Origin of the sequence: Muribacter muris, from assembly GCF_004569585.1 — a bacterium.
GTDB classification, from domain to species: Bacteria; Pseudomonadota; Gammaproteobacteria; order Enterobacterales; family Pasteurellaceae; genus Muribacter; species Muribacter muris.
Map to the genome: position 1 here is coordinate 1 of NZ_SPPA01000019.1, position 56,014 is coordinate 56,014.

Here is a 56,014-nt window from a genome sequence, read left to right on the forward strand (position 1 = left end):
TTCCCCATGTGAGAGTAGGGCACCATCAGGGTATTAATTAAAGCAAGAAAGCAAAAACAAAAGTAGAGACCCCTAAGCTGAACAGCTTGGGGGTTTTTATGTTTGTAATGCAAAAGTGAACTTTATATTCCTTAGCTGAAAGGAAAGGTAGGGACGCCATGCTAGCGTCCCCACGGATTTTATTGTCAGTCTTTATTTTAAGCTGAGTTTAGTCATCACTATCTCACCGCATTCACGATTATTTACCGCATTTTACTGCTCCTCTTTCAGCTCGTTCTATTTTTAAATCCCTTTATCCAACCAGCGCAAGCGGTTGATTTTAGGCATAATTTTACAAAAGGCAAACCAGTGTACACTGGTTTTGTTTTCTCTTGCAGAGAAAACAAAATAAACCCTGAAGAAAAAATCTCTTTAAGAAGAGGAGGAGTATAAGTATGAAAAGAAATATTAATGAAGTGATCTCAAAATTTACGGTCGAGAAGCAAGATATCCAACATCGCTATTACAGTTTTGATTTTTGTTATTCTCATTTTCGTTCTTCAAAGGAAAGCGGACATATTGATATTGAAAAAAGTTGCCAAGTACTATGGGGGTATTTAGCAAGTTGGGGAATGTTGCGTGGTTCAAGTTTTTTATTACAGAAGAATCCAACCTATTTAAAAGACCTTATCAATTGGATTTATTCTAAACCTTTAAGCACTTGGGAAATCGATGTTGAGTATTATAGCGATAAGGCCGAAGATATTTTAATGCTATATCATCAAGCAAAGGAACATCTTCTGAAAGGTAATAACCATGAGGCAGTCACTTTAGTGACTAAAGTATTATTAGGTGTATTTGCTATTATTCCGGCTTATGATCGTTTCTTTAAGAAAGCATTTAGTGAAATTGCAGGTAATCATTGTAGGTTTAGTGTGCCGAATAAAAAATCGTTGGGTATTATTTATGAATTCTATCTGGAAAATAGAGAGGAGATTGAAAAATTAAGTAAAGCGTTTAACGTACTTGATTTTAATGGTCAGCCAACAAAATATTATTATTCGAAAGCGAAGATTATTGATATGTATGGGTTCCAGCTTGGGCTTAATTACCAATGAGTAAAGCTATTTTAGCGATATATTGCCTAAATCAGCCACGTTAAATAAATTTTATAGTATAAGTATTTTTAATATTTATGCTGTTTTGCTGGCGACACAACCTGTCGCCTATTTTCATTTATAACTGTATTCATATTTTCAACTTATCCCCAAAATCTGACCGCTATTTATGAGGAGAATGCAATGGCTTACACCAATCAATTAGATTTAGACACAACAGAAAGCACCACTGAAACCGAACAACTGCAATGGTGGGCGGGTTTATCGGAAGAGTGGCAGAACATTTTTTTAGAAAAATTAGATATTACACTTGGTGAGTTTAATCAAAATAAACAAGGCTATTTAGCCCAATTATTTCAATTAACGGAGCTTTATCTTGGATTCAGGCTAGGCGATATTGATATTAGCCCGTTATCGAATTTAACCCGATTAACTTACCTTAATCTTGAGTATAACGGAATCAGTGATATTAGTCCGTTAGCGAATTTAACTCAATTAAGGTTGCTTTATCTTAATAGCAATAAAATCAGCGATATTAGCCCGTTATCGAATTTAACCGAACTAACAGGTCTTCGTCTTTGGGGTAACGAAATTATTGATATTAGTCCTTTATCAAATTTAACCCAACTAAAAATTCTTAGTATTATTGATAACGAAATCAGCGATATTAGTCCGTTAGCGAATTTACCACAATTAACTGCTCTTTATATTTGGGGCAATCCAATCAGAGATATTAGCCCATTAGCGAATTTAACCCAATTAACGGGGCTTGGGCTAGATGGCAACAAACTCAGCGATATTAGCCTGTTATCAAATTTAGCCCAATTGACGGAGCTTAGGCTTGGGGGCGAAATCAGTGATATTAGCCCGTTATCGAATGTAACCCAACTAACGAAATTTAGTCTTACAGATACGCAGCTCAGCGATATTAGCCCATTAGCAAATTTAACCCAATTGACGGAGCTTAATCTTGAGCGTAACAATATCAGCGATCTTAGCCCGTTATCGAATTTAACTCAATTAACAAAGCTTGATATTAGGGACAACAAAATCAGCGATCTTAGCCCATTATCGAATTTAACCCAATTAACAGAGCTTGATATTAGGGACAACAAAATCAGAGATATTAGTCCGTTATCGAATTTAACCCAATTAACAGAGCTTGATATTAGGGACAACAAAATCAGCGATCTTAGCCCATTATCGAATTTAACCCAATTGACGGAGCTTCATCTTGAGCATAACAAAATCAGCGATATTAGCCCGTTATCGAATTTAACCCAATTAATAGGACTTTATCTTAAGGATAACGAAATCAGAGATATTAGTCCGTTATCGAATGTAACCCAATTGAAGTGGCTTAGACTTGAGGCAAATGAACTCAGTGATATTAGTCCGTTATCGAATTTAACCCAATTAAATCGGCTTGGGCTTCAGGATAACGAAATCAACGATATTAGCTCGTTATCGAATTTACCCCAATTAGCAGGACTTTATCTTCAGGGTAACTCAATCAGTGATATTAGTCCGTTATCGAATTTAACTCAATTATGGGAACTTTATCTTCAGGGTAACTCAATCAGCGATATTAGTCCGTTATCGAATTTAACCCAATTAAGTTGGCTTAAGCTTCAGGATAACGAAATCAACGATATTAGCCCGTTATCGAATTTAACCCAATTAAGTTTGCTTGAGCTTCAGGATAACGAAATCAGCGATATTAGCCCATTAGCGAATTTAACCCAATTAGCAGGACTTTATCTTCAGGGTAACTCAATCAGCGATATTAGTCCGTTATCGAATTTAACCCAATTATGGGAACTTTATCTTCAGGGTAACTCAATCAGCGATATTAGTCCGTTATCGAATTTAACTCAATTAGCAGAGTTTTATCTTCGGGGTAACTCAATCAGCAAACAAGATATTGACTGGTTACAAGCTAAACTCCCTAATTGTGATATAGGGTACAATCTTGATAACGACTAAACACTTTATTTGGGTCAAGATAACCCAATGAGAAAAAGTCGCTTCAATATAAACGTATCTATGAGAACAGTTCGCATTTGGAGAGGTTTGATAGCGAAATAGGTACCGATGAAAGCGATTTGGGTGGTACACGCATTAAATCCTTTCTTCCCCAAAGGGATTCTTTATTTTGCAAAAAATCGGCAAAACTGACCGCTTGTGAGTGTTGATTATACTTGCAAGCGGTTGGTTTGGGCAGTATTTTTGCAAAGATAAAGTCGTTCACCGGTTAGGCTAAACTGTCTGAATGTGCTATTATTCTCTGCAATATTTTTTGATTGATGGAATTGTATGACTAGCCTAAAAAATGATCGCTATCTGAATGCATTATTGCGTAAACCCGTTGATATGACCCCTGTGTGGATGATGCGTCAGGCGGGGCGTTATTTGCCGGAGTATAAGGCGACCCGTGCTGAAGCGGGGGATTTTATGTCGCTGTGTCGTAATGCGGACTTGGCTTGCGAGGTAACGCTTCAGCCTTTGCGCCGTTATGCGTTGGACGCGGCGATTTTGTTTTCCGATATTTTAACCATTCCCGATGCAATGGGGTTGGGGCTCAGTTTTGGCGTAGGGGAAGGGCCGAAATTTGCCCGTCCGATTGAGTGCCAAGCGGATATTGCTAACCTGCCGATTCCTGATCCGGAGCAAGAGTTACAATATGTGATGAATGCAGTGAGAACGATTCGCCGAGAGTTGAAAGGGGAAGTACCGCTAATTGGTTTTTCCGGTAGCCCTTGGACGTTAGCGACTTATATGGTGGAGGGCGGTTCAAGCAAAGCGTTCACCAAAATTAAAAAAATGCTCTATGCCGAGCCGCATTTGTTGCACGCGTTATTGGATAAACTTGCCGAGAGTGTCATTTTATATTTGAATGCACAGATTAAGGCTGGTGCGCAGGCAGTAATGGTGTTCGATACTTGGGGCGGTGTGTTGGCGCACCGTGATTACCGTGAGTTTTCCTTGCGTTATATGCATAAAATTGTTGATGGCTTGATTCGTGAAAATGAGGGGCGACAAGTGCCGGTAACTTTGTTTACCAAAGGCGGCGGTTTATGGCTGGAAGCGATCGCGGAAACAGGGTGTGATGCAATTGGGCTGGATTGGACGGTGGATATTGCTGATGCCCGTCGCCGCGTCGGGCATAAAGTGGCGTTGCAGGGCAATATGGATCCGAGCGTGCTGTATGCCGATCCGGTTCGGATTGAGCAGGAAGTACAGCAGATTTTAGCCGATTTTGGTGCGGGATCGGGACACGTTTTCAACCTCGGACACGGTATTCATCAAGATGTGCCGACAGAAAGCCCGAAAGTGTTGGTGGATGCGATTCACCGTTTTTCGCAAGCCTATCACCAATAAGGGACACGCAATGAGAAATCCGATCCACAAGCGGTTAGAACGCTTTGAAAGTTGGCAACATCTCACCTTTATGGCGTGTTTGTGCGAACGAATGTTGCCGAACTATCAGCTTTTTGGCGAGCTGACCGAGCAGCAGGATAAAGGGAAAACCTTTCAAAATATTCTGAATTTGGTATGGGAATTTTTGACGGTCAAAGGGGCGAAAATCAATTTTGAGTCGCAACTAGAGAAATTGGAAGCGATTATTCCCGATGTTAATCACTACGATTTTTATGGGGTGTTTCCGGCTCAAGATGCTTGCGAGGCCCTCTCAAATCTGCTGCATACCCTTATTGCCGGCGAGTTTTTGGAACAAGCGATTAAAATGAGCCAGCTTTCCTTAAATACGGTCGCGACCTATTTGGAAACCGAGCAAGACCGCACCTTGAGCGAGCAAGACTTGAAAAACAGCGAAGAAATTCAGGCGGAATTGGACGTTCAATGGCAGATCTACCGTTTGTTAAATGAATGTGAAGCGCGTGATGTGGAATTGATTCTTGGGCTGAAAAATGAGATTAGAAGCAGTGGGTTGAGCAATATTGGGTTAAATATTAACCAATAAGTGTGAGAAAGCTAACAAATTTTGCATTATTTACTTTGAGAAATGGGGAGTTTGGATTAAGCTAGCCAAGCATTTCAGCAAATGATTCGGCATATCGCCAATTTAACGACATAAATCTTTAGAGGATAAAACTATGAACAAAACTGAATTGATCGATGCAATTGCAGATGCAGCGCAATTAAGCAAAAAAGACGCTAAAGCTGCGTTGGAAGCGACCTTAAACGCTATCTCTGACAGCCTTAAAAAAGGCGATTCCGTTCAATTAATCGGTTTCGGTACTTTTAAAGTCAATCACCGTAAAGCTCGTACAGGTCGTAACCCAAAAACTAACGAAGCGATTGAAATTCCGGCAGCAAACGTACCGGCATTTGTTGCAGGTAAAGCCTTGAAAGATTTAGTAAAATAATTTTACCGATGTCTTTAGCCGAAAAGCCTAGAATGCTCTAGGCTTTTTGCATTTATCCGCAACGACTTTTCCGTTACAATACCCCATCATTTTGCAAAAATAACCCGAAAAGAGACCGCTTGTTCAAGCCGTGTCTTTCACTAACGATTAAACAACCACAATGAAACCATCAATTATTAGTAAATTAGAAAGCCTGAGCGAGCGCCACGAAGAGTTGCAAGCCCTGTTGGGTGATCCTTCGGTTATCAACGATCAAGAAAAATTCCGAGCTTACTCTAAAGAATATGCACAGCTTGAAGAAGTTGTCGGCGCATTTAACCGCTGGAACAAATTACACCGAGATATTGAAGAAGCGCAATTATTGCTTGATGATCCGGATATGAAAGAAATGGCACAAGATGAAATTGCCGAGAACAAAGCCGAAATCGAGCAAGTCGAACAGCAATTACACATTTTATTACTGCCGAAAGATCCGAATGACGAATATAACTGCTTCTTGGAAATCCGTGCGGGAACAGGCGGGGACGAAGCGGGCATTTTTGCCGGCGACCTATACCGAATGTACAGCCGTTATTGCGAAGGCAAACGTTGGCGGATAGAAGAGCTGAGTGCCAACGAAAGCGAGCAGGGCGGCTATAAAGAAATTATCGTCAAGATCAGCGGCGAGGGTGTTTATGGTCAGCTGAAATTTGAGTCGGGCGGACACCGCGTACAACGTGTGCCGAAAACCGAATCGCAAGGGCGGATTCACACCTCTGCCTGTACCGTGGCGGTAATGCCGGAGCTACCGGAATCGGAATTGCCGGAAATCAACCCTGCCGATTTGCGTATTGATACCTATCGCTCATCGGGGGCGGGCGGTCAGCACGTTAATACCACCGACTCTGCGGTGCGGATCACCCACTTGCCGACCGGTATTGTGGTAGAGTGCCAAGACGAGCGTTCTCAACACAAAAATAAAGCGAAAGCCTTGGCGGTATTAGCTTCCCGCATTGTGCAGGTTGAAAAAGAGAAACAAGCCCAAGAGCAAGCGGACACCCGCCGTAACTTGCTCGGCTCGGGAGATCGTTCCGATAAAATCCGCACCTATAATTACCCGCAAGGGCGAGTTACCGATCACCGCATCAACCTGACGGTTTACCGTTTGGACGAAGTGATGAACGGCAAAATTGACGAGCTGATTCAGCCGATTATCACCGAATACCAAGCCGACCAGCTCGCCGCCTTATCGGAGCAAGGCTAAAATAAAACAGCAAGCGGTCAGATTTTGTAAGTTTTTTGCAACAACGCCCGCTTGTTGATGGTGGAAAGAAAATGCAATGGGAAAACGCACAACAATGGCAATTTGGCGCAAAGCCGAATACGCTGGCTAATTTGGTCTTGGCTGGATTAAAAACGGCGACCTGCTCGGCGAAGGTGCTTTATGCGCAGCATAACGAACCTTACCCGCGCGCAGCAGAGATCCATACTGTATTAGACAGCCAAAATCAGCCGATTGTGGCAATTCAATTAAGTAAGGTTGAATTTGCCCGTTTTGGTGAAATTAGAGAGCCGTTTGCCTTAGCGGAGGGGGATCTTTCGTTAGCGGCTTGGCGGCAAGCTCATCAGCATTTTTTTGAGCAGGCGCTTAATCAGCCAGTTTCGTCAGGGTTGGAATTAGTCTGCGAATATTTCAACGTGGTGCATATTTTTCCGCAAAACTACGCACAGTGGCTGACTTTCGCCGAGCAAACGTTACGGGAAAATGCCGAACAAGATCCGTTCTTAAACCCGAAATTAGAGGCGAATTTACTGCTGCAAGCGGTTACAAAGCGCACGAAATCGGCGATTTTTGCGTTTTCGGAGACCCAATTAACCGAGCCGGAATTGATCGCACTGGCACAACTTTTGGCTCGTCGGGCAAGAGGTGAGCCGCTTGCCTATATTTTGGGGGAGAAGGAATTTTGGTCGCTGCCGCTTAAAGTGTCTCACGCCACCCTCATTCCCCGCCCCGATACCGAGCGACTGGTGGAAGTGGCGTTGGAATGGGCAAACAAGCGGTTAGAAACACAGGAAGATGTACAAATTTTGGATTTAGGCACGGGAACGGGGGCGATAGCGTTAGCGTTGGCGGCAGAATTGGGGCAACGGGCAACGATTATCGGTGTCGATAAATTAGCGGAAGTGGTGGCATTGGCGGAGGAGAACCGCCGCCGTTTAGGGTTTGATAATGTCCGCTTTCGGCAAAGTGATTGGTTTGCGCAACTTAACGGGCAAGTGTTTGATTTGATTGTCAGCAACCCGCCCTATATTGATGCGGCGGATGAGCATCTCAAACAGGGTGATGTGCGATTTGAGCCGCTTTCCGCCTTGGTTGCCGAGCAAAACGGCTTGGCGGATTTGCAAAAAATCATTTGCAACGCACCGCCTTACCTCACGCCAAACGGAGCATTGATGCTTGAACACGGCTGGCAGCAAGCTGCGGCGGTTCAGGCAATTTTCCAACAAAATCAATGGCTAAATATTAAAACCGTACAAGATTACGGTGGACAAGACAGAGTAACAACAGCAATATGGACGATATAATTCCGCAATTTGAACTCTCTAACAAAGCACGCACGGTGCTTCAACGTTTTTTGTATAAAGAGCTAATCCGCCTGAATTTACTGGTGGATCATACGCTAAGTCAGCCCCAAATTTACGGGCTGATGGCGGCATTGGTGAAAAAGGCGAAGTATCACGTCAATGGCGAAACCGATGCAGAACGCATTACGCAACTGCTTGATTTTATCTATCAGCAGCAGGGTTTTCACTGCCATTATCAAGAGTATTTTTATACGGAAAATATTTTATTAGGCACGGTTCTACGCCGGCGGCGAGGAATGCCGGTTGCTCTCGGCGCGATTTTGCTGCAACTGGCATCGGCGTTGGATTTACCGCTCTATCCGGTCAATTTCCCGACACAATTGGTTATCCGAGCGGAGATAACGCTGGAAAACGGACGCAAAGAGACCCGTTTTATCAACCCGTGGGACGGCTCGTGGTTAACTTTTGAGAAAATGAGCAAATGGCTGGAAGGCGAAATGGGGTATAGTGCGGAGTTGAACCGTGATTTTTTACGCATTGCCGAGCCGGAAGAATTGCTGGAACGCTTGGAAACCGTGTTTAAAATGGCACTGACGAGAGAAGGCCGCTACGAAGACATTTTGCGGGTGATTGAATACCGTTTGGCGCAAGACCCTGAAGATCCGTATGAAATTCGGGATCGGGGCGTTATTCTCGCCAGTATGGATTGCTACCAAGCCGCTTATGATGATTTGAGCTATTTTGTCGATCAATGCCCTGACGACCCTTCCGCTGTAATGCTAAAACTGGAAATGGCAAGTTTGGAAAAGCATATAAAAATGAATGTGTTACATTGAGGAAATGATGAAACAAGATCTCACCCTTCAAGAGCAGGTATTTAGAAGAAAAGTGGTACAAGCTGCGATAGATAATAATCGTTTGGAAGGAATGATCGTTGATGATGATGTCATTGCCCTATTTAATGCTTGGATTGAGAACCAAATCACATTTGACGAGGTGAAGAGAGGGGTTTATGAGATATGCGGAAGATGAATAGTGATAGAAGCGTCGGAGCAATCCTCACGTTATGCGGATAATAGGCTGTTTGAAAAGATGATTTTTGAACGACTGGATTTTATAGAATAGGAAAACAAAATGACCAATAAAGTGATTAAATTGGGCAATATTGAGATTGCCAACGACAAACCTTTTGTGCTGTTTGGCGGTATGAATGTGCTGGAAAGTCGTGATATGGCGATGGCGGTGTGTGAAAAATACGTTGAAGTTACCGAAAAATTGGGTGTACCTTATGTGTTTAAAGCCTCGTTTGACAAAGCTAACCGTTCCTCCATTCACTCCTATCGCGGGCCGGGAATGGAACAGGGGCTGAACATTTTTCAAGAGCTGAAAGCGCAGTTCGGGGTCAAAATTATCACCGATGTCCACGAAATTTACCAATGCCAACCGGTTGCAGAGGTGGTGGATATTATCCAACTGCCGGCGTTTTTGGCGCGTCAAACGGATCTCGTAGAAGCAATGGCACGCACAGGTGCGGTGATCAATGTGAAAAAACCGCAATTTTTAAGCCCGGGACAAATGGGGAATATTGTCGAAAAAATCCAAGAGTGCGGTAACGACAAGGTAATTTTATGCGATCGTGGCACAAATTTCGGTTATGATAATTTAGTGGTGGATATGCTGGGCTTTAATGTGATGAAAAAAGTCTCCAAAGGCTGCCCGGTGATTTTTGACGTTACCCACTCTCTACAATGCCGTGATCCTTTCGGTGCAGCCTCCGGCGGTCGCCGTGATCAAGTTACCGAGCTTGCCCGTGCAGGTATGGCGATTGGTTTAGCGGGGCTGTTTTTAGAGGCGCACCCAAATCCGAATGAAGCGAGATGCGACGGGCCGTCCGCATTACCGCTAGCGAAATTAGAGGCGTTTGTCAGCCAAATGAAAGCGGTGGACGATCTCGTTAAATCCTTTGCGGACATTGATACTTCCAACTAATGCCATAAAGCTGGTAGGACAAGCGGGCGGATTTTGTAAATTTTTTGTTAAAACTGCCCGCTTGTTATATAGTCCCGATAAAGCAATAACCCTAAGGAGTTGATGATGCTAAATATTGTTTTTTTAGATCGTACCGGAATCCCTGCCAGCCACGAAATCCCTCGTCCGAGCTTTCCGCATAATTGGGTCGAATATGACCGAACCACCGCAGAACAGACCTTTGAGCGTGCCAAAGACGCCGATATTATTATCACCAGTAAAGTGCTGTTTGGGCGTGAATTACTGGCGAAATTGCCGAAATTAAAGCTCATTGCGATTACTGCCACCGGCACGAATAATATTGATTTAGTCGCTGCAAAAGAATTGGGCATTGCGGTAAAAAATGTAACCGGCTATTCCAGTGTTACCGTGCCGGAACACGTATTAGGAATGATTTTCGCCTTAAAACACAGTTTGATGAGCTATCATAGGGATCAAGTTACCTCGGATCGCTGGGCAACCTGCGGGCAATTCTGCTATACCGATTACCCGATTACCGATGTGCGTGGTGCAACCCTCGGAGTGCTTGGCAAAGGCTGCTTGGGAACGGAAGTCGGGCGTTTAGCCGCTTTATTGGGAATGAAGGTGCTGTACGCCGAGCATAAAGGCGCAACGGCTATTCGTGAGGGTTACACCCCGTTTGAAACGGTGTTAGCCCAAGCGGACATTGTTACCCTGCACTGCCCGCTAACCGACACCACGCAAAATCTCATCAATGTGCAAACCTTAGCGTTGATGAAACCGACGGCGTACTTAATCAACACAGGGCGAGGCCCATTGGTTGATGAAGCAGCATTGCTGGATGCTTTGCAAAACGGCACGATTGCCGGCGCAGCGTTGGATGTGCTGGTGAAAGAACCGCCGGAGAAAGATAACCCGCTGATTCAAGCGGCGAAAGTCTTGCCGAATTTATTGATTACGCCGCACGTGGCGTGGGCGAGCGACTCCGCCGTAACCACGTTAGTGAATAAAGTGGCACAGAATATCGAAGAATTTGTCGCCACCGGCAAATAAGTCATCAGATTTCAGCGAAATTCACAAAAATAAATAAAACAAGCGGGTAGATTTTGGTACACTTTTGCAAAATCTATCCGTTTTATCCGTTTATGAATATCAATCTTCCCTTTTTTATTGCATTACGTTACTGGCGTGCCAAGAGTGGCGACCGCTTCGGGCGTTTGGTGACGAACCTTGCCGGCTTTGGCATTGTGCTTGGCGTAATGGCGTTGGTTATTGTACTATCCGTAATGAACGGGCTGGAAAATATGCAAAAGCAAAATGTACTCGCCAGTTTGCCCCACGTCATCGTGTCTCCGATTGAAAATGACGAAAATGCAATGCCGGCATTTAATCCGCCCGATTTTGTATTGAAAAGTGTGCCGATTAACCGCACCAATGTGATGATCCAAAGCCAAAAAGGGATCAACGCAGGGCAGCTTATCGGGGTGCAAAGCCGTCAAGATGACCTGCTGTTAGCAGAGATTGACGATCTCAACCAACGTTTAGCGAAGGGTGAATTTAACGTTGTGATTGGTTCACGCCTTGCCTATAAGCTCAACTTGAATATCGGCGATAAAATCCGTTTGCTGATTACCGAAAACAGCCAATATACCCCGTTTGGGCGTGTGCCGGTGCAACGCTTATTCACCGTGTCCGATATTTATTATTCTAACCAAGAAGCCAGCGAGTTTACCCTATTTGCCAATTTGGCGGACGTCGGGCGTTTGTTGCGTTTGGCGGACGATCAAGTGCAAGGGCAACGTTTATTCTTAACCGATCCGTTTTTAGTGACTGAATTAAGCCTTACTTTCCCGCCGGAGCAATGGCGGATCAGCGATTGGCGAGAGCAAAAAGGCGAATTTTTCCAAGCAGTTAAAATGGAAAAAAATATGATGGGCTTGCTGATTAGCCTGATTATTGTGGTGGCGATCTCAAATATTGTTACCTCGTTGAGCTTAATGGTGGTGGATAAACAGGGCGAAATTGCGATTTTACAAACCCAAGGGCTAACCAAAGGGCAAGTGATGCGGATTTTTATCACCCAAGGGGCGATAGTGGGCGTGATCGGGGCGATGATCGGCGGCACGCTCGGCGTGTTGGCGAGCCGCTATCTTGGCGATATTTTAAGCTTTATTAACCCAACGGGAATGCCGCTGCCGACCTTGCTCTCTTACCCGCAGGTTGCGGTTATTGTGTTATCGTCTATCGGACTATCCTTGCTTTGCACCTTATATCCCGCCTATCGCGCAGCGAAAATTGAACCGGCGGAGGCACTGCGTTATGAGTAAAGCCCCAATTCCGGCGATGCCGTGGACGGCAGATCATCAGTGGCAGCTTAAACCGAGTGCGTTGCTGATGATTTCCCTTGCAACGATTTTAATGGGCATCGGCGAAGGGTTGATGGTGTTGGCGGATTTAGGGTCAAGCCCGTGGACAGTCTTTTCCCAAGGCATTGCCATTCAAATGGGGTGGTCGATTGGCACGGCGGTGGCGATTGTCAGCGTGGTTGTGCTGTTATTGTGGATTCCGTTTAAGCTCCGCTTCGGGCTAGGGACGGTGCTGAACATTGTTTGGATTGCCCTGTTTGTCGATTTAACCGTTCGATTTTTACCGGCACCGGATAGCCTCACTCTCAGAGTGAGCTTGATGACGCTCGGCATTTTAGTGTTTGGAATGGGCACGACCTTCTATCTCTCCTGCCAGCTGGGGGCAGGCCCACGGGACGGGCTAATGGTCGGCATTTGTTTGAAGTACGGCTGGCGGGTCGGAGCGGTGCGAACCGGTATTGAAGTTACCGTCTGTGTACTCGGCTTTTTTCTGGGCGGCACAGTGGGGGTGAGTACCGTGGCATTTGCCCTGTGTGTCGGCTGGATTATACAATTTACGGTACGGATTTTTCATCACTACAAGCGGTCGGATACCGCTTAAAATCAGCAAAGGAGATCAAATGAGCCATATCAAGCAAATCTATTTAGCCGGCGGCTGTTTCTGGGGAACGGAAGCCTTTATGCAACGCATCAAGGGTGTGATTGATGCCGAGTCGGGCTACGCTAACGGCGATACGCTCAACCCAAGCTATCAAGACGTTTGTAACGGCAGCGGGCACGCCGAAGTGGTTAAAGTCGAATATGATGCCGAACAAATCAGCTTGGCAACATTGCTCGATTACTATTTTAAAGTGATCGATCCAGTAAGCATCAATCAACAAGGTGCGGATAAAGGCATTCAATACCGTACCGGTATTTATTATGTTGATCCGCAAGATGCTGAGGTAATTGGTGAAGCCTTGGCAAATTTGCAAACACATTATGCAGAACCGTTGGCGGTTGAAAATCAGCCGTTGCAGCACTACTTCCCCGCAGAAGAGTATCACCAAGATTATCTGGATAAAAACCCGAACGGCTATTGCCATATCGATATTCAACTGATGAATACGATTTTGCAAAATCAGTAAACTGCAGAAATAAAAAACCACCTTAAGCTTCCCATCAAGGTGGTTTTTGCAAATAATCCGATATTTATATATAGCAGCTATACAAATAAATATATTTTAATGAAAGCATATATGTATGCTCAATAGCTTCAATATTGATATGGTGGCAAGCAACTTTACTTAAAAAGCGTATCTAATCTCTTGCCTAAAAGATGATTAGGGTTTATCCAAAAGGGCTTTATAATTTTATTTTGCTTTTAATAGCTCAATAACCTCTTTCAGTGCCATAATTTCTGCATCTTTCTGCTTTAACAGTTCATCTTTCATTGTCAATAATGCATTTAATTTTTCATTTTCAACTGTTAATGCTTCATTAGTGCCAAAATGACTATTTGTTAAGTTATAAGAATTGTCCCCTCCAACAGCAAAGAAAATTGATCTATCCTTACAAGTAATTAATTCTCCCATATCAATATTAAATACATTTGCAATTTGCTGAAGTTTATCTAAATTGATACTACTTTGCCCACGCTCAATTTTGGCGTAGCCATTCGGCGACATCGAAAGTTTCTCCGCCATTTCTTCTTGCGACCATTGATTGATTTCTCTCATAACGCGAATTTTATCGTGGACTTCCATTTTATTTCCTTAAAGTGCGATTTTAGACAGTATAAGGTGAGTTTTTAACACTGGTAGCTTGTGGTAAACAACTGAAACAGAGTATAACATTTGCTCCAAATTTATCCAAAAATTTAATTAAGAGGTAGACAATGATTGATAATGCATTTTTAAGTTATGCAGCTAGCATTTTGGCTGATACTAACGATGGATTAAGCGGTTCAGAAATCTGCAAATTTTGCAATCAATATGCCGTTGAATATAACAAAACAATTAAATATACACAGCAACCGTTTAAAAAAGATACATCAAATATCAATAAAGCTCAGGCTTTACAAGAAAATTTAGCTTGCTTCGAGTCTGAGCAACAGTTTGTCATTATTCGAAATTTATGTGATTTGGTGAAATTTGCCAATAATCAAAAAGTCAACGAGCTAAAACTTACATTGATAAAAAACTATGGCTATCTCGCTCCACAAGAAATTGCGGAACAGATTTTAGAAACCGTAAATCAAGTCAGACATTGGTTAGATAATTACCCTGAGGCAAAAGGACATTACGAAGCGGCTTTAGAAAAAAAGAACAGCAAAATCTATGGAAGAAATTTACTTGATGATTTGCGACTTTCCCTTGAATCTTTAATTAAAGAAATACTTGAAAAACAAAAATCATTAGAAAATTTAAAATCCGACTTAGGTAATTTTTTAGCTAAAAGAAATATTAATGTAGAAATCAGGAATTTTTATATTTCTACGGTATTTGACTTTTTTGTTAAATATCAAAACGAAAGAGTTAAACATAATGATTTATTTAAAGATTTTGAAGTTGGTTTTATTTTTAATCAAACCACAATTTTAATGCAATTTCTAATCACACTACACAACCAACATTCTTAACTATATAAGGATCTTATTATGAAATTAACACTTTCAAAAACATTATTATCGGCTGCTGTAATGCTAGGATTAACCGCTTGTAGTTCAGGTGGAGGTGGTGGTTCAAGCTCGCCAAATACTACACCAAGCAAAAATGTTACAGGCTCTATTACAGTACCAAATGTTGATACTGCGAATAATAACACTGTTAATTCCCAAAAGCCTAATGAAACAATTACAGACTCTAAAATCACACCATCTACATTTAAAGTTGGATACGATGGCTATGCAACAGGTAAAGCGACTTATGCATCTGCTAGAAGTACAATTAGATTAGAAGCAGATTTTGATAATCGAACAATTTCTGGTAGTGCAGTAGGAAAAATAGATGACCAAAATGTAAATATTTCTTTAAATAATACAACGTTATATAAAGGAACAGCTAGATATATTAATGGTAATTACCCTAATTACAATAAAATATATGAATTTAAAGGAAATGCCTCTGCTATACATAATCAAGAAAAATTCTCTGGCAAATACGCAGGTATTATTTATGGAGTTTCTAGCCCATTTTCTGAAATGAGTACAGGATATGAGATAAAATCTGAAAAAGATCCAAATCGTATAATAAAAGAAGGGTCTCTATATTATAATAAAAGAGACGTATCATATGTTACTAGTGGCTCTGATTTAAATAGACAATAAACTACTGTCCCACAATCATTTTATTGTGGGATTTTTTAAATATGAAATATAAAATTCTTTTCTTTTATTGGTTATTCAGTAGTACTGTTATTGCAAGTGAAACAACTTACTCTATCGAGCAGCTAAATCATAATCAACTTCTCACCGAAAAATTACTTTCAGATATGTTAAGTATTGATCGAATGGATTTAGTCGAACGTTTGTTACCGATTTATCAAAACTTTCCTGAACAGAACCCAAGACTTATCAATTATGCCAAGATAAAACAGGCAAGAGCGTTATTTTTAGATTACCAAAATAATAAGGCAAAAAAGGCTTTTCAAGTATTACAAAACCAAGACAATTTAACCAATGAAGAGCGGTCAATAATTCAAGATTATTTGCAAGCAATTGATCATCGAGAAAGTTGGCAATTTTCTCTAGGCAGTAATTATTTACAAACGAAAAATGTTAATAATACCTCCAGTGAGCGACACATTGAAAACACAGGCTTTGTGAAAAATGATGATATGTTGCCACAATCTGCTCACGGCTTTGCGTATTATTTTGATGTACAAAAAAATTGGAATCTAATAGGTTCGCATTATCTGCATTTTGCCAATAATTTATATGGTAAAAATTATTGGGATAATCACGATTATGATGAAATCACTAACCGTACTTATTTAGGCTACCAATATCAAAATGCAAATTATAAGTTAGCGTTAAAGCCTTTTTATGAACGGCAATGGCTTGGCAATCATCGTTATAATTGGGCAAACGGTGCAAGAGCAGAATATAGTTTGAATTTTGCAAAAAATTGGCAAATTTCAACCGCTTTGGAGTTTAGCCAACCACATTATTTCACCCAGCCAGATCGAAATGGCACACTTAAATTGGCTTCTGCTACGATAATTTGGCAGCCAACAGAAAAAGGCTATTATTATTTAGGCACTGATTTTATTCGTGAAACAACACGAATAAAGCAATATAGTAATGATATGAAATCCTTGCGATTAGGTTGGCGACAAAATTGGGGATATGCGATTGCAAGCCAAATTAATGGTTCGATTGCATTAAAACAATATAAAGATTTTGCTTCACTAGGTAATATTTTACCGTTAGATAAAATTCGGCGTGATAAAATTTATTCTTTGAGTTTTACATTATGGAAGCAAGATTGGCAATATTTAGGTTTTGTGCCAAAAGCCCAATTCCGCTGGAAAAAACAAGATAGTAATATTCCTTCTATGTTTTCGTATTCAGAAAAGTATGTACAAATGCTAATTGAAAAAGATTTTTAAAAATATAGAACATCAAGCCTAATCTGACAGTCTCCCATTTAAAAGCATAGGTGTTTGTCAGATTAACTAGATTTTTTGTTATAAAAATCTGATTTCCACTTAAAGAAGAAATCAGATTTTGAAAATAAATACGGGAATTTCACCACTTGCTGTATATAGTTAAGGCACAATCACGGTGAATACATAGGCGGTGAGATTAACCAGTAACACCACGCCGTACAGCATATTGGATTTACCGTGATTGAGGGACACCATTACCACAAAGGCGGAGAGTGCCAGTAGTACCATTGATTTCCAATCTAAGCCTAGCACGAGATTGATGTCGTACATTAAGCAGACGATTACTACCGCCGGAATGGTTAAACCGATACTGGCAAGTGCAGAGCCTAAAGCAAGGTTTACGCTGGTTTGCAGACGGTTACGGCTGGCGGCGGTGAGTGCGGCAAGCCCCTCCGGCATTAGCACAACGGCGGCGATAATCACCCCGACCAATGAGAGTGGCGCGCCGGCACTGACTACCATACTTTCGATTGCCGGCGAAAGCCCTTTTGCCAACAAGACGACAATGCCGAGGCAGACAATCAGCAGTAAAAGGCTGATGAACGCCACTTTACTTGACGGCGGTTCGGCGTGGTGGGCGGGGTTGTCATCGTCCGCTAAGAAGTAATCACGGTGTCTGACTGTTTGCATCATAATAAACGCAAAATAGAGGATCAGCGATGCGATTGCCACGAAGATAAGCTGCGAGGCGGAGTAAGTGCCTTCTGCCGTGCTGGTGGTGAAATTCGGCAAGATCATCGTTAAGACAAGAATGGACATCAGGGTGACTAATGCGGTACTGATCGATTTTTTGTTGAAGGTTTGAATATAGTGCTTCAAGCCGCCGATCAGCAAACAGCCGCCGAGAATGCCGTTTAAAATCAGCATAATCGCTGAAAAGACCGTATCCCGAGCCAGATAAGAGGCATTATCGCCGCCGGCGATCATTAAAGAGACGATCAGCGCTACTTCAATAATGGTGATGGCGAGCGCAAGAATGATTGTTCCGAACGGTTCGCCGACCTTATGGGCGACAACTTCGGCGTGGTGAACGGCAGACAATACGCTGCCAATCAGCAATGCTCCGCCGCCCAGTTGTAGCCAAAGATTATCCTGAATACCGATAAAATAAATTACCCACGCAAAGATCGGCAATACGACCGACCAAATCGGCAATGCCGAATGTGCTTTTGAAGCCATAATAGATTTTCCTTTTGTAAAATTAACACTCTTGCCCTTTGGCACTCATAATTTCAATAATTTGACGATCCATATACACCATACTTTTAGTGGCGATCGCACATAAATTGGTAATGGATTTATCCACGCAATGTTCAACGATCCCCTCATTGCCGGTAACACGGCTATTGTCCAACGCCATCAGCACCGCTTTGTAGGCGGCGGAGACACCGGTAGAGACTTTCATTGCACAACTGTTTGCCGCCCCGTCGCAGAGCACTCCGCTGATGTCGCCGATCATACTGCAAATTGCCATACTGATAGCCTGAAAATTACCGTTCAGCAGATATGCCATACCGGCGGCACTGCCCATTGCCGCCGTTGTTACGGCGCATAATGCCGACAGTTTAGGCAATTTGCTGTGAATATAAATCGCAATAGTGTGCGACAGAAATAACGCCCGAATCAGCCGTTCATCATCGGCTTGCACAAAACGGGCGACAATCACCGAAGGCATTGTGGCGGCAATGCCTTGATTACCCGAGCCGGAATTGCTCATCGCCGGTAATAATGCCCCGCCCATACGGGCATCGGAGGCGGCGGTAGTTTCAATCACAATGCGGGAGAGTAAGTCATCAGACATTAACCCAAGTTCAATTTGCTTTTTCAAGGTTCGCCCGATATGTAAGCCGTACTCTTTGGCTAACCCTTCCGCCGACAAAGCACTGTTTAATTTTGCCGCTTCAGCAATAAAGGCAAGGCGTTCGAGCGGTGCTTGCATTGCGAAATCGTAAATGTGTTGAGCGGATAAACGGCTGAAAAATTGGCTGTCGTCTTGTAATTCCACCGTTTGAGGCGGTTGTGCAAAAACCACCTCGCCGTTTTTCTCAATTAACACCACATTGGTGTGCGAGTCTTGAATACAGACTTTCACCCAGCCGTTTTCGCCCAACAACAAGGCTTCCGAATAGAGCGGGTAATCGACATTGGCAATATCCACACTGACCTTGTTTTCCGCCAGCATTGCCTTAGCCTGCAAGACATCGTGCGGCTGGATTTTTTTCAAGACTTCTAAACCCGCTTGCGCATCGCCGGCAATTGCTCCGATCGCCGCGGCAATCGGCAACCCGACCATACCTGTGCCAGGCACAGTAACGCCCATTCCGTTTTTCATCAGATTAGGGGAAACTTTTGCCTGTATTTTCAGAAGGTTGGAATCTAAGTGCTGCATCGCAATCGCACAGGCAAGGGCAAGGGAAATTGGCTCGGTACAGCCTAACGCAGGGGCAACATCTCGCTTTACAATCGCAATGAGCTGCTCGCCAAAGTCGAAGTTTGTCATTGTTGATCTCGGTTTGCAAAAAATAGGGATATTTTAACCGCTTGTATGGGTTTGAAAAATAAAAATTTTGCCTCTGTCTTGCATAATTGTGAATTAAAATGCAAAATAAGTGCATAATTTTTCATTTTGTGCCGTTTCACCGGACTTTTGTAAATTATAGCTTGAAAGCAAACGTTTGCTCTATTAAACTTAGCCGCCTACTTCTTGGCGAATCATCATTTATCCACAGATTCATAATTAGGAGTAAATAAAATATGTTTGAACCTGCCATTCTTGTTCTCGCAGACGGTTCAGTTTTTCACGGAAAGTCAATCGGTTATGCAGGACATACCATTGGTGAAGTCGTTTTTAATACCGCAATGACCGGTTACCAAGAAATTTTAACCGACCCCTCTTATACTTATCAAATTGTTACCCTCACTTATCCGCATATCGGTAACACCGGCACCACAGAAGAAGATGAAGAAGCAACTAAACCCCACGCTGCCGGCTTAATCATTCGTGATCTTCCCCTTATTCATAGCAATTTCCGCTCTCATTCTTCCCTTTCCGATTATTTGGTTAGACACAAAATTGTGGCGATTGCCGATATTGACACCCGCCGCTTGACCCGTATTTTGCGAGATAAAGGCGCACAAGCGGGCTGTATTTGGGTGGGAGCAGATGAAGCAAAAGCGTTAGAATTGGCGAAAAGTTTCGGTTCAATGGCAGGGAAAGATTTAGCCAAAGAGGTGAGCTGTCAGGAATTGTATCAATGGACGGAAGGGGAATGGCATTTGCCGGTCAGCAACGGCGGTAAAGCGTTTAACGATCAGGAGAATGCGGAGTTTCATATTGTTGCCTACGATTACGGCGTAAAACGCAATATTTTGCGAATGTTGGCTGAACGGGGCTGCCGTATTACCGTAGTGCCGGCAAAAACCTCTGCTCAAGCAGTATTGGCGCTTAATCCGGACGGGATTTTCCTCTCTAACGGGCCGGGCGATCCGGAGCCGTGTGATTATGCGATTGAGTCTATCAAAACACTCTTAGCCACTAAAAAACCGTTATTTGGCATTTGCCTTGGGCATCAACTACTCGGCTTGGCGGTCGGCGGCAAAACTAAAAAAATGGCGTTCGGACACCACGGAGCAAACCACCCGGTACAAGATCTAGATAGCAATAAAGTATTGATTACCAGCCAAAACCACGGTTTTGAAGTAGATGAAGCCAGCCTGCCGGCAAATGTAAGGGTAACTCACCGTTCCTTATTTGATCACTCGGTGCAAGGCATTGAATTAACCGACCAATCGGCGTTCTCATTCCAAGGGCATCCGGAAGCCAGCCCCGGCCCGAATGATGTCGCCTATTTATTTGACCGATTTATTGACGAATTGAGAAAGGCGAAGCAAGGGGCTTAAAGCGGAATGGGATGAAATAGGCGTAAAGTATTTGTACCGGTGCGGCATTGGTGGCGGCGGCTTCCCGTTTAAACGGTAAAACGGCAACCTCAAATAAAGCTGCATTTCAATGGGTTAAGCAGACCAATAATCAGGTGAATTGGCTGCAGGCTGCCCGTTGGGTGCGGGATGGAAAATTTTATAGCTCGTCAGGTGTATCTGCCGGAATGGATATGGCTCTCGGTTTTATCAGTGATCAGTATGGCGAAGCTCTGGCAACGCAGATCGCTATTCACACCGAATACCATTGGAATCAAGACCCGAATAAAGATGATTTTGCGGCACGTTATTACTAGGTAAGCGGTCAGATATATCAATTTTTTCGCAAAATGAGATGAAACGAGAATGCGTCATTATGCTTTTAAATTAGTCAATGTGTTTGCCGAATCCCAATTTGGCGGCAATCCGTTAGCGGTATTTCCTCAAGCGGACGGGTTAAGCGATACGGAAATGCAGCAAATTGCCGCACAGTTTAATTTGAGCGAGACCGTGTTTATTTTCCCTGCAACAGACGGCAAAGCAGTGGCGAGTTTACGCATTTTCACGCCTAAAGCCGAATTGCCTTTTGCCAGACATCCAACCTTAGGGGCAGCGTTTGTGTTACAGCAACACCACAACTTGCCTGAGCATTTTAGTGTGAATACGCCGGCAAAAGCGGTGAGATTGTCGGGAAATCAGTCAAAAATGACACTTGCCGTTCAAGGCTATACGATTTCTCCCAGTCTTGCCGCTCATCAACAGTTGGCACAGGCGACCGGATTAAAACCCGAACAGATTGCCGATACGGCGTATTGGCTTAACAGCGGATCGCCACAACTGCTTTTGCAAGCGACAGACGCGGCTGCTATTGAACAAGTGCAAATGGACTATGCAGCGTTAGCGCGTATTTGTCGAAAGGATCAAGGACGCACAGCCCTATATTTATGGTACGAACAAGACGGCAATATTGATGCCCGTTTCTTTTATGCTGCCAATGGTACGCTATTGGAAGATAGTGGAACAGGCTCTGCGTGTGCCAATTTGGGCGGATATTTTTTGGCACAAGGTCGCTTTCCCCTTTCCCGTCTTATCCGGCAAGGGGATCAAATGGGCAGACCGAACCGCCTATATTTAACTCTAGACGCACAGCAGACTATTTATGTCGGCGGGAATGTGGCTGAAGTTGGTGAAGGCGTATTTAAATTAGCGTAATTCAAGCGGTTGAATCGGGAGATTTTTTTGCAATGGCTGTTCTTACAAAGAGCTATATTCACGAAATAAAGCAGATTTTAGCAGAGGCTCGCCAGCAAGCGTATGTTGCGGTTAATTCTGCGATGGTTGACGCCTATTGGAAAATCGGTGAACGGATTGTTCAGGAAGAACAAAATGGCAAAGAACGGGCGGAGTATGGTAAGGAAGTGCTAAAAAAACTTTCTATTGAATTAACCAATACGTTTGGAAAGGGATTTAGCTATCGATCTTTACGGGAAATTCGCCAGTTTTATTTATTGTTCCCTGATTACCCAAAATGGCGAACAGTGTTCGCCAAATTAACTTGGTCGCATTTTCAACGAGTATTAAAAGTCCAAAACGCTGAAGCCCGTACTTATTATTTAACCGAAGCGGCGGAAAATCATTGGTCAGTTAGAACCTTAGATCGTAATATTTCGACCCTTTATTATGATAGGTTGATCGCAAGCAAGGATAAGCCATTAGTCAAAGCAGAAATGCAACAAAAATCCGAACCTGTACAAGCAAAGGATCTATTTAAAAATCCAACGATTTTAGAGTTTTTACAACTGCCCGCTAATATGGCGTATTCCGAACAGGAGTTGGAAAAAGCGCTGATTGATAATTTACAGCAGTTTATGTTGGAACTTGGAAAAGGCTTTGCATTTGTCGCTCGCCAAAAACATATCCGAACTGAAACCAGCGATTTTTACATTGACTTAGTGTTTTACAACTACATTCTCAAATGTTTTGTGCTGGTTGAATTGAAAACAGACAAGCTCACTCACCAAGACATCGGGCAATTAGATATGTATGTGCGAATGTATGATGATTTGCAAAAACAGCCGAGTGATAACCCGACTATTGGATTATTGTTGTGTACTGAAACGGACAGTGTGGTTGCCAAATATTCGGTATTAAATGATAACGCTCAATTATTTGCCAGTAAATACGTCCATTATTTACCGAGTGAAGAAGAATTAGTGAGAGAAATTGAGAATCAGAAAATTGCTTTTGAGCAGCAGTTCGGTATTCAATAAATGATTAACGAAGGAATGAAATTGAAAAATGTATTGTTGGTGCCTGTTCTTTAGTGAGCGTTATCAAGAATATGGACCTTATAAACCGTATTATTCTCATACAAGGGTTACAAAAATAGCGTCAATTAAGTTTATTATTTATAAAACAACAGTTTACAACAAAGAGAGAAAACTATGCCAAAACGTAATGATATAAACACGATTTTGATTATTGGAGCGGGTCCGATTGTGATTGGGCAGGCGTGTGAGTTTGACTATTCTGGTGCACAGGCGTGTAAAGCGTTGCGTGAGGAAGGTTATAAGGTGGTGTTGGTCAATTCCAATCCGGCAACCATTATGACCGATCCGAATATGGCGGACGTAACCTACATTGAACCGATCCAATGGCAAGCTGTTGAAAAAATTATTGAAAAAGAACGTCCTGATGCGATTTTACCGACAATGGGCGGGCAGACAGCGTTGAACTGTGCATTGGATCTTTCCCGCCACGGCGTGTTGAAAAAATACAATGTCGAGCTTATTGGGGCAACGGAAGATGCGATCGATAAAGCCGAAGATCGTGGTCGCTTTAAAGAGGCAATGGAAAAAATCGGGCTTTATACGCCGAAATCCTTTGTGGCACATAGCTTTGAAGAAGCGTTAGCGGCGCAGGAGCAGGTCGGTTTCCCAACCTTGATCCGTCCGTCTTTCACAATGGGCGGTTCAGGCGGCGGTATTGCGTACAACCGTGATGAATTTATGGCGATTTGTGAGCGAGGGTTTGAAGCCTCACCGACCCACGAATTGCTGATCGAACAATCGGTACTCGGTTGGAAAGAGTATGAAATGGAAGTGGTTCGGGACAAAGCGGATAACTGCATTATTGTCTGCTCGATTGAGAACTTCGACCCGATGGGCGTGCATACCGGCGACTCAATCACCGTTGCGCCTGCACAGACCTTGACTGATAAAGAGTACCAAATTATGCGTAACGCCTCGTTAGCAGTGTTGCGTGAAATCGGGGTCGATACGGGCGGGGCGAACGTGCAGTTTGCGATCAACCCTGAAAACGGCGAGATGATCGTAATTGAAATGAACCCACGGGTAAGCCGTTCTTCTGCCCTTGCCTCGAAAGCGACCGGTTTCCCGATTGCAAAAGTGGCGGCAAAATTGGCGGTTGGATATACTCTGAATGAGCTGCGTAACGACATCACCGGCGGCTTAATTCCTGCCTCTTTCGAGCCGACTTTAGACTATGTTGTTACCAAAATTCCACGCTTCGCTTTTGAGAAATTTGCCAATGCAGACGACCGCTTGACTACCCAAATGAAATCGGTTGGTGAAGTTATGGCGATGGGGCGTACATTCCAAGAAAGTTTACAAAAAGCGCTACGAGGCTTGGAAACTGGCATTTGCGGCTTTAATTTACTCTCGGAAGAGCCGGAAAAAATTCGCCGTGAATTAGCGAATCCGGGGCCAAACCGCATTCTTTATGTGGCGGACGCATTTGGCGCAGGCTTTAGTTTAGAGGAAGTGCATCACTATTCCAAAATCGATCCGTGGTTCTTGATCCAAATTCAAGATTTGGTGCAAGAAGAGTTAGATCTAGAGAAAAAACAGCTTAGCGATCTTGATCGGGACGCGATCCGTCAATTAAAACGCAAAGGTTTCTCCGACAAACGTATCGCACAGCTCACCAAAGTCAGTGAAAAAGCAGTGCGGGAGTACCGCCACAGCTTAGGCATTTTGCCGGTCTACAAGCGGGTAGATACCTGTGCGGCGGAGTTTGCCTCCGACACTGCCTACCTCTATTCCACCTATGAGGAAGAGTGTGAAGCCAATCCGTCCGACCGTAAAAAAGTGATGATTTTAGGCGGCGGGCCGAACCGTATCGGGCAAGGGATTGAGTTTGACTACTGTTGCGTACACGCTGCCCTTGCGTTACGGGAAAGCGGCTTTGAAACCATTATGGTGAACTGCAATCCGGAAACCGTTTCCACCGATTTTGATACATCTGACCGCTTGTATTTTGAGCCACTTACTTTAGAAGATGTGCTGGAAATTGTGCGGGTGGAAAAACCGTGGGGCGTGATTGTGCATTATGGCGGGCAAACCCCGCTCAAACTGGCGAATGCGTTGCACGAAAACGGCGTGAATATCATCGGTACATCGGCGGATAGCATTGATGCGGCGGAAGATCGCGAGCGTTTCCAGAAAATCTTAAATGATCTCAACTTGCGTCAGCCGCCGAACCGTACCGCCCGCAATGCGCAGGAAGCCGTGGCACTGGCGAACGAAGTCGGCTATCCGTTAGTCGTACGTCCGTCTTATGTGTTGGGCGGTCGGGCAATGCAGATCGTATATAACGATGAAGAATTGAATAAATATATGCGTGAAGCGGTGTCTGTGTCTAACGACAGCCCGATTTTGTTGGATCATTTCTTAAATAATGCGATTGAAGTGGACGTAGATTGTATCTGCGATGGTGAGAATGTTGTGATCGGCGGCATTATGCAGCACGTTGAACAGGCGGGTATCCACAGCGGCGATTCTGCTTGCTCCCTGCCACCATACTCGTTAAGCGGTGAGATCCAAGACGAAATTCGCCGACAAACCAAAGCAATGGCGTTTGCCCTTGGGGTTAAAGGCTTGATGAACGTGCAATTTGCGGTACAAAACGGCGTGGTGTATGTGTTAGAAGTCAATCCTCGTGCCAGCCGTACCGTGCCGTTTGTAAGCAAGGCGACCGGTCGCCCGCTGGCAAAAATTGCCGCACGGGTAATGGCAGGCATTAGCTTGGCAGAACAAAATGTGCAGGGTGAAGTGATTCCGCCGCACTATTTTGTAAAAGAAGCGGTATTCCCGTTCATTAAATTCCCGGGCGTTGATGTGATTTTAGGGCCGGAAATGCGTTCAACCGGCGAAGTAATGGGGGTAGGCAAAACCTTCTCCGAAGCCTTCCTCAAAGCGCAGCTTGGGGCAAATGAACGTGTGCCGAAAACCGGAAAAGTATTTATCTCCGTTGATAACAGCGATAAACCGGGTATTTTAGAGATCGCTAAACGCTTGCAAGAACACGGCTACGGCTTGTGCGCAACGCTGGGGACGGCAAAATTCCTGCGTGAAAACGGCGTGGCGGTGCAAATCGTCAATAAAGTGCGAGAAGGTCGCCCGCATATTGTCGATGCGATCAAAAACGGCGAAATTGCCTTGGTGATTAACACCGTGAGTGGTGACCCAGAAGTGATCGCTGACAGCCACTCAATCCGCCGTAATGCACTACAACAAAAAGTGGCAATCCAAACCACTCTAGCCGGTGCGGCGGCTCTTACTGAAGGTATCGCAAGCTTAGGTAACTACGATGTGTACTCTGTTCAACAGTTACACAGCAACCTAAACGGCTAATCCTTCAACAAGCGGTCGGTTTGCAAACTTTTTCTGCAAACTGACCGCTTGTAATGGGCTTTAAGACTATTCTGTAATGCACAAAAACGGATATTTAAGGAAATACAGAGACGTTCGTGGATCCTTGTAATAAGATCTTAAAATTATTTAGATTCTTATGAACAATAGCTAGTACTATTAGATGTAAGAAAAAATTTAAGATTTTGGAATTATTACATAATAGGTATAAAATTAGTTATTGACTTTCAATAGTGTAATAATCTCTTTTAGAGCATCGATTTCATTTTGTTTTTGAACTAATAAATTATCTTTATTTTTGAGTAGCTCGTCTTTAAATAAAATAAGATTGTCTTTATTTTGAATAATTAATTTTAATTTCTCTATTTCTACGGCACTTAATTCATTACTACCGTAATAGGTAACATTATTATTATCAGCGGAATCGTTAAGCATAAAATAAACGCCCTTATTTGCAGTTTGCATAAATTCTAGGGCATCCATATTGAAGATATTCGCAATTTGTTCGAGTTTTTCCAAACTGAGCTTGGTTTCTCCCCGTTCAATGCGTGCATAGCCGTTAAGCGACATATTCATTTTTTCCGCCATTTCTTCCTGCGACCATTTGCGAATTTCCCGCATTGTCCTAATTTTTTCCTTCAAATCCATTACACACCTCATTTTTTGGTAAATTTGCACCGTAAAAAGAGAATTTCACACCGTTTACGTTACTGGTTCATTTATCGCGAAAGACTAGAATAGATTGTAGGTTTTATCTGTTTTTTATGCAAGTTTACATTGTGATAGGGTTCAGTATGTCTGATTTTCTTTCCTCTTTCCTTTCGTCTTTCAATTTTAATTTAGGCACATTCGGTTTTCCGTTAGAAACGGTCATTATCTTCTTTGCCGTCATTGCATTGTCGGTTTATTTGGATCTCTTTGCTCATCGTAGCAACAAAGAGATCACGGTCAAAGATGCGTCTCTCTGGTCTCTGTTTTGGATTGGGCTGGCATTGGCATTTTATGGTTATTTGTGGGGGCGTTTTGATAAAGCGTGGGCAGATTTATACCTTGCAGGTTATGTCTTGGAAAAAAGTTTATCCGTCGATAATTTAATGGTGTTTATGGCGATTTTTGCTTCATTTGGGATTACAGGGAAATTACAACATCGAATCTTATACTGGGGCATTATTGGGGCATTGATTTTCCGTGCGGTGTTTGTCGTGATTGGTGCGGGATTATTTGCTGCAAGCCCTTATGTTGGCTTTATTTTTGCGGCTTTTGTGATTTGGAGTGCCGTCAAAATGCTAACCACGGGGGAGAATGATGATGAGGAAATTGAGGACTACTCAAACCACTGGAGCGTACATTGGACGGGAAAACTGATTCCAACCTATACCAAGTTATTTGGCGAGCGTTTTATAGTGAGACACGCTGAATTAAATGCTCAGCAGATCTCGTCCATTACACGCAAAGGCTTACGCTATGCCACGCCTGCCTTTTTATGCCTAATGGCGATTGAAACCTCCGATGTGGCATTTGCTTTTGATTCTGTGCCGGCGGTGATTGCGGTAACACAAGAACCCCTCTTAGTTTATGCCGCAATGATTTTCGCCATTCTCGGTTTGCGTAGCTTATATTTTATTCTTGCCGCATTAACCAAATATTTAGTGCACCTCGAAAAAGCCATTATTGCTCTCTTATTTTTCATTGGCATCAAAATGGGCATTCAATCTTGGAATCATGCCATCGGTGATACGGGAATTCATATTTCCCCGAATACCAGCTTATTTATCGTATTAGGCGTGTTAGCGTTAGGGGTGATTGCTTCGTTTGTATTTCCAAAGACAGATAAAAAATGAGATTAAAAAGTAGTTTCTTATATTAGGAATAATAAATGCTAGTGTTTATATCAAATTTTATACAAAAATTGTTCAGATATATTATTTCTGTTATTTTTGTTCTAGGAGTGAGAGTCGGAGTTGTATTCATTATTTTTGGAATAATTTGGGTTGGAGAATATATTTATAATTTAATTCCTGATTCAAAGATTACTTATGAAGAAGCATTATCGAAGAATAATTCAAAAATATGGTATAAATTTTTAGAACAAAACCCAGAATATAAAGGTAATCGTGATATCCAAGATAGAATAACTCGTATTGAAGTGGATGAGATTCTAGGGCATAAAGACACTGGAGCGTTACCTCAGGCAGAACGTCAAAGTAGTCAATATTCGGAAAATTCAAGAGTAGAAATTGAGAATAGAACAGGCTGTTTATTAACTATTCGCTATGTTGGAAATTCAGTTTTAAAAAGGAATATTGTACAGGGGCGTTCAGAAACACTTTATTTAAAAAGTGGTTATTATAAAGTTGCAGCAAGTGCATGTAATAAAAACTATGGAACAACTGAAAATTTAAGTGGAGATTATTCCGTGAGCTACTATATAACACGTAGGTAATTTATTTTCTATTATATTGAATAGTTTAATTAAGATTTTCTATGTAGAAATTGATAACAAAGCAGATTGGTTGGATAAGGCATTAAATAAGACTTATTTAAATCAATATTCAAGTTATGAGGTGGCTGAATATAACCGCAAAGTGAATCAAGTCAACCAGTGGACAAATTGGTTTAATCAACATTGTGCAGAAAAACAATCTTATTCTGCGTGCCAAACTGCACAAGAATTAAATCGCAAAGCGGGTAATCCTCCCCAAAGCTGTCGTTAAATTTATTTAATCAACCATAACAGGAGAGACAAAATGTCAGTATCTTTATCAAAAGGCGGTAACGTGAGTTTAAGTAAATCCGCCCCAGGGTTAACAAAATTAGTCATTGGTTTGGGCTGGGATGCTCGTTCAACAGATGGCGCAGAATTTGACCTTGACGGAAGTGCATTCCTACTCACATCAAGTGGAAAAGTGCGGTCAGATTCCGATTTTATTTTCTACAATAATTTAGTTGCCGCCGATGGCAGTATCGAACACACGGGTGATAACCGCACGGGTGAAGGTGATGGAGACGATGAAAGTTTGATCGTACATTTGAATAAATTGCCAACGACCATTGATAAAATTGCGGTAACGGTTACTATTCACGATGCTGAAAGCCGCAAACAAAGTTTCGGGCAGGTGTCTAATGCGTTTATTCGTTGTGTAAACGGTGATAATAATCAAGAAATTGCCCGCTTTGATTTAACCGAAGATGCATCAACAGAAACAGCGATGATTTTTGGTGAAATTTATCGTCATAATGGGGAATGGAAATTCCGTGCGGTCGGTCAAGGCTTTGCAGGTGGACTGGCTGCTCTGGCAAGAAATTACGGTATTCGCATCTAATAACAGCGAAATAGGTAAGCGATTACCTATTTTTCTTTGTGGAGAAACAAAATGGCAATAGATGTAACGAAAAAACCGAAAATTTCACTGAGTAAGGTGGTATTAGAAAAATCGGGGGATTCTCACCGAGTCGATCTTTCAAAAAATAATGAACAAATTACGATTAATTTAAATTGGACGCAAAAGAAAAATACAGGGTTGTTCGCTAATTTGTTTAATAAAAATCAAGATATTGATTTGGATTTGGGGTGCTATTATGAATTAAACAATGGAGAATCCTCGGTTATTGACGGCTTACAATTTTCTCACAATCGAGGTGGCGGTAAAACACAACGTACTCGCCAAGGCTGTTATACACAAGCGCCGTGGATTTGGCATTGTGGTGATGACAGAGGTTCGGGTAGTCAATCCGGAGAAAATATTTTGGTTAATCCGAAAGGGGCTGATGCTATCCGCCGAATTATCGTTTATTGCTTCATTTATGACGGCATTGCAAAATGGGGTGAGTCTGATGCGGTTGTTACGGTTAAAGTACCGGGGCAACCGGATATTGTGGTAGAAATGGGCAGACAAACCGATCCAAGAACCTTCTGTGCGATAGCTTCCATTGAATTTAGTGGGAAGCAGATGGCGGTTCGTAAGGAAATCACCTTTCATAACGGACATAAGGAATGTGATAGATACTACGGTTGGGGATTTAACTGGGGCGCTGGCTCAAAATAAAGGGCATATTATAGTGAAAGCCACTCATAGAGTGGCTTTTATTTTGATAGCCGGGATAATCGGAAAGGATAACGTATTGTAAACTGTCTATGGGATCTGACCGCTTGCAATCGAAAGGCGGACGTAACCTGCCCGCCTTTTAATTTATTCTACTTTGGGTTTATCACCTTTTTCTACGCTGTTTTTACCAATAGTGATTTTTTTCGCTTTCAAAGACGGTAAATCGTACATTGTATCCAGCAATAGTTCTTCCACAATCGAGCGTAAACCGCGTGCGCCGGTTTTGCGGGAAATCGCTTTTTGTGCGATCGCAATCAGTGCATCTTTGGTGAATTTCAGCTCCGTACCTTCCATTTTGAACAGGGCTTGATACTGCTTGATGAGCGCATTTTTCGGCTCGGTTAAAATCTGAATAAGCGCCGCCTCGTCCAATTCCGCTAACGGTGTAATCACCGGCAAGCGTCCGATTAGCTCCGGAATTAAGCCGAATTTCACCAAATCTTCCGGTTCGACTTTTTTGAATAATTCCGTGAGCGCTTCACGATCTTTCTCTTTTTTCAGCTCTGCTTTAAAGCCGATGCCGCCTTGTTTATTGGTGCGGGTTTCGACAATTTTGTCCAAGCCGGCGAATGCGCCACCACAGATGAACAGAATTTTTGAGGTATCGACCGCAATCGTGTCTTGTTTCGGGTGTTTACGCCCGCCCTGTGGGTTGATATTTGCCACCGTTCCTTCAATCAGTTTCAGCAACGCTTGCTGTACGCCTTCGCCGGACACATCGCGGGTGAGGGACGGATTTTCGGATTTACGGGTGATTTTGTCGATCTCGTCAATGAAGATAATGCCCCGTTCCGCTTGGGTTTGGTCGAAATCGCACTTCATCAGCAATTTTTGGATCACATTTTCCACATCTTCGCCCACATAGCCTGCTTGGGTGAGGGTGGTGGCATCGGCAATCGCAAACGGCACATTCAAGCGGCGTGCCAAGCTCTCTGCCAATAAGGTTTTACCGCTACCGGTCGGGCCGATCAATAAAATATTACTTTTACCCAGTTCTACACCGTCTGTGTCTTGATAATTGGACGCGGCACTTTTTAGGCGTTTATAGTGGTTATATACCGCCACCGATAGCACTTTTTTAGCGTGTTCCTGCCCGATAACATACTCGTTCAAGTGGGCGTGGATTTCGTGCGGTGTCGGGATCTGATTGAAAAAATCATCGCCTTTCTCACCGCTTGTTTGCTCGGTTTCAGCCTCAGCCTGTTCTTCCGTGCCGTTTAAGACATCGTAGGCTTCCTCAATACATTCATTGCAGATAAAACCTTCTTCGCCTTTAATTAAGGCATCCACTTCATTTTTGCGCTTACCGCAAAAACTGCAATGGGGCATTTGTTCAAATTTATCCATTATTTTTGATCTCTATGCGTAACAACCTCATCAATTAAGCCGTAGGCTTTTGCTTCTTCGGCGGACATAAAATTATCCCGATCGGTATCTTTTTCCACTTTTTCAAGGGGCTGACCGGAATGTGCCGCCATACGTTGATTGAGGGTGTGTTTAATTTTTAAAATTTCTTGGGCGTGAATTTGAATGTCGGACGCTTGTCCACGATAGCCGCCTAACGGTTGGTGAATCATCACCCGCGCGTGCGGCAGGGCAAAGCGTTTGCCTTTTGCGCCCGCAGACAGCAAAAATGCGCCCATTGAACAGGCTTGTCCGATACAGACGGTGCTGACGTCCGGTTTGATGAAATTCATCGTATCGTAAATCGCCATACCGGCAGTAACCGCTCCGCCCGGTGAGTTAATGTAGAGGCTAATGTCTTTTTCCGGATCTTCCGCTTCCAAAAAGAGCAGTTGCGCCACAATCAGTTTTGCCATTTCGTCTTCCACACCGCCGTTTAAGAAAATAATGCGCTCTTTGAGCAGGCGGGAATAAATATCGTAAGCACGTTCGCCTTTTGCGCTTTGCTCTACGACCATTGGGATCACTGCCATTGTTCGTTCCTTTATCTCATTTATAAAAAAGTGTGCAATTCTAGCAAAATTTAAAGATTGCATAAAGTAGCCGGCACGTTACAATCTGCACCTTTGATAGAGAGGATAAGATGCAACTTGCCGACATTTACGCCCAATTTGCCCGTTGCAAATTTTGGGAAGAAAGATACCGCTTGCTCATTCAACTGAGCCGCCGCCTGCCCGTGCCTTCCGCTGATGAGCTGGCACAATGGCAACAAATCCACGGCTGCGAAAGCCGTTTATGGTTTGAATTTAGCCTGACTCCCCGCCAAATTCACGCATACAGCGATGCTCGCTTAATGCAAGGGCTGTTGGTGATTATTCTCGCTGCTTTGACGGAGCAAACCGCCGCACAATTACAACAATTCGATTTACACGCCCTGTTTGACGAGTTGCAGATTACCCGCCACCTCACTGCCACCCGTTTAAACGGTTTAGCCCAAATTCAAGCGAAAGTGAGGGCGGCTGCGGCACTTAGTCGTTAAGCAATTCCACCACCGCTTGCGCTGCTTGGGTGTCGGCATTGCGTTGAATTTGCTGATGCAGATCGGCAAATTGTTGCTGAAGTTGCGCTTTATGCTGAAGATCAGCCGGATTAGGTGAAAAATAGATGCTTAAATGCCGAGCGAGGTTGTCCGGATTGCACTCTTCTTGAATAAGCTCCGGGACAAGCGGTCGGTTAGCGAGTAAATTTGGCAATGAAATGTAATCGGTTTTCACCAGTTTTTTGGCGAGCCAATAGGTGAGCGGTTTCATTTTGTAGCCCACCACCATCGGTGATTTGCATAGCATTGCTTCCAACGCCGCTGTGCCGGAGGCAAGCAAAGTCGCTTCGCTCACTATCATTGCCTCACGCGCTTGATTGTCAAGCATTTTCACCGTTAAATCGGGGGCGACCTTTTGTTTGATCTCGTTAAATTGCGTGCGGCGTTTTTCGCTTACGAGCGGCACGAGCAGTTGAATATCGGGATATTGCTGTTGCAAAATCTTTGCCGCTTTCAGAAATGGTTCGGTTAAAAAGGCGACTTCGCTACTGCGGCTGCCGACTAAAATCGCCAAATAGCGTTGCGATTCGTCCAAGCCTAAAGCCGTACAGGCGGCTTGGCGGTTCGGTTTGAGCGGGATAGTGTCTGCCATTGTATGCCCGACAAAACGGCACGGCACATTAAAACGATCGTAAAAGGCTTTTTCAAAGGGTAAAAACGCCAAGACGCTATCCGTTGCCCGTGCGATTTTATGCACCCGATTTTGCCGCCACGCCCACACAGACGGGCTGACGTAATGGACGGTTTTAATGCCGTGTGCTTTGAGCTTTTCCTCAATGCCGAGATTAAAATCCGGCGCATCAATCCCAATAAACACCGCCGGTTTTTGCGCCAGCATTGTGTCGATCACTTGGCGGCGGCGTTTGAGTAGGCGGGGCAGATGTTTAACCACTTCCGCCAAGCCCATTACCGCAATCTCTTCCATATCAAACAACGTTTCGCAGCCTTTCGCCAACATTTTGGGGCCGGCAACCCCAATAAAACGGGCATTGGGATAGTGTAATTTGAGTGCTTGGATTAAGCCTGCGCCGAGAATGTCGCCGGAAATTTCGCCGGCAACCACAGCAATTAGGGGAGATGAATGTGTCATAGGGGCAGAAATGTAATAAATAAATGCCATTATAAGTCATTATGAACAAAAACGTGTCTTTTCCACACACTTTGTTTAGAATTTGTCGTTTTATTCTCAAAGGGAGCAAAAATGAATATTGAACGCTATGCAATGATTGATCTGCATTTACATTTGGACGGTTCGCTTTCGCCGCAATGGCTCTTAGAGTGGGCGAAAAAACAGGCAATTTCGCTGCCGACCACCGATCCGACCCAGTTACTATCCTTTATTTCAGCCCCGCATGATTGCAGCGACTTAAATCAATATTTACGCAGTTTTGAAATTCCCCTTGCCGTTTTGCAATCGCCGCAGGCACTCACCGCAGCGGTAACCCATTTAATCGAACGTTTGGATCAGGCACAAATGCTGTATGCGGAAATCCGCTTTGCGCCGCAGCTTCATACCCAAAAAACAATGGATCAGGAGCAAGCGGTATTGGCAGCAATCGCCGGTTTGCAAGCCGTCGAAAATTGCCATTCTCTGTTTAAGGTTAATCTGATCCTGTGTTGTATGCGAGGCGAAGATAATCAGGCGGAAAATCACGAGACCGTACGGCTGGCGCAAAAATACCTTGGACAAGGGGTTGTCGCGATTGATTTAGCCGGTGCAGAGGGATTGTACCCGACAGCGCACTACCAAACACTCTTTAGCGAAGCGGTGGCACTTGGCGTGCCGTTTACCCTCCACGCAGGCGAAGCCGCCGGTGCAGACAGTGTGCAGCAGGCGTTAGATTTCGGCGCAACCCGCATCGGACACGGGGTGCGTGCAGTGGAAAGCGACGCGGTGGTTTTGCAATTAATTGAGCGCAAGACACCGCTTGAAATGTGCCCTTGTAGCAACTTACAAACCAAAACGGTGGCGAGTTTAAGCCAATATCCGCTGCGTCATTATTTAGAACGGGGCGTAGTGGCAACGGTCAATACCGACAATATGACGGTCTCCAACACCACGGTTGCACACGAGTTCGCATTACTCAAGCGGGATTACCGCCTCACGAATGTTGAAGCACGCCAACTGGTGCAAAATGCCGTGCAAGCCGCCTTTTTGTGCGCAGAAGATAAGCAGATATTGTGGGAGAAAGTGCAACAACGTTGGGCAACGGCAAATCTTTGCTGACGGATTTCCAACGGTCAGGTTATACTTAGGCAAGGATTTTTTATTTTCGGAGCAAATGATGAAAAAAACACTGCTTGCCTTAACAATAGGGGCGATCGCCGCCAATTCGGTACAGGCCTATACTTTAATTGATAGTAAAGAAAGCGGTACTACGTTGGATTTTGGCGGTTCTGCACGGCTACAATGGCGTAGCACCACCACCAAAACGGATAACTATGCCAACCAAACCACTATCCGTCAGCACGTTAATCAAGCGGTGCGCAATAATGGTTCACGTTTCGGTTTCCGTGTTAAGCAGCAACTGACGGACGATTTTTATGCCTTAGGGCGTGTTGAGTGGCGCTTTCGTGGCACAGCCGCTTCGCAACACGATTTTGATGATATTTATACCCGCCAACTTTATGTGGGAATTGGGCATAAACAATTCGGCGAGCTGACTTACGGTCATCAAACGGTGATTACCGATGAAGTTAAACAGACCGATCTTGCCAATACGCTGAGTTTAAGTGATGGCTTACTCAACTATGCCGCCCGCCGTTCGCTTCAATATGTGTATAAAGGGGTAGAGGGGCTAAAACTCGGTGGCTATTACGGCGGTTCAAGCAAACGGGATAATTTAGGGCTGGATTTAGCCGATAAACGTAAAGACGTGTGGGGGGCGGCAGCAATTTATCGTACCCAATTTGCCGATAATCAAAGCATTAAATTGGCAACCGGCGTTAGTCGAGAGCGTTATGGCAAAGGGAATGTTACCGTTGAGGCAACGGCTTATTCTGTCGGTGCTGCCTATACTTTTGACAAAACAACCATCGGGTTGGATTTAGAGCGCCGAGTAACCCGAAATCAAAATTTGGCGGGCAGCAAACGGGTACAAAAAGAGGTACGCACCATACTGCTACAAAAATTAACGGATGATTGGGCGGCTTACACAATGTATGCTTACAAAACCAATGCGTTAAAAGGGGGAAATCACGCGAAAACCCACCAATTTATGCTGGGAACGGAATACTATCTCGTGCCGCAGCACCTGAAAACGTTTGTTGAGTGGCAGACTGCCCGCACCAAAAATCACACAAGCGATCAGTTAGCGAGTAAAATTCGCCATAACCAAACAGTGATCGGTTTACGGGCATATTGGTAAATGATTAAGGGGCGAAATGCCCCTTTTTATTTTGGGCATTGGTAAATTTTTGTTAAAATTCGACCGCTTGTCTTTACCAAAGGAACAAAATGTTACGCAAACTTACCCAATATACGGCGTGGTCGGTCTATTTTAGCCTATTCGGGCTTTACGCATTTAGCCTGTGGGCATTATTTAACCATCACGACGGGCAAACATTTTGGTCTTTTGTCGAAACTGTGCAGTTGCTCGCTTATAGCGTACTACAAGCGGGCATTTCTGCGACACTCTCGCTCATTTGGGGGCTGTTGCTCGCGCGTGCTTTTTTTTATCTCAATTTTTCCGGTAAAACGTGGCTGTATAAATGGATCAGCTTTGCGTGGGCATTGCCTTCGTTGGTCGTGATTTTTGCGATTATTGGCGTATGGGGACATTCCGGCTGGCTCGCTGCTTGGTTGGGATTTTTGGGCATTGAATGGCGGTTTTCGCTCTATGGCTTACAAGGTATTATCTTAGCCCACCTATTTTTGAATATTCCGCTCGTGGCAAAATATTGCCTTGAGGGGCTGAATTTTATTCCCAGCCATCAACACCAACTCGCCGCCCAATTAAATTTAACCGGTTGGCAAGCATTTCGGATTGTCGAATGGCAAGCACTCAAAAACGTTCTGCCCTATGCTTTCACGAATGTGTTTTTGGTTTGCTTCACCAGTTTTCCGATTGTGTTAATGCTGGGGGGCGGACCGAAATACAGTACCCTTGAAGTCGCAATCTATCAAGCGGTTACATTTGAGTTTGATTTTGCAAAAGCCGTTTGGTTGATTATCGCCCAAATCAGTGTCGGGATAGGCTTACAATTACTGATGGATTACGCCAGCCGGCTGTCCGAGCGACCGAACCGAGCTGCCGGAATATCCGTTGCGATTTGGAAACCGACGTTGAACGGTTTTGCCCGAATGACGTTGCAATGGGTGTTGATATTAACGGTATTACTGATTATTGTGCCGATCATCAATGTGATCTGGACGGCTTTGTCCGTATCCGATCTTCTCTCTCGGTTGGCAAATCCGAGTTTGTGGCAAGCCTTTTTCTACTCACTGGTATTAAGCCTGATTGCTAGCGTGTTTGTGATCGGTATTGCGTATTTATTAGCCTTAGAAACCCGCCAACAAGCTTATCATCGCCACAAAATCAGACAGATTATTCTAAGCGGAATCAGCTCTTATCCGTTGATTTTTCCGGTCTTTATGTTGGCGGTCGGGCTATTTTTACTGCTGATGGACGTTGAATTAACCCCCTGCCATTTGTTGCTGTTGATTGGGGTATGTAACGGCTTAATGCTGCTGCCCTATATTTACCGTCTGTTATTTACGGCGATGTGGGAAGTGTTGGTCAATCAAGATAAACTTGCGCGCAGCTTGGGGTTGAGCGGCATTCGCCGTTGGTGGATTGTAGAAACATATTACCTGCGCCGACCGCTACGCAACGCCTTTGCGTTGGCAATGTCCGCCAGCTTAGGCAGTTTTTCGGTCATTGCCTTTTTCGGCAGCCCCGATTTCAGCACCTTACCCTATTTACTCTACCAGCAATTAGGCAGCTACCGTAGCGAAGATGCCGCGGTTACGGCATTGATCTTGATGGTTTGCGCCTTTTTGCCGTTTTTATTGATTGACCAAGAAGAAAGCCGATAATGATTCGTTTACATTTAGATTTTGATTACCCCGATATGCCGATGCAATTTGAGCTGAATGTTAGCCGTGGCGAACGTTTAGCAGTGATTGGTGAAAGCGGGGCGGGAAAAAGCACCTTGCTGAATTTAATTGCCGGTTTTGATAAAGCCGACCGAGGCGAACTTTGGCTGGATAACCAAAACCATTTTGCCACCGAACCGGCTGTACGTCCCGTTTCAATGTTGTTTCAAGATAATAATTTATTCCCGCACCTCACTGTTGCACAGAATATCGGTTTAGCTTTAGTGCCTCGGCTGAGCTTTAGTGCCACTCAACAGCAGAAAATTGCCTATATTGCCGAGCAAATGGGGATTGCCGATTTATTGTCTCGGCGAGCGGATCAACTTTCCGGCGGGCAAAAACAGCGGGTGGCATTAGCACGCACTTTGTTACGGGATAGACCGATCTTATTGCTAGACGAACCTTTTTCCGCACTCGATCCGCAAAAACGCCTTGAAATGCAACAACTGGTCGAACAAATTTGCCGACAACGCCAACTCACGCTGGTAATGGTTACCCATCAATTTGAGGAGAGTGCCGCCTTATTTGATCGCTTTATTCAAGTTGAAAACGGCAGGATCGTATCACGCCCCTAGCCAAGCGGGCATTTTTTGAGTAATATGGATAATTTATTGATTTCATTTCATTCTTGCGAGGATTATTTTGCCAAACCGTGATTACGCTGCACGTGCTAAAAAAAATAAAAAAGGCACGAACCGTTCGCTGATTTTAGCCATTTTAATATTATTGCTGATGATGAGCGGGCTTGGACTTTGGGTGCTAAAAGAGAATGCCCCTGTTCAAACCATTCCAACACAAACCGTTGCCCCTTCCCAGCCGAAAAGTACCCTGCCTTCTCCGCCGGAAGAGGTATATAGCTATATTCGTGATTTGGAAACCCGTGAAGTGCCGGTGGATAAAAACTCCAAACTGGCTAAATTAACCAAAGAGCAAGAGCAGCAGCTCCAACGCCAAAAAGAAGAGGAGCAACGCAAGCTACAACAAGTACAAGCCGCTCAAGCACAGGTTCAGCTAAATGAGCAAACGAAGGAAACAGCTTCTTCCGAAACCGATGCGGCTTTAGCCGAAGAACTATCACTGAAAAAGGCAAAAGAGAAGCAATTGGCAGAAGAAAAACGCCAAGCCGAGCTGAAAAAACAGCAAGAGGCTGCTAAAAAAGCAGAACAGCAGGCACAGGTAAAAGCTCAAACCAAAGCAACCGAACCGCAAAAACCGAAACAAGAGCCGGCAAAAGTGGTTGCCAGTGCAGCCAAACCTGCGGATATCGCAAAACCGGCAGCGGGTAAATACGGCTTGCAATGTGGTGCGTTTAAAAATAAAGCGCAAGCGGAAAATATGCAGGCTCGCTTGGCAATGGCAGGCTATAATGCCAGAATTAACAGTAACGGTGAGTGGAATAGAGTGGTGATCGGGCCGATTGGCGACCGCGCTGCTACTTCGGCGGCACAATCGAACTCACGCAGCGTGGCGGAATGTTTAATCGTTGGAATGTAATCAATATAGGAGCGCATTATGCAGTTTAAAGATTATTTAGCCACCTTTCCCGACATCAGCCATTTGAGCGGGCTGGACGTATTAAATGCAAGTGGTGAGCCTGTTCACCATATTCCTGCACAGGAAGGTAAATTAGGCTCATTGAAACTTTACAACGCCTTAGCCGAAAAATTTGGCAGAACACTTGATAAAACAGCGGCATCACAGGGAATTGCGTGGTTTGCCGAACATCTTGAAGATGCTAAGCAAAATATCGGCAAACACCCGAATATCGATTTGCTGTTAAAGGTGATTGAGCAAGATCTCACTTTGCAATTACAACCTAACGCAAAGTAATCTTTAGATTTGAGGAAAGGGACACATTGTGTCCCTTTTTTGTGGTTAGCGATAAACAATCTCCGCTATTTGTGCGATTTCCGCCTGCACCGGACGTGAAACTTGCAGGCAATTTTGGCGATCTTGAATAAAGAAACGGGAGGTGAGCACTTTCTCGCCGTGATTGAGGAAAATCTCCACAACCGAACGATCGAAAAAAAGCTCAATAGACTGCAAATCTGCTATTTCGCACTGCCGTAGCGTACCAAATTCTGCCATTAACGCCGTTTGTGTCGTTTGGCTGCGATCAAGGCTGACAATGCCGTTTTCATACCGCAGGTTGAGGTGTTGCCCCTGTGCGTTGTTAAAGAACTGAATAGCAAGCGGTTGGTTTTCAACAGTAATTTGCAAATAGGCGGTATCTAAGCCGTCAAGGTGTACAATTCCCGCTAATTGATGTGATTGCTTTTCCCCTAATTGCGCATAAATTTTGGCAATCGGTTGTTGGTAAAGCCGCCCGTTTTTAACTTTCAACTGACGCGGCATTGTGAGCATTGAATGCCATTTATAGTCATCGGTCGGGTAGGTTAAATCCGGCAGCCCAACCCAGCCGTACAATATCCCGTGTGCATTCTGAATAGTTTGCGGCGCATAAAAATCAAAGCCGTAGTCCAGTTCTTCTATATGCTCGGCGTGTAGCGTTGTGCCCTCCAGCTTGCCCAGTGCATAGGTGGCGTGGTAATTGTTTTGGAAACGTTTTGCCTCCCGTGCTTTTCCTTGTGGCGACCAGATAAACAGATCTTTGCCGTCTAACTGGAACAGATCGGGGCATTCCCACATAAATACCTTATCGTTATCAAATGGCACAATCGTTAATTCAGACAGTAAACGGGGGGTATCCGTTAAATCCGCCATTTCATACAGTAATGCCGTGCCGCTGAGATCTTGCCGTTGTGCACCTAACACAAAGCGAATTTTGCCTTCTGCGGTGATAAAGGGCTTCGGATCACGGACGTGTTCCGTGTAGCCGTCAGGGGCGCGATCCATAATACAACGCTTTTCCAACAATTTCCCCGATTTGTCAAAAATCGCAATATTTTGGTGCGGAATGCGCTGATTATCGCTCGCTCGGCGCGTATTGCCCGTATAAAACGCCACAATATTGTCTTGCCATAAAATCGCCCCGCCCGAGTAGCAGCCGTGGGATTCAAACAGCTCATCGGGGATCAACATATCGGCAGCGGTAAAGGTTTGAAAATCGGTGGTGGTAAAATGTTGCCAATGTTTCATTCCGTGTATGGCGTCAAAGGGAAACCATTGGTAGAAGATGTGGTATTTCTCGCCGTCAAAAAGTAGCCCGTTCGGATCGTTTAATAGTCCTGTCGGGGCGGCAAGATGATAACGGGGGCGGAAATCTTTATCTTGTTCAACTTGTCGGCGAATACGGTCTAGCTCGCCGTGCGTTTGTGCGTGCAGGCTTTTGTATTTGCCTTGATTAAAAATGTGCATTGTCATCTCCGATAAAAAGTGAATGCAAGCGGTGCGTTAAATAGGCTATTTTGCAAAAAATTGGCGTTGGCAGACCGCTTGTCAATAGGTTATTGGGCTAAAAATGCTTCGAGTTGCGCTTTATTCGGCAGGGCGGACATTGCCCCTTTTGCCGTTGTAGCTAATGCGCCGGAGGCATTGGCTTTGCGGATCACTTCAACCAATACGCTTTCTGTCTGCCAGTCGCCGACATCGGATAATCCCGCCAGTAATCCGCTGACAAACGCATCGCCTGCGCCGGTGGTGTCAATCGGCTTTAACGCTTTGCCTGCCACGGTTTTACTGATGCCGTTGAGATGGAAAATCGCCCCGTCTTTGCCCAACGTAACAATGATCAGTTTTTGCGGATACTGCGCTGTCATTATCCGGGTAGCGGCTTCAAGGCTGGTCGTGTTGGTGAGTAAGGTTAATTCTTCTTCGGAGAATTTCAGTACATCTGCCATTGCAACCACTTGATTGACGACTTGTTTCATCTCCTCAAGGGAGCCCCACAGGGATTCTCGCAAATTCGGATCAAACGAAAAATAGCCGCCTGCCTCTTTGATGCGGCGAATTGCCTCAAGGGTGGTAGAACGGGACGGTTCGTTGATTAATGCAATCGAACAACAGTGTAGGAAATCGCCCGATTGGAAATGCGGTAAATCGCCGATTTCTAGAAACTGATCGGCACTCGGATTGACCATAAACGTAAAGCTACGTTCGCCCTCATCTAACCCGACAATAACGGTGGAGGTGCGTTGCTTCGGATCTAAAATCATCTGATCGGTATTGACATTCTCCGCCTGCAAGGTTTGCCGCATAAATTTGCCGAGCGGATCATTGCCGACTCGCCCGATAAAGCCGGCTTGACCGCCTAAACGGGCAACGCCGACAGCGACATTTGCCGGTGCGCCGCCGGCACAGCGTAAATAGTGATGTTCGCCATCGGGAATTAAATCTACGACCGCATCGCCTAATACCCAAATTTTACTCATAAATGTTGCCTTTTTAATCGTGAAAAATTGGGTGAAATAGTAGCTAAAACGGTTTAGTTTTGCAATTTGTGAAACTGTTTCGGATCAAAATTTAATGTTTTTTTCCTGATTTCCGACAACGGTTGCTTAATAGGGGATGGATTTGGGGATTTTCGTACCTCTTGGTAAGGCACCGCTGGCTTTAGGTAAAAAGGTGTCGCGTGAGGTTGTTTTGTCTGGAGGGTAAAATCGGCGTGCGTTTTGTTTAAGGCAACCATCAATAATGCACCGACAAGAGCAATGGGGGCTTCGATCGCTGTATTTTGCTCGGCACATCGCCCGAAAGGGCATTGTGCTATGTTATCAGGCGTTTGCGGTTTGGATAAACGTGTTGTTTCACTCGGTGCGCAGCCGACTAACAAAGCCATACTGTAAAGTGCCAAATATAATCTAAACATCATTTTTACCTGCTTGTCTAAAAAAGAAAGGACGCATTATGCGCCCTTTCGTTATACTTAAATTTTGGATTTATCCCGCACTGCGCCTTTATCCGCCGATGTAGCGAAATGACCGTACACTTTCAAGGCAAATGACACTTCACGTTGGCGGTTTGTCGGCTGCCAGCCTTTTGCGTCTTGTTCGGCACGGCGTTGGGCAAGTTCCTCATCGGAGACGATCAGTTGGATTGAGCGGTTCGGAATATCAATGTTAATCGTGTCGCCGTCTTTCACTAAACCGATCGTCCCGCCTGCCGCCGCTTCCGGCGAGCAGTGTCCGATAGATAACCCTGATGTGCCGCCGGAGAAACGTCCGTCCGTGAGCAAGGCACAGGCTTTGCCTAGTCCCATTGATTTTAAATAGCTGGTCGGATACAGCATTTCTTGCATTCCCGGTCCGCCTTTCGGCCCTTCATAGCGAATAACCACAACGTGCCCTGCCTGTACTTTGCCGCCTAAAATGCCCGCCACGGCATCTTCTTGGCTTTCAAACACGATGGCTTTGCCGCTGAATGTCAAGATACTTTCATCTACACCGGCCGTTTTTACAATACAGCCGTCTAATGCGATATTGCCGGAGAGCATCGCCAAACCACCGTCTTGACTATAAGCGTGGGTTTTGCTGCGGATACAGCCGTTTTCACGGTCGTTATCGACTGTTTCCCAACGGGTATCTTGCGAGAACGCTTGCGTTGTGCGGATACCTGCCGGGCCGGCACGGAAAAACCGATGCACCGCTTCATCTTGAGTCAGCATAATATCGTATTGGGCGATCTGCTCTGCGAGGCTCATTCCTAATACGGTACGGGTTTGATTATTCAGTAAATTTGCCCGATCCAGCTCGCCGAGAATTGCCATAATCCCGCCGGCACGGTGTACATCTTCCATATGGTATTTGGCGGTATTCGGCGCAACTTTACTCAAGCACGGCACGCGGCGGGACAAACGGTCAATATCCGCCATTGTAAAATCCACTTCCGCCTCTTGCGCTGCCGCCAATAGATGCAAGACCGTATTGGTTGAACCGCCCATTGCAATGTCCAAACTCATTGCGTTATCAAACGCCTCTTTGGTGGCGATGGCACGAGGGAGAACGGAAAAATCGTCCTGCTCATAATATTTTTTGCAAAGTTCTACAATCTGTCTGCCCGCTTGCAAGAACAGCCCTTTGCGATCTGCGTGGGTGGCAAGGCAAGAGCCGTTGCCCGGCAAGCTCAAGCCTAACGCTTCCGTTAAACAGTTCATTGAATTGGCGGTGAACATACCCGAGCAAGAACCGCAGGTCGGGCAGGCGGAGCGTTCAATTGCATTGACATCATCATCGGATACGTTTTTATCGGCGCTTTGCACCATTGCGTCCACCAAATCGAGCTTGATGATTTGGTCGGATAATTTGGTTTTACCCGCTTCCATCGGGCCGCCGGAGACAAAAATGGTCGGAATATTTAGGCGTAATGCCGCCATTAGCATACCTGGTGTGATTTTATCGCAGTTGGAAATGCACACCATCGCATCGGCGCAGTGGGCATTAACCATATATTCCACCGAATCGGCAATCAAATCACGGGACGGCAGTGAATAAAGCATTCCGCCGTGTCCCATTGCAATGCCGTCATCCACCGCAATGGTGTTAAATTCTTTCGCCACACCGCCGGCTTTTTCAATTTCTGCGGCCACCAACTGCCCCATATCTTTTAGGTGAACGTGCCCCGGCACAAATTGGGTAAAAGAATTAACCACCGCAATAATCGGCTTTCCGAAATCGTTTTCTTTCATTCCTGTGGCACGCCATAAGGCTCTCGCCCCTGCCATATTGCGACCTTGCGTACTGGTCGCCGAACGTAATTTTGGCATAATCTCTCCAAGTAAAATGTTGTGTGCGTTATATTTTGTCGATACTGACTGTTTTTGCAAAAAAAAGCCTGAAAACAGACCGCTTGCCGATAAAACTGGGGTACAATAGTAGCAAAAGCCAAGGCGCTTATCTAGGATAAAAATGAGGAAGAAAAAATGTACGATTTTAACGCATTAAGAACCGAAACCGATGAAATTATCGCATCGCTGTTAGCGGACGGCAGCGATCCGGACGCACTTTATATCATTGAGCATCACGTTGCCCACTGTGATTTCGACAAACTGGAAAAATTGGTGGTCGATGTCTACAAGCTAGGCTATGAAATTTCCGATGCGGAGGAAGTGGAGGAAGAAAACGGCAACTTGTTGTTCGTGTGCGATATTGTCTCCGAACTCAAACTGGACGCCGAGTTAATCACCGCCCAACAAAAAGAGCTGCTGCCGTTAATTGAAAAAGCCGGTGCGGAATACGAAGGTTGGGGAACTTATTTTGAAGATCCGAACGGCGAGGAAGACGAATACGGCGAAGACGGGCAATTTTTTGACGATGAATTTGACGAAGACGAGCCAACATCTCGCCACTAAAGTGCATTGAAAATGCCCGATTTGACCCAATCTATCCCACATTCAATCTAATAAGGGGGCATTATGCCAATTTTGATTTTTGTTTTTGGGCTGTTTTTTTACATTTATTGTGAAATTTCATTGCTGGTTAGCGTGGGATCGAGCATCGGTGTATTCCCGCTGATCTTAGTGATGATCGCCATTTCGGCAATCGGGCTGTGGCTGTTAAAATTACGGGGCGTGATGACCGTCCTCCAGATCCGCCAGCAACTGGCACAGGGGCAACTGCCAACGCAAGCGGTCATTTCCTCGGTCTTTTTTGCTATCGCCGGCGTGCTGTTTTTGATCCCCGGCTTTTTGAGTGATATTCTCGCCCTGCTGCTATTGCTCCCTTTCACCCGCAGCTTAATTCAAGGAATAGCCGTGAAAGCCTTTGCCAGTAAAGTAAAATTCCAGACCTTTAGCGAGCATCGCCCTGATCGTTCCAATACGACCTTTGAAGCGGAATTTGAACGCAAACAAGACGAAGACAAATGGCTTAAATAATCTGTAATGAAACTCGTCCGCCTTGCTCTCCCCGTGCCGTTGGCACGCTATTTTGATTACCTTTTACCCGAACCGCTTCACGCCGAAAAAGGCGTGCGGGTGCGCGTGCCGTTTGGTCGTCAAGAGAAAATCGGTATTGTGGTCGATTTCCCAACCGAAACGGTAATTGCGACTGAAAAGCTCAAACCGATTTCCGCCGTGTTGGACGAACACAGCCTATTCAGCCAAGAAATGTGGCAGCTACTGGAATGGGCGGCGCATTATTACCACGCACCGTTCGGCGAAGTGTTGCACAGTGCGTTGCCGGTGAAACTGCGTCAAGGCGAGGCGAATGAGCGAAGCACGCCCGACTATTTTTCAGTTACCGATTTGGGCAGAACAGCGTTAAATGACGAGCGTTTGAAGCGTGCCAAAGCCCAACAACAATTATTGGCGACACTAGCCAAATTTGCCGATTTTTTTGAAAAACCGACCGCTTGTAGCGCATCCGCTTGGAAAGCCCTGCTTGAAAAGGGCTTGATTGCCCCCCACTCGCAGCCTGTTGTCTCGCGCACTTGGCAAGCAGCGTTAGCGGATAAGCCGATTTGCCACGCCGCGAACCGTTTAACCTTGAATAAACAGCAAACCCTTGTGGTCAGCCGCCTCGCTCACACACAGGGCTTTGGTGCATTTTTATTGGACGGCGTAACCGGTTCGGGCAAAACGGAAGTCTATTTACAGGTGATTGAAAGCGTGTTGAAGCGGGGGGAACAGATCCTCGTGTTAGTGCCGGAAATCGGGCTGACCCCGCAAACTATCCGACGCTTTCAAGCACGTTTTAATGTTGAGATTGATGTCCTTCATTCCAACTTGAACGAAAGCCAGCGGCTAAACGTGTGGCAACGGGCAAAACAGGGCGAAAGTGCGATTATAATCGGTACTCGCTCCGCCCTGTTTACCCAGTTTGAGCGGTTGGGGCTGATGATTATTGATGAAGAACACGACAGCTCATTCAAACAGCGAGAGGGCTGGTGCTATCACGCACGAGATTTGGCGATATTGCGTGCCAAACACTGCAACGTACCGATTATTCTCGGCTCGGCGACCCCCAGTTTAGAGAGCCTGCACAATGTGCAGAAAGGCAAGTTTGAGCGATTATCGCTCAATGTACGGGCGGGAAATGCCCAATTTGCTACGCAACAACTGATTGATTTAAAACAACAACGTATTTTTTTTGGCTTATCCGAACGCTTATTGGCGGAAATGACACGCCATTTAGCACAGGGCAATCAGGTAATGCTGTTTCTTAATCGGCGAGGTTTTGCTCCCGTGCTGCTCTGTCACGAATGCGGCTGGATATGTCAGTGCGGCGCGTGCGACAAACCTTATACTTATCACCAAAAAAGCCGGATTTTACGCTGCCATCACTGCGCCGCCCAACAGGTTGTGCCTCGTCAATGTGCCGAATGCGGCTCAACCAATCTGCTGACGACCGGATTAGGCACGGAGCAGTTGGAACGGGTGTTAGGCGAGCGCTTCCCTGATTATCAAATTGCCCGTATCGATCGGGACAGTACCGCCAGAAAAGGCAGCCTTGAGCAGCAGCTAAACGATATTCAATCCGGAAAAAGTCAAATTTTGATCGGCACGCAAATGTTAGCCAAAGGGCATCATTTTCCCAATGTAACATTGGTGGCATTGGTGAATGTCGATGCCAGCCTGTTTTCAACGGATTTTCGTGCGGAAGAGCGGCTGGCGCAGCTTTATGTGCAAGTTGCCGGCCGTGCGGGACGCTCGACTAAACAAGGGGAAGTGTGGTTGCAGAGCCATTACCCCGATCACCCCTTGCTTAACAGCTTGCTCAATCAAGGCTATGCGGCATTTACCGAACAAGCGCTGAAAATACGACAAATAATGGGGTTGCCACCGTTTTCCGCCCAAGTGCTATTTCGGGCGACGGGAAAGGAGAACCAAAAAGTTGCCGATTTTCTGCAACAACTGACCGCTTGCTTACAGCAGATCGGCGAGCAACAAGGGGTGGAAGGTCTTCAATTTCTTGGACCAATGCCTGCACCAATGGCAAAAAAAGCCGGTCATTACCGTTGGCATTTGCTTGTGCAACATTCCTCTCGCACCATCTTACAAAGGCTACTGGATTATTTCGACCGCCACCGAGCAGCGTTTGTGCGAAATGATATTCGCCTCACGTTAGATATTGACCCACAGGATTTGAGCTAAATGAAACAGGGAAGCGTCAATGCTTCCCTGTATTCTATAATCGATTCAGCCAGTCTAAAAAGCTCTCGGCTGCCATAAAGCCCGTAACTCTGGAGGAATTAAGTTCTTTGCCTTGTTCATCAAAGAAAAGAATGGTCGGTAGCCCTAAGACGTTGAAATGTTTCATCAATTCATCATTGGCTGGGGAATTTTGGGTCATATCCACCTGCAAAACAACCATTTGTGCTAGCTTGGCTTTGACGTTTTGATCGGCAAAGGTGTATTTTTCAAACTCTTTGCACGCTACGCACCAATCGGCGTAAAGGTCGAGCATCACTTTTTTGCCGTGGCTGGCGGCAAGCTGTTTTTCCAATTCGGCTAACGATTGAATGCGAGTGAAATGGCTTGCTACTTGCTCGGCAGGCGTGTTGGTTTGCCAGACGAGATCCGTCCACGGTTTTGCGCTCACGCATAATGCCGCTAACATTAGTACTCGCAAGCCTTTTTGCCACCACTTTGACGCGCTAAATTGTTCATTTGCCCAAACCAAGAAAGCGATTGCCAATGCCGACCACATCAACGGTTCGGCATTGGTTGGCAATATCCTTGAGAGCAGAAAGATCGGCAATGCTAACATCACAAAGCCGAATAGGGTTTTTACTTTGAGCAGCCAATCGCCCGATTTCGGCAAAATACGGTTACCGAATAGCGTAATCAGCACCAACGGAATGCCCATTCCCAACGCAAGCAGATAGAGTGCCAAGCCGCCGGTGAGTAAATCGCCGCTTTGCGCCACATATAATAATGCCCCTGAAAGCGGTGCGGAAGTACAAGGGGAAGCGACCAGTCCCGCAATCATTCCCATTATAAAGACACTAACCAGCGAGCCGCCTTTTTGCTGTTGGCTAAGTTGATTGAGCTTTTGTTGCCAGCTATTTGGCAGTTGAATGGTGAATAACCCGAACATTGACAACGCCAATAGCGTGAATAAAACGGATAAACCGATCAATACCGGCGGGCTTTGCAAGGCGACTTGAAACGGCAAGCCGATCGCCGCCACAATCAAGCCGAGCAGGGTGTAGGTGAGCGCCATTCCTTGCACATAGCTTACACTAAGCAGTAATGCCCGCAAACTGTTCGGGCGTTGCTGGTTGCCGATGACGATTGCCGACAGCAGCGGCAGCATTGGCAAGACGCAAGGGGTGAAAGCCAGCCCGATCCCTAAGATGAAAAACCAGAAAACGGATAAACGGTTTTCCGATAACTGCGTAGCCAAACGATCTTGCTCTGCCTGTACGGTCGGCATTTGCGTTTGTTGCGTTTGGGAAACGGTCGGTTCAACCGATGTGTTTGCAACATCTGCGCCGGAATTAACCGCTTGTGTATCAAGATTGAGCGTTACTGTTTCCGGCGGATAACAAAACCCTTTGGTACAGCCTTGATAACGTACGCTCACCCGACTGTTAGGTTGCTGCGCAAGAATTGGCACGGGAATCGTTAATTGATTGCGATAAATCGCCACCTCGCCGAAAAACTCATCTTGATGCGGTTCACTGGGCGGCAATTGCACTTCACCCAATTCAACGTTTTGCGGCGTAATGACCAGCTCTTTTTTATAGAGATAGTAACCGTCAGCGATTTGCCAGTTCAACAGGAGTTGCTGATCGGATTGTGCCGAGGAAAATGCAAATGCCTGCTCATTACTGAGAAATGTCGACTTATTGTCAAACAAACCGGCACTGCTCGGCACTGCCCACAGCATCAAAAAGAGGGAAAAAAGTCGGATTAACATAGGCATTGACTGCGAGATTAAAATGGGACAAGTCTAACATTTTCGCCCAGTCCGGCTCAAGCGGTACGTTCGGCAGAAGTATTTGCAATATGGCTATTGTACAAATCGGTATTTTATGCAGAATGTCGGGACGCCACGTCGGCGTCCGTCTCATAATGGGGTGCGTTGTGTGCTGAAAAAGCGAAATGTGGCACGAAAATAGCAAAAAAACGTGAAAAACCGACCGCTTGCGTATATTATCGACACACTATGCCAAGCCTTTTTTGACCCAGTAGCGATATGGGGGGCTATCCGTTTGGCTGTCGAGCAACTGATGCTCCATAAATTCACAAAAGCTCGGAATATCACGGGTTGTGGCGGGATCGTCCGCAATAATCAATAAAACTTCACCGTCTGCCATATTGCGAATGGTTTTGCGGGTGAGCATTACCGGTTCGGGGCAGCGTAGCCCAAGGGTATCAAGGGTTTGGTTAATGGTTAATTCAGTCATTTTCAATCCGATAAGTTAAAGGTTATTCAATGCAGCAGCAATTTTCACACCATTTGGCACGCATTCAGCAACAGGTGCAAACCGCACTGGAATTGTGCCGTTTAGACGGTTTGTGGATTTACAGTGGTGCAGCTCAACGTTATTTTTTAGACGATCAAACTGCGCCGTTTAAAGTTAATCCCCATTTCAATTATATTTTTCCCGATCCGAATGCTGAGCAAAGTTGGTTGTTTTTAGACGGTAAAAGCAAGCCGAAAATCTACTATTTTGCACCGCAAGACTATTGGCACTGCACGCCGCAGCCGCCGAGGGAAGCCTTTTTTGCCGATCAATTTGACTGGCATATTCTCACCGAGAGCCAACAGATGACGAGCTGCCTGCATAATCCGCAATATTGTGCGTTTATCGGCAACGATCACGAGTTGGCGCAAGCCCTCGGCTTTCGTGAAATCAATCCGAAAAAGGTGCTAAATGTACTGCATTTTGCCCGTTCGATCAAAAGTGAATTTGAAATTGCGTGCATTTATCAGGCACAACGTATTGCGTTGAAGGGGCATCGGGTGGCAAAAGCGGCATTTTTTGAGGGGAAAAGCGAGTTTTACATCAACCTAGCCTACTTGCAAGCAACCGAGCAATCGGACAACAATGTGCCGTACGGCAATATTGTTGCCCTCAATCAACACAGTGCGATTTTGCATTATACCAAGTTGGCGACGCAGCCGCCCGCACAACGCCACAGTTTTTTATTGGATGCCGGCGCGAGCTATTTAGGCTATGCTGCCGATATTACCCGCAGCTATGCTTTTGATCCGAAAAGTGAATTTGCCGAATTGGTGAGCCGCTTGGATCAGTTGAAGCTATTGATCATCGATCAACTTGAAGTGGGTTTTAATTATCTCGGCTATCATACCCAAATGCATAAATGGATTGCCCGGTTACTGCACGAGTTTGATTTTGTCCGCTTATCGCCCGATGATATTTTTGAGCTAGGGATTAGCCGCAGCTTTTTCCCGCACGGGTTGGGGCATTTGCTCGGTTTACAGGTGCACGATGTGGCGGGCTTTCAACAAAATGCCCGTGGCACGCATAAAGCCGCACCGCAGGACTATCCGAGCTTGCGATGTACCCGTGATCTCGCAGAAGGAATGGTTTTGACGATCGAACCGGGGCTTTATTTTATTGAAATGTTACTCAAACAGTGGAAAAATCACCCGCTTGCCAAACAATTTAATTGGCAGAAGATTGAGCAGTTTAAACAGTTCGGTGGCATTCGCAGCGAAGACAATGTGGTGATCCGCGCTAACGGCGCAGAAAATTTAACCGCACGAGCCGCTCAATTTGGTTAGGTTTCAATAATTATTTAGAGAATTTGCATAATTATGCAATAATAAGCCCATTACAAGCGGTGTGATCCGCTGATTTATTTGCAAAATGAAGGACATTACTATGGCACTTTGGGGTGGACGCTTTAGTCAAGCAGCAGACCAACAATTCAAATATTTTAACGATTCATTACGTTTCGATTATCGCCTTGCATTGCAAGATATTGACGGCTCAATCGGTTGGGCAAAGGCGATTCACTCTGTCGGGATTATTGATGCCCAAGAGTTAGCCCAGCTTATTGAAGCTCTTAAACAGTTGCGTGCCGAAGTGGCACCAAATTTAGCTATTGTGCTACAAGAAGATGCGGAAGATATTCACAGTTGGGTTGAATTGCAGCTAATCAAACGGGTTGGCGATCTCGGTAAAAAATTGCATACCGGCCGCAGCCGTAACGATCAAGTGGCGGTGGATATGAAATTATGGTGTAAAGCCCAAGTGCTTTCATTACAAGAATCGATCCGTGCTTTGCAGGCTAAATTGGTGGAAACTGCCGAGCAAAATCAACTCTCGATTATGCCGGGTTATACCCATTTGCAACGGGCACAGCCGATCACCTTTGCCCATTGGTGTATGGCATACTATGAAATGTTGGAGCGGGATTATTCCCGCCTTAGCGATGCTTATCGGCGAATGAATACTTGCCCGCTGGGTTCAGGCGCGTTAGCCGGTACGGCGTACGGGATCGATCGGGATCTACTGGCACAGCATTTAGGCTTTGAAACGGCAACCCGCAACAGCTTAGACAGTGTGTCCGACCGTGATCACGTTCTCGAACTACTTGCCGCCGCCTCTATCAGTATGATGCACCTCTCTCGTTTTGCCGAAGATTTAATCATTTTCAACAGTGGGGAATCGCATTTTGTCGAGTTATCCGACCGAGTAACGTCCGGCTCTTCACTAATGCCACAAAAGAAAAACCCTGATGCGTGCGAATTGGTGCGGGGAAAAACGGGGCGGGTGTTCGGCGCATTAACCGGATTATTAGCGACCCTGAAAGGCTTACCGCTTGCCTACAATAAGGATATGCAGGAAGACAAAGAAGGTATTTTTGATGCGATTGAAACGTGGCAGGCGTGCGTCAATATTTCCGCTTTGGTACTGGAAGACATTAAAGTGGATACCGAACGCACTAAAGAGGCGGCACAACAAGGTTATGCAAATGCGACCGAATTAGCCGATTATTTGGTTGCAAAAGGCATTCCGTTCCGTGAAGCGCATCATATTGTCGGCGAAGCCGTCGTTTATGCGATCAGCCAACGTAAAGCCTTAGAGGAATTGAGCTTAACCGAATTTAGCCGTTTCCACCCAGCGATTGCAGACGACGTATATCCGATTCTCTCACTTGACTCTTGCTTAGCAAAACGTTGTGCCAAAGGCGGCGTTAATTTGGAACGCGTGGCTGAAGCGATAGCCTATGCCAAAGCCCAGCTAATGTTATAAGCAGATAATCAAAACGGCTAACGTCGCTGAAACGTTAGCCGTTCTTTTATTTTTCAAATAAACGTTTGATCTCTTTTTCGTACAAATACACATTTACCGGATTGGTCGGTAACAGCGATTCAAGATACTCGTTTGCCCTTTCAACGTACGCCTGATGACGTTTATCGTGATTTTCAATCACCTCCAGCAGCACTTTTGCTCCCTCAAAAGCATCAAATTGATCGTAATAATACCCCACGCCCTTAGGTAACAATTTAGAATTGTGAATAAACGGATAGCCGCCGTAGAGCGCATCATTATAGGCATAGTTTAGCCCGTTTTCCCATTGATGACTCAACACAATATCGACATAACGTGTCAGAAAATCAGGCATTTGATAGCGAGCTTCTACCGTCATTATATTGTTACCGACAATTTGGGTTCGCCCGATGAAATTAAAGAAGGTTGGATTGTCTTTCTTATCGTAAGTATTACAGGCATAGAAATGTTTAATCTTGCTCGGATCTGTGCGATAGGCTTGTTCACAAATCAAGATAGGCGTAAAACTGGTTTTAACTACATTGATATTCGCTTCAAAGCAAGCAATTCGTTTTGCCGTATCGTTGAGATTCGGTTGATAACCAAATTGCAAATTATGCGCCTCTTTCAACCGCTTGATCACCTTATCACAGAAAATTGGCGACCAAATAGCCGGTACAATAAATGCTGGGCTGTTGTACATTATGGAAAAGTAGGAATAGCAGGTATTTTCGTGTTGCGGGATAAGCCAAACGCTATCAAAAACCGTGCCGTTGAAGATCCGACCTGCCGGTTTGTCAAACAAAAAATACTCCATATCCATAATAAAATCATTCCCTATTTTATAGGCAACGATTTTCCCGCCGTGAGCGTGCATACGTTCACGTTGATTTGGTTCAATCGTGAGCGTACCTTCAATCAGCACATCTAACTCGTCAATAACATCATCAATATAGGCAAATTTAAGTGAAAGATCCTCCAACATAAATCCCGCCGGCGGCTCGGTGCGTTTTTCCGGCCCCCAAGAGACCAATACTACATCTTCAACAATGTCGGAATGTTGAAATAAATGGAACAAATGGATCACATTTTGATTTGCACCGTTTGCCCAAATATCTGTTACTTTACTTTCTAAATTAAAGGTAATACCGATTTTATATTTACGCATAGTCAGCTAATAGAGTTTTGGCTTTACACCGCAAGCGGTGAGATAAAGCAGATATTTTACAAATCTGATAAAAAATCACTCAGGCATCTGCCTGAGTGATTTCCAACCTATTATAAGATTATTTCCATTGATAACCGACACCGGCTCCAATATTGAAATCGCCTTGCGTGGTTGCTGCGCCACTCATTTTAAAGATAACCTTATTGTTATCACTTAATTTCGAGTAGCCGACTGCAACGGCACTTTGCCCTTTGTAGTTCCCCACGCCGACACCAACCATATTAGCGCCCGCTTGCGTTACTTGAGGAATATTGGCAACGGCGGTTGCACCGGCAATCCCGCCACGCAGCTTCTTATCGGTTTTTCTTAGCTCTTTACGGACGGACTCAACTTGACCTTTTACTTGATTAAGTTGATTCATATTTACCGCATCCGTGCCTTTCACACCTGCTGCAACATTAGTAATACGGCGTTCTTTACCGACGCTACCGACTGAAACTGTATTTGGTTCATCGGCAACCGAATCTGCCCCTAATGCAACCGAATTATCTGCTTTGGCTTTTGCGTTATGCCCCACCGCAACGGATTTTTTCGCTGTTGCTTTTGCATTTTGACCTAACGCACTCGCATTTTGTGCGGTTGCTTTCGCATTATTACCAATGGCGGTGGTATTTTCCGATGTTGCTTCCGATCCGTAGCCAAGTGCCGTAGCATCTTTACCGGTAGCTTTTGAGCTATCTGCACCACTATCGTTATTTGCACTAAAGGCTGTCTTACCATCTTTACTGATCAAACCGGCATCTTCAATTTTCTGAGCGATATTTTCTGCTTTATCTGCTGAACCTTTTGCTGCACTTTCGGACGCTTTTGCCGCTGTTGCCGAACTGTCCGCTAATGATGCTGAACTAGCAGCTGCCGTTGCAGATGAATCTGCTCTAGTTGCCGAGCTACCTGCCGAACTTGCAGCAGAACTTGCTGCCGTAGCGGAACTTTCAGCATTACTTGCCGAGCTTGATGCTTCGCTTGCAGAAGAATTAGCAGCAGTTGCTGAACTGTCTGCGGCAGATGCTGAATTTGATGCTGCCGTTGCGGAAGAACCCGCTTTAGTTGCGGAGCTGTCCGCTGCGTTTGCTGAGGAGTTTGCTGCTGTTGCCGAACTATCTGCAGCAGATGCTGAATTTGATGCGGCAGTTGCTGAAGAATCGGCTTTATTTGCAGAGCTGTTTGCTGCACTTGCCGAAGTGCTTGCTACTTTTGCTGAACTATCTGCAGCGGACGCTGAATTTGATGCGGCAGTTGCGGACGAGCCAGCTTGAGTTGCAGAACTATCCGCTGCACTTGCCGAAGTACTTGCGGCTTTCGCTGAACTATCTGCAGTGGACGCTGAATTTGATGCTGCCGTTG

General features: G+C 44.9%; 55 protein-coding genes and 1 pseudogene. 40 read left to right on the top strand and 16 right to left on the bottom strand.

Annotation, left to right across the window (positions count from 1 at the left end; genetic code table 11):
* The first annotated feature begins 434 nt into the window (after nt 1-434).
* From E4T80_RS08625 to msrA, 15 genes and pseudogenes are all read left to right on the top strand, one after another.
* On the top strand, nt 435-1,097 hold the full coding sequence (locus E4T80_RS08625) for a hypothetical protein (RefSeq protein ID WP_135057407.1): 663 nt from the start codon (nt 435-437) through the stop codon (nt 1,095-1,097).
* A gap of 183 nt (nt 1,098-1,280) precedes the next feature.
* Nucleotides 1,281-3,083, top strand: a complete 1,803-nt coding sequence (locus E4T80_RS12805) for a leucine-rich repeat domain-containing protein (protein ID WP_167740712.1) — start codon at nt 1,281-1,283, stop codon at nt 3,081-3,083.
* A gap of 330 nt (nt 3,084-3,413) precedes the next feature.
* Nucleotides 3,414-4,478: a uroporphyrinogen decarboxylase gene (gene hemE / locus E4T80_RS08640; RefSeq protein ID WP_135057410.1), complete on the top strand. Its 1,065-nt coding sequence runs from the start codon at nt 3,414-3,416 to the stop codon at nt 4,476-4,478.
* A 10-nt stretch (nt 4,479-4,488) separates the two neighbouring features.
* Nucleotides 4,489-5,079 (top strand): YjaG family protein, encoded by a 591-nt coding sequence (locus E4T80_RS08645; protein WP_135057413.1) that lies wholly within the window; start codon nt 4,489-4,491, stop codon nt 5,077-5,079.
* Between the two features lie 133 nt (nt 5,080-5,212).
* Entirely contained in the window at nt 5,213-5,485 is a 273-nt protein-coding gene (locus tag E4T80_RS08650) for an HU family DNA-binding protein (RefSeq protein WP_047977377.1), read from the top strand.
* Between the two features lie 160 nt (nt 5,486-5,645).
* Nucleotides 5,646-6,728 (top strand): peptide chain release factor 1, encoded by a 1,083-nt coding sequence (prfA, locus tag E4T80_RS08655; RefSeq protein ID WP_135057419.1) that lies wholly within the window; start codon nt 5,646-5,648, stop codon nt 6,726-6,728.
* A gap of 71 nt (nt 6,729-6,799) precedes the next feature.
* A pseudogene (locus E4T80_RS13145) lies at nt 6,800-7,156 on the top strand (ASCH domain-containing protein); the annotation flags it as partial.
* 15 nt (nt 7,157-7,171) lie between these two features.
* A complete protein-coding gene (gene prmC, locus E4T80_RS08660; protein ID WP_407662374.1) occupies nt 7,172-8,050 on the top strand; it encodes a peptide chain release factor N(5)-glutamine methyltransferase in 879 nt (292 codons plus the stop codon).
* The gene (locus E4T80_RS08665) at nt 8,038-8,886 is read left to right on the top strand and encodes a SirB1 family protein (protein ID WP_135057425.1); all 849 of its coding nucleotides are present in this window, start codon (nt 8,038-8,040) and stop codon (nt 8,884-8,886) included. The genes prmC and E4T80_RS08665 overlap by 13 nt, the downstream gene beginning before the upstream one ends.
* The gene (locus E4T80_RS08670; RefSeq protein WP_228064835.1) at nt 8,873-9,082 is read left to right on the top strand and encodes an antitoxin VbhA family protein; all 210 of its coding nucleotides are present in this window, start codon (nt 8,873-8,875) and stop codon (nt 9,080-9,082) included. The genes E4T80_RS08665 and E4T80_RS08670 overlap by 14 nt, the downstream gene beginning before the upstream one ends.
* Before the next feature lie 102 nt (nt 9,083-9,184).
* Nucleotides 9,185-10,039, top strand: coding sequence for a 3-deoxy-8-phosphooctulonate synthase (kdsA, locus tag E4T80_RS08675; RefSeq protein ID WP_135057428.1), 855 nt, complete (start codon nt 9,185-9,187; stop codon nt 10,037-10,039).
* 105 nt (nt 10,040-10,144) lie between these two features.
* The gene (locus tag E4T80_RS08680; RefSeq protein ID WP_135057431.1) at nt 10,145-11,092 is read left to right on the top strand and encodes a 2-hydroxyacid dehydrogenase; all 948 of its coding nucleotides are present in this window, start codon (nt 10,145-10,147) and stop codon (nt 11,090-11,092) included.
* Between the two features lie 92 nt (nt 11,093-11,184).
* Complete coding sequence (locus tag E4T80_RS08685) at nt 11,185-12,366, top strand: lipoprotein-releasing ABC transporter permease subunit (RefSeq protein ID WP_135057434.1); 1,182 nt, start codon at nt 11,185-11,187, stop codon at nt 12,364-12,366.
* Complete coding sequence (yczE, locus tag E4T80_RS08690; protein WP_135057437.1) at nt 12,359-13,006, top strand: membrane protein YczE; 648 nt, start codon at nt 12,359-12,361, stop codon at nt 13,004-13,006. The genes E4T80_RS08685 and yczE overlap by 8 nt, the downstream gene beginning before the upstream one ends.
* 19 nt (nt 13,007-13,025) lie before the next feature.
* Nucleotides 13,026-13,532 carry a peptide-methionine (S)-S-oxide reductase MsrA gene (gene msrA / locus E4T80_RS08695; protein ID WP_135057440.1) on the top strand — a complete coding sequence of 169 codons (507 nt, stop codon included), beginning with the start codon at nt 13,026-13,028 and terminating at the stop codon, nt 13,530-13,532.
* Nucleotides 13,533-13,757: 225 nt separating this feature from the next.
* On the opposite strand, the gene E4T80_RS08700 is transcribed toward msrA, so the two are convergent.
* A complete protein-coding gene (locus tag E4T80_RS08700) occupies nt 13,758-14,150 on the bottom strand; it encodes a helix-turn-helix domain-containing protein (protein WP_135057443.1) in 393 nt (130 codons plus the stop codon).
* Nucleotides 14,151-14,281: 131 nt separating this feature from the next.
* Between E4T80_RS08700 and E4T80_RS08705 the strand changes: the two genes are divergently transcribed.
* The 3 genes from E4T80_RS08705 to E4T80_RS08715 are packed head-to-tail and all read left to right on the top strand — an operon-like array spanning nt 14,282 to nt 16,995.
* Entirely contained in the window at nt 14,282-15,025 is a 744-nt protein-coding gene (locus tag E4T80_RS08705; RefSeq protein WP_135057446.1) for a hypothetical protein, read from the top strand.
* Between the two features lie 18 nt (nt 15,026-15,043).
* Complete coding sequence (locus E4T80_RS08710) at nt 15,044-15,712, top strand: hypothetical protein (RefSeq protein WP_135057449.1); 669 nt, start codon at nt 15,044-15,046, stop codon at nt 15,710-15,712.
* A 41-nt stretch (nt 15,713-15,753) separates the two neighbouring features.
* A complete protein-coding gene (locus E4T80_RS08715; RefSeq protein ID WP_135057452.1) occupies nt 15,754-16,995 on the top strand; it encodes a surface lipoprotein assembly modifier in 1,242 nt (413 codons plus the stop codon).
* Between the two features lie 159 nt (nt 16,996-17,154).
* On the opposite strand, the gene E4T80_RS08720 is transcribed toward E4T80_RS08715, so the two are convergent.
* Together E4T80_RS08720 and E4T80_RS08725 are read right to left on the bottom strand one after the other, a co-directional pair.
* Entirely contained in the window at nt 17,155-18,234 is a 1,080-nt protein-coding gene (locus E4T80_RS08720; protein ID WP_135057455.1) for a calcium:proton antiporter, read from the bottom strand.
* Between the two features lie 22 nt (nt 18,235-18,256).
* A complete protein-coding gene (locus E4T80_RS08725) occupies nt 18,257-19,555 on the bottom strand; it encodes an L-cysteine desulfidase family protein (protein WP_135057458.1) in 1,299 nt (432 codons plus the stop codon).
* A gap of 254 nt (nt 19,556-19,809) precedes the next feature.
* Here E4T80_RS08725 and carA point away from each other — a divergent pair, with 254 nt between their 5' ends.
* From carA to carB, 5 genes are all read left to right on the top strand, one after another.
* Nucleotides 19,810-20,955 (top strand): glutamine-hydrolyzing carbamoyl-phosphate synthase small subunit, encoded by a 1,146-nt coding sequence (gene carA, locus E4T80_RS08730; RefSeq protein ID WP_135057461.1) that lies wholly within the window; start codon nt 19,810-19,812, stop codon nt 20,953-20,955.
* 29 nt (nt 20,956-20,984) lie between these two features.
* Nucleotides 20,985-21,290 carry a type 1 glutamine amidotransferase family protein gene (locus tag E4T80_RS08735; RefSeq protein WP_135057464.1) on the top strand — a complete coding sequence of 102 codons (306 nt, stop codon included), beginning with the start codon at nt 20,985-20,987 and terminating at the stop codon, nt 21,288-21,290.
* A 49-nt stretch (nt 21,291-21,339) separates the two neighbouring features.
* Complete coding sequence (locus tag E4T80_RS08740) at nt 21,340-22,185, top strand: PhzF family phenazine biosynthesis protein (RefSeq protein ID WP_135057467.1); 846 nt, start codon at nt 21,340-21,342, stop codon at nt 22,183-22,185.
* Nucleotides 22,186-22,217: 32 nt separating this feature from the next.
* Nucleotides 22,218-23,243, top strand: a complete 1,026-nt coding sequence (locus E4T80_RS08745; RefSeq protein WP_135057470.1) for a PDDEXK nuclease domain-containing protein — start codon at nt 22,218-22,220, stop codon at nt 23,241-23,243.
* A 174-nt stretch (nt 23,244-23,417) separates the two neighbouring features.
* A complete protein-coding gene (gene carB, locus E4T80_RS08750; RefSeq protein ID WP_135057473.1) occupies nt 23,418-26,627 on the top strand; it encodes a carbamoyl-phosphate synthase large subunit in 3,210 nt (1,069 codons plus the stop codon).
* 231 nt (nt 26,628-26,858) lie between these two features.
* On the opposite strand, the gene E4T80_RS08755 is transcribed toward carB, so the two are convergent.
* Nucleotides 26,859-27,293 (bottom strand): helix-turn-helix domain-containing protein, encoded by a 435-nt coding sequence (locus E4T80_RS08755; protein ID WP_167740713.1) that lies wholly within the window; start codon nt 27,291-27,293, stop codon nt 26,859-26,861.
* Between the two features lie 146 nt (nt 27,294-27,439).
* Here E4T80_RS08755 and E4T80_RS08760 point away from each other — a divergent pair, with 146 nt between their 5' ends.
* The 5 genes from E4T80_RS08760 to E4T80_RS08780 are packed head-to-tail and all read left to right on the top strand — an operon-like array spanning nt 27,440 to nt 30,691.
* The gene (locus E4T80_RS08760) at nt 27,440-28,486 is read left to right on the top strand and encodes a TerC/Alx family metal homeostasis membrane protein (RefSeq protein ID WP_135057476.1); all 1,047 of its coding nucleotides are present in this window, start codon (nt 27,440-27,442) and stop codon (nt 28,484-28,486) included.
* Nucleotides 28,487-28,521: 35 nt separating this feature from the next.
* Nucleotides 28,522-29,088, top strand: a complete 567-nt coding sequence (locus E4T80_RS08765; protein WP_135057480.1) for a DUF6759 domain-containing protein — start codon at nt 28,522-28,524, stop codon at nt 29,086-29,088.
* Nucleotides 29,089-29,104: 16 nt separating this feature from the next.
* Entirely contained in the window at nt 29,105-29,359 is a 255-nt protein-coding gene (locus E4T80_RS08770; protein WP_194186340.1) for a hypothetical protein, read from the top strand.
* A 33-nt stretch (nt 29,360-29,392) separates the two neighbouring features.
* A complete protein-coding gene (locus E4T80_RS08775; protein WP_135057483.1) occupies nt 29,393-29,968 on the top strand; it encodes a TerD family protein in 576 nt (191 codons plus the stop codon).
* Nucleotides 29,969-30,019: 51 nt separating this feature from the next.
* A complete protein-coding gene (locus E4T80_RS08780) occupies nt 30,020-30,691 on the top strand; it encodes a TerD family protein (RefSeq protein ID WP_135057486.1) in 672 nt (223 codons plus the stop codon).
* A 144-nt stretch (nt 30,692-30,835) separates the two neighbouring features.
* Here the strand turns inward: E4T80_RS08780 and clpX are convergent, their stop codons facing one another.
* Both clpX and clpP read right to left on the bottom strand, forming a co-directional pair.
* A complete protein-coding gene (gene clpX / locus E4T80_RS08785; RefSeq protein ID WP_135057489.1) occupies nt 30,836-32,098 on the bottom strand; it encodes an ATP-dependent protease ATP-binding subunit ClpX in 1,263 nt (420 codons plus the stop codon).
* The gene (gene clpP / locus E4T80_RS08790; RefSeq protein ID WP_135057492.1) at nt 32,098-32,688 is read right to left on the bottom strand and encodes an ATP-dependent Clp endopeptidase proteolytic subunit ClpP; all 591 of its coding nucleotides are present in this window, start codon (nt 32,686-32,688) and stop codon (nt 32,098-32,100) included. The genes clpX and clpP overlap by 1 nt, the downstream gene beginning before the upstream one ends.
* 110 nt (nt 32,689-32,798) lie before the next feature.
* Between clpP and E4T80_RS08795 the strand changes: the two genes are divergently transcribed.
* A complete protein-coding gene (locus E4T80_RS08795; RefSeq protein WP_135057495.1) occupies nt 32,799-33,194 on the top strand; it encodes a SufE family protein in 396 nt (131 codons plus the stop codon).
* Here E4T80_RS08795 and lpxB read toward each other — a convergent pair.
* Nucleotides 33,184-34,344, bottom strand: a complete 1,161-nt coding sequence (gene lpxB, locus E4T80_RS08800; protein WP_135057561.1) for a lipid-A-disaccharide synthase — start codon at nt 34,342-34,344, stop codon at nt 33,184-33,186. The two genes, E4T80_RS08795 and lpxB, sit on opposite strands and share 11 nt — an antisense overlap.
* 111 nt (nt 34,345-34,455) lie before the next feature.
* Here lpxB and add point away from each other — a divergent pair, with 111 nt between their 5' ends.
* The 6 genes from add to E4T80_RS08830 all read left to right on the top strand — a co-directional run bounded on the left by add (nt 34,456) and on the right by E4T80_RS08830 (nt 40,182).
* Nucleotides 34,456-35,481, top strand: a complete 1,026-nt coding sequence (gene add, locus E4T80_RS08805) for an adenosine deaminase (protein WP_135057498.1) — start codon at nt 34,456-34,458, stop codon at nt 35,479-35,481.
* 58 nt (nt 35,482-35,539) lie between these two features.
* The gene (locus E4T80_RS08810; RefSeq protein WP_135057501.1) at nt 35,540-36,622 is read left to right on the top strand and encodes a porin; all 1,083 of its coding nucleotides are present in this window, start codon (nt 35,540-35,542) and stop codon (nt 36,620-36,622) included.
* A gap of 89 nt (nt 36,623-36,711) precedes the next feature.
* Complete coding sequence (thiP, locus tag E4T80_RS08815) at nt 36,712-38,292, top strand: thiamine/thiamine pyrophosphate ABC transporter permease ThiP (RefSeq protein WP_135057504.1); 1,581 nt, start codon at nt 36,712-36,714, stop codon at nt 38,290-38,292.
* Complete coding sequence (thiQ, locus tag E4T80_RS08820; RefSeq protein WP_135057507.1) at nt 38,292-38,927, top strand: thiamine ABC transporter ATP-binding protein; 636 nt, start codon at nt 38,292-38,294, stop codon at nt 38,925-38,927. The genes thiP and thiQ overlap by 1 nt, the downstream gene beginning before the upstream one ends.
* Before the next feature lie 67 nt (nt 38,928-38,994).
* Nucleotides 38,995-39,846: a cell division protein FtsN gene (ftsN, locus tag E4T80_RS08825; RefSeq protein ID WP_135057510.1), complete on the top strand. Its 852-nt coding sequence runs from the start codon at nt 38,995-38,997 to the stop codon at nt 39,844-39,846.
* 18 nt (nt 39,847-39,864) lie between these two features.
* Nucleotides 39,865-40,182, top strand: a complete 318-nt coding sequence (locus E4T80_RS08830) for a DUF2322 family protein (protein WP_135057513.1) — start codon at nt 39,865-39,867, stop codon at nt 40,180-40,182.
* Nucleotides 40,183-40,227: 45 nt separating this feature from the next.
* Here E4T80_RS08830 and E4T80_RS08835 read toward each other — a convergent pair whose 3' ends face one another.
* The 4 genes from E4T80_RS08835 to ilvD form a co-directional block, all read right to left on the bottom strand.
* Nucleotides 40,228-41,670 (bottom strand): glycoside hydrolase family 32 protein, encoded by a 1,443-nt coding sequence (locus tag E4T80_RS08835; protein ID WP_135057516.1) that lies wholly within the window; start codon nt 41,668-41,670, stop codon nt 40,228-40,230.
* An 89-nt stretch (nt 41,671-41,759) separates the two neighbouring features.
* Nucleotides 41,760-42,683: an aminoimidazole riboside kinase gene (locus tag E4T80_RS08840; protein WP_135057519.1), complete on the bottom strand. Its 924-nt coding sequence runs from the start codon at nt 42,681-42,683 to the stop codon at nt 41,760-41,762.
* A 53-nt stretch (nt 42,684-42,736) separates the two neighbouring features.
* Nucleotides 42,737-43,123, bottom strand: coding sequence for a hypothetical protein (locus tag E4T80_RS08845; protein WP_135057522.1), 387 nt, complete (start codon nt 43,121-43,123; stop codon nt 42,737-42,739).
* Between the two features lie 54 nt (nt 43,124-43,177).
* On the bottom strand, nt 43,178-45,013 hold the full coding sequence (ilvD, locus tag E4T80_RS08850; RefSeq protein ID WP_135057525.1) for a dihydroxy-acid dehydratase: 1,836 nt from the start codon (nt 45,011-45,013) through the stop codon (nt 43,178-43,180).
* 156 nt (nt 45,014-45,169) lie between these two features.
* Here ilvD and rraB point away from each other — a divergent pair, with 156 nt between their 5' ends.
* The 3 genes from rraB to priA all read left to right on the top strand — a co-directional run bounded on the left by rraB (nt 45,170) and on the right by priA (nt 48,340).
* Nucleotides 45,170-45,598, top strand: coding sequence for a ribonuclease E inhibitor RraB (gene rraB, locus E4T80_RS08855; RefSeq protein ID WP_135057528.1), 429 nt, complete (start codon nt 45,170-45,172; stop codon nt 45,596-45,598).
* Between the two features lie 63 nt (nt 45,599-45,661).
* A complete protein-coding gene (locus E4T80_RS08860; protein WP_135057531.1) occupies nt 45,662-46,123 on the top strand; it encodes an FxsA family protein in 462 nt (153 codons plus the stop codon).
* A 6-nt stretch (nt 46,124-46,129) separates the two neighbouring features.
* Nucleotides 46,130-48,340 (top strand): primosomal protein N', encoded by a 2,211-nt coding sequence (gene priA / locus E4T80_RS08865; RefSeq protein WP_135057534.1) that lies wholly within the window; start codon nt 46,130-46,132, stop codon nt 48,338-48,340.
* 34 nt (nt 48,341-48,374) lie between these two features.
* On the opposite strand, the gene E4T80_RS08870 is transcribed toward priA, so the two are convergent.
* From E4T80_RS08870 to tusA, 3 genes are all read right to left on the bottom strand, one after another.
* Entirely contained in the window at nt 48,375-50,111 is a 1,737-nt protein-coding gene (locus E4T80_RS08870) for a protein-disulfide reductase DsbD (RefSeq protein ID WP_135057537.1), read from the bottom strand.
* Nucleotides 50,044-50,265, bottom strand: a complete 222-nt coding sequence (locus E4T80_RS13010; protein ID WP_194186339.1) for a hypothetical protein — start codon at nt 50,263-50,265, stop codon at nt 50,044-50,046. The genes E4T80_RS08870 and E4T80_RS13010 overlap by 68 nt, the downstream gene beginning before the upstream one ends.
* Before the next feature lie 93 nt (nt 50,266-50,358).
* Nucleotides 50,359-50,601, bottom strand: a complete 243-nt coding sequence (tusA, locus tag E4T80_RS08875) for a sulfurtransferase TusA (RefSeq protein ID WP_135057540.1) — start codon at nt 50,599-50,601, stop codon at nt 50,359-50,361.
* Nucleotides 50,602-50,630: 29 nt separating this feature from the next.
* Between tusA and pepQ the strand changes: the two genes are divergently transcribed.
* Both pepQ and argH read left to right on the top strand, forming a co-directional pair.
* Nucleotides 50,631-51,947: a Xaa-Pro dipeptidase gene (gene pepQ / locus E4T80_RS08880; RefSeq protein WP_135057543.1), complete on the top strand. Its 1,317-nt coding sequence runs from the start codon at nt 50,631-50,633 to the stop codon at nt 51,945-51,947.
* 100 nt (nt 51,948-52,047) lie between these two features.
* Nucleotides 52,048-53,424: an argininosuccinate lyase gene (gene argH, locus E4T80_RS08885; RefSeq protein WP_135057546.1), complete on the top strand. Its 1,377-nt coding sequence runs from the start codon at nt 52,048-52,050 to the stop codon at nt 53,422-53,424.
* Between the two features lie 46 nt (nt 53,425-53,470).
* On the opposite strand, the gene E4T80_RS08890 is transcribed toward argH, so the two are convergent.
* Both E4T80_RS08890 and E4T80_RS13150 read right to left on the bottom strand, forming a co-directional pair.
* Complete coding sequence (locus E4T80_RS08890) at nt 53,471-54,610, bottom strand: DUF2827 family protein (protein ID WP_135057549.1); 1,140 nt, start codon at nt 54,608-54,610, stop codon at nt 53,471-53,473.
* A gap of 118 nt (nt 54,611-54,728) precedes the next feature.
* Nucleotides 54,729-56,014 (bottom strand): YadA family autotransporter adhesin (locus E4T80_RS13150; protein ID WP_194188939.1); only part of this gene is annotated, 1,286 nt, incomplete at its 5' end.

What these genes read in the sequence shown, in the direction of transcription:
- E4T80_RS08685 (WP_135057434.1), top strand. Translation starts at nt 11,185, where the DNA reads ATGAATATCAATCTTCCCTTTTTTATTGCATTACGTTACTGGCGTGCC.
- hemE (WP_135057410.1), top strand. Translation starts at nt 3,414, where the DNA reads ATGACTAGCCTAAAAAATGATCGCTATCTGAATGCATTATTGCGTAAA.
- carB (WP_135057473.1), top strand. Translation starts at nt 23,418, where the DNA reads ATGCCAAAACGTAATGATATAAACACGATTTTGATTATTGGAGCGGGT.
- tusA (WP_135057540.1), bottom strand. Translation starts at nt 50,601, where the DNA reads ATGACTGAATTAACCATTAACCAAACCCTTGATACCCTTGGGCTACGC.
- E4T80_RS08710 (WP_135057449.1), top strand. Translation starts at nt 15,044, where the DNA reads ATGAAATTAACACTTTCAAAAACATTATTATCGGCTGCTGTAATGCTA.
- E4T80_RS08835 (WP_135057516.1), bottom strand. Translation starts at nt 41,670, where the DNA reads ATGCACATTTTTAATCAAGGCAAATACAAAAGCCTGCACGCACAAACG.
- E4T80_RS08650 (WP_047977377.1), top strand. Translation starts at nt 5,213, where the DNA reads ATGAACAAAACTGAATTGATCGATGCAATTGCAGATGCAGCGCAATTA.
- E4T80_RS08845 (WP_135057522.1), bottom strand. Translation starts at nt 43,123, where the DNA reads ATGATGTTTAGATTATATTTGGCACTTTACAGTATGGCTTTGTTAGTC.
- argH (WP_135057546.1), top strand. Translation starts at nt 52,048, where the DNA reads ATGGCACTTTGGGGTGGACGCTTTAGTCAAGCAGCAGACCAACAATTC.
- E4T80_RS08765 (WP_135057480.1), top strand. Translation starts at nt 28,522, where the DNA reads ATGCTAGTGTTTATATCAAATTTTATACAAAAATTGTTCAGATATATT.
- E4T80_RS08830 (WP_135057513.1), top strand. Translation starts at nt 39,865, where the DNA reads ATGCAGTTTAAAGATTATTTAGCCACCTTTCCCGACATCAGCCATTTG.
- E4T80_RS08670 (WP_228064835.1), top strand. Translation starts at nt 8,873, where the DNA reads ATGTGTTACATTGAGGAAATGATGAAACAAGATCTCACCCTTCAAGAG.
- E4T80_RS08715 (WP_135057452.1), top strand. Translation starts at nt 15,754, where the DNA reads ATGAAATATAAAATTCTTTTCTTTTATTGGTTATTCAGTAGTACTGTT.
- E4T80_RS08645 (WP_135057413.1), top strand. Translation starts at nt 4,489, where the DNA reads ATGAGAAATCCGATCCACAAGCGGTTAGAACGCTTTGAAAGTTGGCAA.
- E4T80_RS12805 (WP_167740712.1), top strand. Translation starts at nt 1,281, where the DNA reads ATGGCTTACACCAATCAATTAGATTTAGACACAACAGAAAGCACCACT.
- E4T80_RS08795 (WP_135057495.1), top strand. Translation starts at nt 32,799, where the DNA reads ATGCAACTTGCCGACATTTACGCCCAATTTGCCCGTTGCAAATTTTGG.
- carA (WP_135057461.1), top strand. Translation starts at nt 19,810, where the DNA reads ATGTTTGAACCTGCCATTCTTGTTCTCGCAGACGGTTCAGTTTTTCAC.
- priA (WP_135057534.1), top strand. Translation starts at nt 46,130, where the DNA reads ATGAAACTCGTCCGCCTTGCTCTCCCCGTGCCGTTGGCACGCTATTTT.
- E4T80_RS08860 (WP_135057531.1), top strand. Translation starts at nt 45,662, where the DNA reads ATGCCAATTTTGATTTTTGTTTTTGGGCTGTTTTTTTACATTTATTGT.
- E4T80_RS08760 (WP_135057476.1), top strand. Translation starts at nt 27,440, where the DNA reads ATGTCTGATTTTCTTTCCTCTTTCCTTTCGTCTTTCAATTTTAATTTA.
- E4T80_RS08870 (WP_135057537.1), bottom strand. Translation starts at nt 50,111, where the DNA reads ATGTTAATCCGACTTTTTTCCCTCTTTTTGATGCTGTGGGCAGTGCCG.
- thiQ (WP_135057507.1), top strand. Translation starts at nt 38,292, where the DNA reads ATGATTCGTTTACATTTAGATTTTGATTACCCCGATATGCCGATGCAA.
- E4T80_RS08725 (WP_135057458.1), bottom strand. Translation starts at nt 19,555, where the DNA reads ATGACAAACTTCGACTTTGGCGAGCAGCTCATTGCGATTGTAAAGCGA.
- kdsA (WP_135057428.1), top strand. Translation starts at nt 9,185, where the DNA reads ATGACCAATAAAGTGATTAAATTGGGCAATATTGAGATTGCCAACGAC.
- E4T80_RS08745 (WP_135057470.1), top strand. Translation starts at nt 22,218, where the DNA reads ATGGCTGTTCTTACAAAGAGCTATATTCACGAAATAAAGCAGATTTTA.
- E4T80_RS08810 (WP_135057501.1), top strand. Translation starts at nt 35,540, where the DNA reads ATGAAAAAAACACTGCTTGCCTTAACAATAGGGGCGATCGCCGCCAAT.
- msrA (WP_135057440.1), top strand. Translation starts at nt 13,026, where the DNA reads ATGAGCCATATCAAGCAAATCTATTTAGCCGGCGGCTGTTTCTGGGGA.
- clpP (WP_135057492.1), bottom strand. Translation starts at nt 32,688, where the DNA reads ATGGCAGTGATCCCAATGGTCGTAGAGCAAAGCGCAAAAGGCGAACGT.
- E4T80_RS08700 (WP_135057443.1), bottom strand. Translation starts at nt 14,150, where the DNA reads ATGGAAGTCCACGATAAAATTCGCGTTATGAGAGAAATCAATCAATGG.
- ilvD (WP_135057525.1), bottom strand. Translation starts at nt 45,013, where the DNA reads ATGCCAAAATTACGTTCGGCGACCAGTACGCAAGGTCGCAATATGGCA.
- E4T80_RS08840 (WP_135057519.1), bottom strand. Translation starts at nt 42,683, where the DNA reads ATGAGTAAAATTTGGGTATTAGGCGATGCGGTCGTAGATTTAATTCCC.
- rraB (WP_135057528.1), top strand. Translation starts at nt 45,170, where the DNA reads ATGTACGATTTTAACGCATTAAGAACCGAAACCGATGAAATTATCGCA.
- E4T80_RS13010 (WP_194186339.1), bottom strand. Translation starts at nt 50,265, where the DNA reads ATGAGACGGACGCCGACGTGGCGTCCCGACATTCTGCATAAAATACCG.
- E4T80_RS08705 (WP_135057446.1), top strand. Translation starts at nt 14,282, where the DNA reads ATGATTGATAATGCATTTTTAAGTTATGCAGCTAGCATTTTGGCTGAT.
- pepQ (WP_135057543.1), top strand. Translation starts at nt 50,631, where the DNA reads ATGCAGCAGCAATTTTCACACCATTTGGCACGCATTCAGCAACAGGTG.
- E4T80_RS08720 (WP_135057455.1), bottom strand. Translation starts at nt 18,234, where the DNA reads ATGGCTTCAAAAGCACATTCGGCATTGCCGATTTGGTCGGTCGTATTG.
- yczE (WP_135057437.1), top strand. Translation starts at nt 12,359, where the DNA reads ATGAGTAAAGCCCCAATTCCGGCGATGCCGTGGACGGCAGATCATCAG.
- lpxB (WP_135057561.1), bottom strand. Translation starts at nt 34,344, where the DNA reads ATGACACATTCATCTCCCCTAATTGCTGTGGTTGCCGGCGAAATTTCC.
- E4T80_RS08625 (WP_135057407.1), top strand. Translation starts at nt 435, where the DNA reads ATGAAAAGAAATATTAATGAAGTGATCTCAAAATTTACGGTCGAGAAG.
- E4T80_RS08890 (WP_135057549.1), bottom strand. Translation starts at nt 54,610, where the DNA reads ATGCGTAAATATAAAATCGGTATTACCTTTAATTTAGAAAGTAAAGTA.
- thiP (WP_135057504.1), top strand. Translation starts at nt 36,712, where the DNA reads ATGTTACGCAAACTTACCCAATATACGGCGTGGTCGGTCTATTTTAGC.
- E4T80_RS08665 (WP_135057425.1), top strand. Translation starts at nt 8,038, where the DNA reads ATGGACGATATAATTCCGCAATTTGAACTCTCTAACAAAGCACGCACG.
- clpX (WP_135057489.1), bottom strand. Translation starts at nt 32,098, where the DNA reads ATGGATAAATTTGAACAAATGCCCCATTGCAGTTTTTGCGGTAAGCGC.
- E4T80_RS08680 (WP_135057431.1), top strand. Translation starts at nt 10,145, where the DNA reads ATGCTAAATATTGTTTTTTTAGATCGTACCGGAATCCCTGCCAGCCAC.
- add (WP_135057498.1), top strand. Translation starts at nt 34,456, where the DNA reads ATGAATATTGAACGCTATGCAATGATTGATCTGCATTTACATTTGGAC.
- prfA (WP_135057419.1), top strand. Translation starts at nt 5,646, where the DNA reads ATGAAACCATCAATTATTAGTAAATTAGAAAGCCTGAGCGAGCGCCAC.
- E4T80_RS08755 (WP_167740713.1), bottom strand. Translation starts at nt 27,293, where the DNA reads ATGGATTTGAAGGAAAAAATTAGGACAATGCGGGAAATTCGCAAATGG.
- E4T80_RS08775 (WP_135057483.1), top strand. Translation starts at nt 29,393, where the DNA reads ATGTCAGTATCTTTATCAAAAGGCGGTAACGTGAGTTTAAGTAAATCC.
- E4T80_RS08780 (WP_135057486.1), top strand. Translation starts at nt 30,020, where the DNA reads ATGGCAATAGATGTAACGAAAAAACCGAAAATTTCACTGAGTAAGGTG.
- E4T80_RS08740 (WP_135057467.1), top strand. Translation starts at nt 21,340, where the DNA reads ATGCGTCATTATGCTTTTAAATTAGTCAATGTGTTTGCCGAATCCCAA.